This is a genomic window from Micromonospora trifolii, from assembly GCF_022229005.1.
Taxonomy (GTDB): domain Bacteria; phylum Actinomycetota; class Actinomycetes; order Mycobacteriales; family Micromonosporaceae; genus Micromonospora; species Micromonospora trifolii.
In genome coordinates this window covers 1-57,671 of record NZ_JAKKFD010000023.1, presented here as the reverse complement: position 1 = coordinate 57,671, position 57,671 = coordinate 1, and the positions used below count along the sequence as shown (strand labels likewise).

Sequence of the window (57,671 nt, the reverse complement as noted above, 5' to 3'; positions counted from 1 at the left end):
CGTACAGCTGGGTCTGGCGCAGCCGCTCCCGCTCGGTCAGCACCCAGTCGTCGTACCAGCCGGGCAGCAGCTCACCGGTCGCCAAGGCCGGCACGCCGGGGCCGACAGCCACCGGCGCACCCCCGGCCAGCAGTGCGGTGGCCGCCGCGCCCAGGGTGGCCACGTCGCTGGTCACACCGGCGGCAAGGGACAGCCGGTCGTCCTCCTCCACGAGCGGCTCGGGGGTGACCCGGTGCAGCCGCCAGAGCATGGTTCGCAGGTTGGCTCGGGCCCGCTCCTCGTGCGAGCCGGGCCAGAGCGTGCCGGCCGCCTCGGACCGGGCACACCGCTGGCGTACGCCGAGGTAGGCCAGCAGTCGGCGGGCGCCCTGCGGCACCGCCACCGCCCGCCCGTCGCGTTCCAACCCGAATCCACCGAGCAGCCGCAACGCGTACCGGCCGGGCTGCCCCGCGTCGGTCTCGGTTGCCCGGGTGCGAAGGTCCTGCGTTACCTCGTGCACAGCCATGCTTGCGCCTTTCGCACCCGATCGCCCCGTGGCAGTTCCACGCTCGGGTGTGGATGGTCGACGCGCCAGCGCAGTGTCGTCTCACCGACCCGGGGAACGGTGTAGGTCAACCGTTCGCCGGACTCGGTCCCGGCCGTTCAGCGCAGCTTGCTCAGCGTCCGGGCGTACGCCGTCCACTCGGCGGCGTCGCCGACCTCGGCGCGCACCCCGGCCTCCTTCATGATGCCGAGCACCTGCTCGGGCTGGGCGTCGGCGAGCTTGCCGAGGGTGCTGATCCCGGCGCGGGTCAGCGCCGCCCGGGCCTTGGTCGGCACCCCGGCGAGCATGGCGATGTCGGCGTCGGCGACGTTCTCCAGCTCAGCCTCGATGCCGAGCGCGGCGGCGACCGCCGACTGCGCGCCGACAGTGGTCCGGACGATCACTGCCTCCCGCTCGCTCACCTCACCGAACATCGCGTCCACACTCTGGTAGGCGGTCTCGGCCGGCAGCACCTTGAGCACGTCGCGGACCGTCCGGCCGTCGGCCAGCTCGTCGTCGCCGAAGGCGCGGATGAACTCCACCAGCTTCACCTCGCGCGGGAAGCGCTGCCGGACGTCGCCGTTCTCGGCCGCGTAGCGCTCCAGATAGGCGGCGCCCCGGACCTTCGGCCCGACGACCACGTCGACACCGAGGGTTTCCACGGCGGGCAGCACGATCGTGCCGGCCTTGGTCTGCCAGATGCTGACCTTCTTGTCCATGAACATCGTGGTGCCCATGTACTTGCCGAAGTCCAGCGCGCCGATGTAGTTGGGAATCTGCTCGATGGCGTGCGGGCCGAGGGTCACCTTGTTCTCGTGGACCGTTGAGTGCAGTCGGTTGATCTCCGCGCGGATCTCGTCGAGCAGCCGCCGCAGACTCACCCGCATCGCCGCCATGCAGGAGAACGCCTTGGCCAGGTCGGTGCCGAGGTGGTCCAGGTCGTGCTCGATGCGGTGGAACCGTTCGTTGAAGCCCTGCTCCCCCGGGGTCTGCCCGGCCTGCACCACGTCCTCACCGTCGACCCAGTCGCTGTGGGCGAAGGTGCGGGCGAACGGCGGCGGCGCGCAGCCCGGCTCCACCGCGGGGAACGCCTCGGCGTAGCTGAACGTCCGCTTCGCCGTACCCACGTTCTCGTAGATCCAGGACGAGACCAGCACGCTGGCGTCCGAGGCCGGAATGCCGTGTTTGGTGAACGCCTCGTACAGCTCGGTGACTGTCACCCCGTCGTAATTGATCTCGCTCGCCATGGCGGTTCCCTCTCAGAGCTGGTCGTACACGCCGCGGTGCCGGCGCTGCTGGAAGGTACGGAAGGTACGGGCCACCGCCGGAGGCAGCGGCTCGGCAGTGCCGTCGTCGTCGAGGTCGACGTGGTCGCGCCGGATGCCGAACGTGTTGATCTCCACCCCGAGCGGACAGACCCTCGTCAGCGCGTTCATCAGCCGCTCGTACTGCGCCAGTGTCAACGTCACCCCGTCGGGCAGCTCCACCCGGAACTCGTACGGGTCGGTCAGGCCGGTGCGCACGTAGGACAGCGCCACCACGGCGACCAACCCGGCGTGGGTGGGTCGCAGCGTGGTCCGCGCGCCGACCGCCTTGATCTCCGCCGTGCCGCCGCCGAGCCCGACCGTGTACCAGCGGAAGCCGGTGGCCCGGCGCTCGCTGAGGTTCAGCCCGGCCTGGGGCAGGCCGATCACACTGCACACCAGCAGCACCCGGTTGCCCGTCTCGACCAGCGGCAGCGCGGCGGCGAGGTGCTCATCGCGCAGCAACCGGACCAGCCGGGCCAGTCGGTCGCCGGCGGCCGGCTGACCGGCGATCAGGGCGCCGGCCAACGCGGCCGGCAGCTCGATGGTCTCGACCAGTTCGTCGGGGAGCCGGTTCAGGGCTGCCACCACCGGTGCCGGATCCCGCACCGCCGGCAGACCGGCGGCGGCCAGCACCTGGTCCACCGGCTGTCCGGCCGGCCGGGTCGGCACCGCCGCCCACCGGGTCCGGGCCACCGCGTCGGTCAGCGGCGCCCACGCCGGCTCCCCGGCGTCGGTCCAGGCCCGCGCGGCGGCGGACAGACCGGCCAGCAGCAGCGCGTTGCCGGCCGGGTCACCAGGTGCGTAGAACTGCGCCTCGACCGCCGTGTCCGCGCCGAGGGCCGCGTTCAGCGGCGCGGTCACCGCCAACCCTCGGGTCGGCAGGTGGGACAGGTACATCCGGGTGGTGCTGATCCGGTGCACTGTCGGCAGCCCGCACACCCGCCACAGCCAGGCCAGCTCGCCGTCGGCGGCCACAGTGGGCACACCGGCGGCGCGGGCCGCCGCGATCAACGCCTCGGCGGTCCGGTCGCCGGTGGGTGCCCGGCCGGTGTCCAGCACCCGGTTGCGCAGATCGGTGGCCTGTGCGGGGGTCGGCCAGCTGACGTCGACGCCGAGCCCCAGCTCGTAGCGGCTGCCACCGGCGTCATCCTGGGCCCGGGTCACCTGCCACACGATCGTCGAGCCGAGCGCCCGGCAGACCCGCCCGGCGCGGTCCAGGGCGGCGGCCAGCGGCGGCGCGACGCCGTGGGCGCTGTCGAAGGTGTACGACTGACGCAGGCTGGCCCGCAGGGCCGTCACCTCGGTCAACCGGCTGGCCGGCAACGCCCGGCCGGCGTGCGTGGTGTTGTTCGGCGGGGTGTTGGCGGGCAGCACCAGGCGGTCGCGGCGCAGTTGGGCGAGGAAGTTCGTGCGGTGCTGCGGATCACCGACGGCGACCAGCCGGATCGCCACAGCGAACCGGTCGTCGTCCTCGCGCACTGTGAACCGGGCGCCGCCGGGCAGGTCGGCGAAGAGCCCGGCGTTCGGGTCGGTGTCCGCGCCGGGGCCGTTGAGCAGGTGACGTACCGCGTCCGGGGTGGGCAGCAGGAACCGCCGGTAGAGCCCGAGCCGGTGCGCGTACGCGGCGTCCGGCTCACGGGCCGGCGGAGCAAGGCGGCGCGCGTACACCTCGCCGTTTGCCGGCTCGTGCACCAACTCGTCGACGAAGCGGGCCACCCCCACGTCCGCGCCGATCCGGTCCAGCGCGTCGCGCCGGGCGTGCGCGAGGGTCCGGTACGCGTGCACCTCCCGGGCCGCGCGACGCAGCCGGTGCTTCTCGTACGACACCAGGTAGAGCAACCGGCCCAGGTTGCCCTCCAGCACTGCCAGCTCGACCAGCGCGGGGAGCGCCGCACCGGTGACCGCCGTGGCGGCGGCGCCGTCGATGGACCGCTCGGCCGCCACGGTGACCGGGAACGACGCGACCAGCGGCTCGTCGGCGGTGTCCGGCACGTACGCGGGCACCGACGCCCCGGCGGGCGACCAGGGCGCGAAGAACACCGGCGGCAGCACCCGCTCGCCGGTCCCGCCCGGGTCGACGGTGACCGTCACCCGCACGGTCTCCTCGGCCAGGTCCCGGCGCAGCACCACGGTGAGCAGGGGGTGCCTGCTGGTCCAGTCCACCGCCGCCGCACCGCTGGCGGCGACCGGCACCACCACCCGCCGGACGGTGCCCGGGTACGGGCCCTCCAACTGGTCGACGAGGTTACGTTCGACGGACGGGTCGGCCCCGTCCACCGGCACACGGATGTCGGTCACCATGCCCCCGCTCAGACGATCCGGAACGGCCGGGGGTCGTCCCGGTCGACGTAGACGGGCACCTGGTTCGCGGCGAGCACCGCGTTGTCGCCGACCGGCAGCCGCTGCACCCCGTCGCCGGTGGGCGCGCTGCCGGTCACCACCACCGCCGAGTCGGCCGGGAAGCGGACCAGCCGCAGGTCGCGGACGTCCGCGACGCCCGGCTCGTTCATCAGCGTCCAGATCACCTCGGCGGCGCGGACCGGCTCGCCGAAGGGCAGTTCGTCGACGTAGCGGCGCAGTCGGGCGTGCAGCCGGGCCCGCAGCTCGGTGGCGGCGGTGGAGGCGTTCACCGTCTCCCGGGAGCCGGTGGGCAACGGCAGGCCCCGGATCACCAGGTCGGCCTCGACACCGATGCCCACCTCGTCGGCCCGGTCCACCGAGGCGAAGATGCCCACCGGGCGCAGGTCCTCGATGACCGACTCGACGGCGGCGTGCAACCCGTCCGGGCCGTCCCAGATGGCCGCGGCGGTGGGCGCCACCAGCACCGTGACGTAGTACGGGCTGCCCAGGTCGCGTTCGGTGCTGAAGACCCGTTCGATGAAGTTGAAGTTGCCGAAGATGGACTGGTTGAGGTCCAACCCGCCCCGACCGTCGAAGACCTGCACCTGGCGTACGCCGGGCACTGTCGCCACGGCCAGGCCGATCGCCTCGGCGGTCCAGATCGAGCGGGGGGCGGCCAGCAGCAACTGCCGGTAACGGGCGTCGGAGACCTGCTGTTCGCCCCCGGTCAGCGCGACGGTGTGGGTGATCTCCACCAACTCGGTGCCGGCGGCCTGCTCGGCGTCGTCCAGGTCGGCCAGCAGGGTGTCGGCCCGGTTCCACCTGTCGATCTTCTGGCTGGCCTGGGTCGGGTCGAGGTTGTGCGCCGCGCCGGGATAGAACGCGGCGACGGCCGGCACCCGTTCGCCGACGGCGGCGGAGAGCACCACGGTCTCGTCCAGGGCCACGTGGTGCCCGCCCGGTGTGGACAGTCGGGCGCCCCGGGGCAGTGTGAGCTGGGTGCGACCGGTGGGTAGCGCCGCCTTCAGCTTCAGCTTCACGGTCCCCCGGGCCGACAGATGGGGCCGGGGGATGCCGAGTTCCTCGCCGAGGCGGGTCAGCGCGTCGGCGGTCGCCGACACGACGTACGAGTTGTCGTAGACCGCGCCGAGCGCCGCCCACAGCCGGGCGTCCTCCAGTGCGGCCAGTTCGAGGACCTTGCGCAGCACGGCGCCGCTGGTGAGGTCGATGTCGTCGCCGAAGAGCAGCCGGGCGGTGGCCAGCTTCTCGGCGAGCAGCCGGGCGAAGGACTTCGGCACGAAGCCGGTCTCGACGATGCCGAAGCCGGTCGAGCCGGTGGCCCGCAGCGCGGCGGCGTCGACGGCCAGGACGTCGGCCAGCTCGGCCGGGAGGGTGGGATCAGACACTGGGCAGCTCCCCGAGATGCACCGAGAGCCGGTCGTCGGTGATGGTTTCGAACTGGACCTGCACCTGGAGGGTGCGAGACGAGCGCAGCGCCGCCCCGGCGGCGTCGTCGGCGCCGGTCGCACCGACGCCCAGTCGCCCGTCGTCGAGGTTGACGTCGACGATCTTGCGGACCCGGGGGTCGCGGTCGAGCAGGGTGATGATGCCGATGCGCACCTGTTCGCGGATCAGGTTCGGCTCGATCTGCTCGGCGAGGGCGTTGAGGCCGTCGAAGCCGAACGTGGCGTCGAAGACGTTCGAGCCGCGCAGCGTGGTCAGCGCCACCGCGAGGCTCTGGGCCACGTTCTCGGTGCCGGCGACGACGGCCAGCACCCGGCCGTTCGGGCCGTCGTCGAAGACGACGTCGCGGGCCAGGTCCACGCCCGGCATTGTGCTTTCGAAGGCGAGGCCCCAGCCGAGGTAGCGGCGCTGGGCGGCCTGCCGTTCACGCTCGGTCCGGTCCACCTCAGACCGCCTTCAGCTTGCTCTGCCCGGCACTGGCGGACAGCCCGGGGCTGGAGCCGTCGGTGGCGCCGCTGAGCGAGTCCAGGGCCACCCCGGACCCGCCGACAGTGAGCTTGCTGGCGGCACCGGTCGCCGTGGTCACCGTGCTGCACTGCTTGGTGGAGTTGCTGGTGGTGATGGTGCACCCGGCCACCGACTTGCCGCTGATCCCGTCCGGGCGGGTCACCGCGACGTCGTCGACGGTCAGCTTGCTCTGCCCGGCCGGGGTGACCTTCCCCTGGTTGGGGCAGTGCACGTCGCTCGACGTGGTGAGCACGAAAGCCATGTCAGCTGCTCCTCAGTGGACGTTCATCGCGTTGTCGACCTGGACGTCGACGTCGTCGGCGGCGATGTTGACGGTGCCGCCGCTGATGTTCACCGCGCCGTTGCCCGCGTCCAGGTCGATCCGGTTGGCGGTGATGGTGATCGAGCCGTCCTGCTTCATCACGATCGACGAGCCACCGGCGGCGTGCTCGATGGTGATGCTGTCGGCTTCCTCCGCGCGGGCCGGGCGCTGACCGCGACCCTGCAACTGGGCCCGGCCCACCCGCACTGTCAACTCGCCCAGCTCGATGACCCGGTTGCCGTCGCCGTCGGTCAGGTCGTGCGCCACCTTGCCGTCGTGGTCGGCGGGCACCACCGTGTCGCCGATCGACGAGCGGCTGTTGCTGGCAACCCCGACCGGCAGGGACAGCCACCAGTCCCCCGGCTGCGACACCGGGGCGTGCCCGGTCGGCCAGAGCGCGCCCACCTCCACCGGGTCGTCGGGCGCGCCGTTGCGGTAGGCCAGCGCCACCCGGGTGCCCGGGTAGCGGGGCAGGATGAGCCCGCAACCGCCCCAGGCGAACGGGGTCAGGTAGGTCACCCCGGGCAGTGGCGCGGGCTGCTCCCGGCGTACCGGCAGGCGGCGGGCGCCGTTAGGGCGACCGTCCGGGCGGGCCAGCCCCTCCCACACCGTCTCGGTCTGCGCCGGTGGCTCGACCGCGCCAGTGGCGTTGGTGGCTGCCGCGCGTACCTCGCCGATCTCCAGGCCACGCGTCTCACCCCGGGCGGCGCGGGCCGCCCGCCGCACCGCCTCGGCGGCGGCCACCCCGGGCGACGACGCCGGGGCGGCCGGCTCGGCGGTGCCCACGCCGGAGGCGTCGCTCCAGCTGTCCCACGCCTGGGCGCCAGAGGTGACCTCGACGCCCTGCACCACAGTGACGAAACCGGCGGTACGCGACAGGGTGTGCCGGGCGGCGCTGAGGTAGAGCAGCTTCGCTCCCGCTCCCAACTCCCCGGTCGACGGGGCGAACGGCGCCGCGAACGAGCCGAGCAGCGCCGCGCCGACGCTGCCCAGCGTGGTGGCCTCGTCCACCGCCGGCGGGTCGAAGCACACCAGGTCGCCGGGCTTCAGGTCGGGGCGGCCCTTGAGGGTCAGCGCCCACGCCCGACGGCGCGGTGCCACGGTGCCGCCGGACTCGGTGGCCGCGTACGGATCGGTGTCCTGGCTGCCGTTCTCGGTGCAGGCCAGCAGGCCGGTGGCGAGGGTCAGCGGCTTCGGCTCCCCCTCCGGGTACGGGATTGGCCGCTTGCCGACGTGCACGGTGCCGTCGCGGATCAGCAGCATCCCCCGCCCGTACGCGTTGAGCGACTGCTGCAACGCGCCGCCGATCCGCTCCAAGGCGGCGCGGTAGAGCAGGCCCGCGCCGAAGGCCACCCGCTCGTCGCCGGCCGCCTCGCTGGACCCCCGGGTCATCGTGCCGTCCGGGTTGCCGCCCCAGGTCGCGATGTCCACACTGGTTCGTTCGGCGACGGCCCGGATGGCGGCGGTGAAGGTGGCCGCCTCGAACCGCTCCGCGACCCGCTGACCGAGGCGGGCGTACGCCTGCTCGACGAGCGTCAACTCGGTGTCGTAGGTCCGCTCCCCGGTGAGCCGACGCACCTTGGTCACCCGCAGCACGGCGACCAGCGCCTGGGTCAGCTCGGCCGGAGTCGGGCCGGCGTTGACGCCGACCAGGTTGGTGAAGAACGCGCCGACCGAGGTGTTCGCGTCGCGCCAGTACAGGTGCAGCTTCGCCACCAGCGGCGGTTGCCCCTCGGCGGTGCGCAGCGCGGCGAAGTGCTCGTCGATCAGCCCCTGCACGGTGATCGTGTACGCGCCGGGACCCAACCCGTCGGGCAGCGCGGCGTCGATGGCCGCGTAGTAGTCGGCGCTGGACAGGGTGAGCGTGGCGTCCTGGCTGAGCCCGGTCGGGGTCTCCCGATGGAACGTCACGGTCCAGCCGGCGTCGTTGCCGACCGCGCCCTGGCGTACCTGGCCGGTCTGGAACGGCGTGAGCGTCATCGCAGCACCCTCCGCAGCTTCTTGTCGAGCAGGTAGCGGTAGCGCAGCCGGGCGGGGCCCAGCTCGGACTCGACGCGCTGCGCGGGTGGGCGGCGACGCCAGACGAACTCGTTGATCGGCGGTGGCCCGAACTGGTCCACGGCGCGGTCGGCCCGACGCCAGGCCAGCGCGATGGACGAGCCGTAGTCGCCGGAGCCGCGGACCGTGCCGGCGTGCAGCAGCCAGGTCAGCACCAGCAACTCCACGGCGACCGGGGCTCCGACCCCGGCGTCGGACGATGGACCCGCGTCCGGGCAGACCCGACGCAGACCGGCGGCGAGCGGCACCGAGCCGAGGATCCGGGTGCCCTGGCGGACGACGAGGCGCAGCGGCACCCGGCCGACCAGGACGGGTGGCCGGGGAGTGGCCGGAGGCGCGGGCCGGGGCGCCAGGTCGTCGGCGGAGGTGCTGACCACTGCGAGGGGGTCGGTGTGCAGCCACTGCCGGGCCAGGCCGGTCGGCAGGATGAGCACCGCGTGCACACCGGCGCCCAACTCGACGCGGTGCGGGAGACCGGCGGTGAGGCTCTGCCGCACCTCGGTGAACCCGTCGGGCACCTCGACGGGTGTCTCCGGCAGCAGGTAACGATCGATCGGGAACGGCGGCATCAGTTTCCCAACCCGTCGGCGAGGGCGCCGACTCCGATGCTGGCCACGTCGAGCAGCTTGCCGAGCAGGCTGGGACGGGGCACGTGGACGAGGGTGATGGTGGTGTCCAGGACATCGCGACGGGCGGCCGAGGCGTTGAAGGTCAACGACTGCACCTGCATGTCGGTGCGGATGGTCATCGAGGTGACCAGGATCAGCCCGCCGAACTTCCCCCCGGAGTACGCCGCGAGAGCGGTGCCGCGTTTGCTCGCCTCGGCCATCGTCTCCAGGGCGAACTTCCACGCGTAGCGCTCCGCGCCGACCAGCACCCCGGTCAGGGTGATGGTGTCGTCGTGGGTGGCCACGATCGCCTTGTGCGCGGTGGAGCCGATCGGCGGCAGGTGGTACGTCTCGGTCAGCGAGATGGCGGTGACCGCCCAGAGCGGGATGGGCAGGATCCCGTCGCTGATGATCGCGGACGGCACAGTGCCGTACCGCATGAAGCTGCTGGTGATGGCCATGCTCAGCGCCCTCCGGTGGGTGGCAGCGGCACCGGCGTACCGGTGGATTCGACGGCCAGGCCCAGGTCGCGCAGTGCCTGGGTGATCTCGCGGACCTCGCCGGCGGCGCTGGAGACCCGCAGCCGCAGGCGGCGGGCCTCCAGTGCGGCGCTGATCCGCGCGGGCCGGGTGGCCGCGGAGCCGCGCCGGTTGATCCGCTCGATCTCGGCGGCGGCGTCCTCCATCCGGGAGATGGCGTCGAGGATGCGCGGGTCGGGGGTGAAGCCGGGGTCGTCGCGGTGCAGCCGGGCGATGGCGTCGCGGAAGTCAGCCGCGTCGCGGCGCAGGTTGGTCACCAGGTTGTCGGTGAGCGCGCTGACCCCGCCGACGCTGGCGGCCCGGTGCGACTTGTCGTCGATCAGCCACACCCAGCCGTCGTGTCCGATGCCGACCAGGTCGGTGCCGGCGACCTTGACGTTGGCGTCCGGTCCCTTCAGGAACAGCTCGATGCTGCTCACCGAGAACGCCGCGCTGTACTCGCCGAGCACGCCCCGCCCGTAGGTGACCATGTCGTGGCGCAGGTAGGCACGGAAGCCGGGGCCGTCGTCGGCGCGTCCGCCCCGGTCGCGGAAGCGCCGCCACAGGGTGGTCAGGGCCTCCGGGTTGTGCACGGCGAGCTGTTGGGTGAGCCAGACGTCGCCGCCGGCCACCACCGCCCGCAGGTCCGGGTCGCCGATCCGGGCGAGGGCGTCGGCGAGCCGGGCCTCGCTCATCTGCAGACCGCGGGAGCGGGCCCGACCCAGGTCGTCGACGGCGGCGCGCAGCCGGGTCACCTCGTCGGGGCTGAGCCGGCCACCGAGGCGGGTCTCCAGGTCGGCGACGGCGGCCCGCTTGCCGCCCTCGCTCTCGGCGGCCACCGCGCGCCAGAGCGCGGCCGGTTCCAGCTCGGCGGCGCGGCGCAACGCGGCCTGCCGGTCCGCCGGCATGGCCCGGAACGCGTCGCCGACGATCGCGGCGGGCTCGACGTGCCGGCCGGCCGCTCCGCCGCCGGCGTCGAACTCGCGCAGCAGCGAGTCGGCGTACGCGGCGGAGTCGTCGGCCAGCCGCAGCGGCGCGTCTCCCACGATGCCGTCGCGGGGTCGGCTCAGCTCACGCATCTCGGTGTTCAGCTGGTCGAAGTACTCGCCGAGGGTGGCCACCCGCACGCCCTCGGGCAGGGTGCCGCCCTCCAGCACGTGGTCCAGGATCGCGGCGATGTTGTCCCGCAGCACGGCGATGCGTTCCAGACGGTTCAGCGCGTTGCCCAGGTGCAGGTCGCCGACGTCGTCGACGACGCGGCGGATGAGATGTTCCAGCAGCCGCCGCGAGCGCACCTCGCCGGCCTCGCTGTGCGCGGCCACGGTCCGGATGAACTGCCGCAGCCGCGGGTTGGCGTCGGCGGCCGCGTGTACGGCGGCGGCGTCGAGGAACCGGCCGGCGCGGAACCGGCGCGGCCCGGTCACTGCCGCACCACCGGGACGCGCGGGCCGGCGGCGCCACCGGCCGGGGAGTCGAGCACCATGAGGATGAACCGGGCGCCTTCCGGGCCACCGACCGCGCCGCTGAGCATCGCCTCGCGCTCCACGTACGCGAGCACCGGCTCCATTAGCTTCTGCACGACCCGTTCCAGCACCTCGTTGAGGAGGATCTCGGTGAGGAACCCCTGGAGCAGGTCACGGGACGCGGCCTCGATGATCTGCCGGGTGACGCGTCGCACCACGTACCCCCGGGCGGCGCGCAGCCCGGCGCGGACGCCGAAGCGCAGCGCGACCCGACCGCCGCGCACGGCCGCGCCGCCGATGGTGCCGGCCTCCGGGATCAGCGACAATGCCAACCCGAGGTACGCGGCGAACAGCTCGACCTCGACCTCGGTACGGGTGAGCACCAGCTCCGGGTCGAGCATCGAGGCGTACAGGCGCTCGCGCTGGTGGGCGTGTGCCACGTCCACGGCGGCGACGGCGACCCCGACCACGAAGCCCAGCGGCGGGCAGAGCAGCGACAGCGCGATGATTCCCACCATGACGGCGAACGCGCTGAGCGCCTCGCGGCCCAGCTCGGTGCCGAACAGGTCGTCGATACCTGTGGCGTAGTAGAGGTTGCCGCCGAAGAACTCACCGATCTGCTGGTGGGTGACCAGATGGATGCCCTGGAGCGCGAAGCGTCCACGGGGGATGGTCGCCGACGGGATGTGCTCGCTGATCCGGCTGGACCGGAAGGCGAACCGGGCGTCGGTGCGGGCGCGGCCGAGCATCTCGGTGTTGTTGCGCCGCATGTCCTGCAACACCCGCCACAGCTCGTCGCGAATCGCCGATCGGTTGCCGGCGAAGCGGGCCAGCATGTCGGGCAGGTCGGTGATCTGCTTGACCAGCGGGTCGATGCCCTCGGCCTCGCCGCGTTGGATGACCAGCGCCTGTTCGATCTCGGCGAGGGTCCAGAGCACGGCGTGCGAGTCGCGGATCCGGGTGGTGCCGTCCTGTTCGACGATCTCGCCGGCCGCGCCGGGGCTGCTCAGGGCGGCCTCGGTGGCGAGGAAGGCGCTGGAGATGGCCCGGGCGGCCCCGTACCAGGCGGTGGACGGGTTGGCCATGCTCACAGTGGCGAGGGTGCCGCCCCCGATGTCGGTGTGTGCGGACACCCAGCGGGCGGCCTCGTGGCGGCGCAACCGCTCGCGCAGCCCCTGAAGCTCGGCGTAGTCGGTGAGCTGGGAGACGATCAGCCGCTCGAAGATCGGCGCGTACCTGTCGAAGTGGGCGATCCGCGCGTCGATGCCGGCCCGCGAGCTGAGCAGCAGCTGCACCAGCATGGCCTGGTTGCCGACCATGAACAGCTGCCCGACGGCGCCCTTGACGGCGGGGCTGAACGCCTGGACGAAGTGCAGGTTCCAGGACGCGGACGTGTCGATCCAGCCACCCTGGATCCGGGCGAAGTGCTCGGGCCGGCTGTAGCGGTCCATCACCAACTGGGCGAGGCGGTCCAGTCGGGGCACCACCCCGGCCAGGTGCCGCAGGAACTGCACGGCGGGTGAGGCGACCGGCCGGAAGTCCAGCGGACCGAGCCGGCCGCTGCCCTCCGGCACGGGTCGGGTGAACGCCTCCCGCTCGGTGGAGCCCACCAGCAGGCTGATCGCCGCGGCCCGGCCGCGCAGCATGGCGGCGGCCTGGAGGCAGAAGTTCGCCGGGTAGCGGCACGGATCGCCCATCTGCAACCGGAACGCGATGTCGTCCATCAGCCGGCGCAACTCGTCGCCGTCCGGGCCGAGCGCGGCCAGCTCCGGCTCGCCGTTGAACGGCGCGCAGGCCCGCAGCTCGGAGTGCTCGCCGGCGACGGCGGGAAACCGTCGACCCTCCACGCCGGGCGGGGCGCTGGGGCTGCTCGGGTCGAAGACGAACCCGCCCCGCCGGGCGCTCCCGGTGCCGTCCCCGCCGCTGCCACCGGCGTCACCACCGGCGCCCGGGCCGCCGACGCCGGTGCCGCCCGGCCCACTGCCGGTGCCACCGCCCGACCCGCTGCCCGGGCCCGACCCGCCGCCCGCGCCGCTGCCAGTGCCGGTACCGATGCCACCGCCGGGTGGCGCGTTCGGGTCCGGTGCCGTCGCCGGGCGCTGCTCGACGCTGATCGGCAACAGGTTGGCAGTACCGGTCCAGTGCAGCGTGGCGTCGGTCTCCTCGGTGCCCACCAGCAGCAGCGACACCCCGCCGACGCGGACCACGACCAGGCTGGTCGGCAGCGCCCCGCCCACCGAGGCGAGGATCCCGTCGACCCGCCGGGTCACCTCCACGTCGACCGCCCGCTCGATCTGCGTGCGGTACTCCTCGACGCTCGTCGTCTCGCCGCGCGGCTGGGCGGTCCGCAGCCGCTGCCGAATGTCGTCGCCGAGCTCACCGTCCACCATGGCCACCAGCCCGGCCCGGTCGGTGACCGGCCGACGCTCCACAGTCCCGGGCTGCGGGCTGGGCACCCGCGCCTCCACCTCGAAGTGCGGCTGCGGGGTGGCCCGGAACACCGTCTCGCCGAACGTGTCGAAGGTCAGGTACGACAGCGGTGTGGTGGTCACCATGACCAGCCACACCTGCCGGCCGGTGGGGTCGATGACCCGGGCGATGACCCCCTGCGGGGTGCCCGACGGCAGGCCGCCGTGCTGGCGTACCGCCTCCCGGGCCAGTTCGGCGAAGTGGCCGACAAGGTAGGTGACCGGCCGCAGCAGCCACTGGTGGGTGACCGGGGGCGGCTCGTCGCTGTCCACCGGCACCTCGGCGGCGTCCCCACCGTCGTCGTAGGACGGCACCCGGTAGACGGCCAGCAGGTGGCGCATCCGCTGCCTGTCGAACAGCTCCTCCGCCGGCTGGCTCAGCGGCACGGCGACCCCGGGCGGCAGCCCCGGGTCCAGCCGCGCGACGGTCACCACCTCGTCGATTCGCCGGCGCAGCCGGGCCTCGACGGCCCGCCGGTCGTCCGGGGACACCCGCGCTCCGTCCGCACCGGTCCAGAGGAAGGTCGGCGCGTTGGGGCGTACCTCCAGGTAGCCGCCGTGGGGCGCGACGACCTCGCGGCGGGAGCGTTCCAGGGCGCGGGCCAGCGCCGCGCCGAGCGCGTCGGTCACCGCCTCCGGGCGTTCGGCCAGCGACCGGGCGTCCACCCGGATCCGCACCGGAACGTGCACCGAGATGGCCACCGTCAGAACCGCCCGTCCAGATGCTCGGCGAGACGGGCCAGCGCGAGGTCGGCGAGCGCGTCGGCGTCGACCGCGCCGCCGACCGCGACCACCTCGATCTCCACCGGGAAGTGGTACGCGATGACCGCGCGGTCGTCCTCGGCCACCTGCTCGGCCTCCGCCTCGCTACCGGCCGCCGGCAGCACCACCTCACCCGCATGCACCAGGGCCAGCCCGGTACGGGTGACCCGGGCGGCACGGCCAGCACCGGTCGCCATCTGCTACCTCCGGTCAGTCGTCGTCGGGTCAGGGCAGGACGGACGGGTCGCCGGTCTTCGGGTCGACCGAGGCAGCCAGGCTGAAGCCGCTGAAGGTCGCCGCCGGTGCGCCGGAGATGGTGGCGGTGGTCGGTGTGGCGCTGGTGATCAGGCAGTCCCGCAGCACGAACGACGAGAACGACCAGTCGTCGCCGGTGTGCTCGAGCAGCGCGATGTCGAACAGCTCGCCGTCCAGGGCCAGCTTGGTGAGCCGGCCGGCGACGTCCCCGATCGCCTTGACTGTCATCGTGAAGTTCATCGAGACCGGCGCGTGGATGGCGCCCAGGTGGGTCACCTCGCACGAGTGCAGCGCCTCGATGTTGAGCGAGAAGGACGGGCTGAACGAGTCGATCGGGCTGATCAGCACCGTCTCGGTGCCCTTTGTGTACTGCACCGCGAGGCGGGTCTTCCACTCCATGGTCTGGTTCCTCCGGGTCAGAACTTGGCCACGAGCGTGACCAGCAGGCGGCTCACGGCCGGGCCGTAGGTGACGGTGACGACCAGGTCGACGGTGCGGTCGGCCCGGGCGGCGGTGACGATCGAGGTGTCGGTGGCGGTACGCGCGACCTCGGGGATGGCGAGGATGTCCAGCACCGGGATCTCGATGCGGTAGTCGTCGATCACCGCCTGCCGCTTGAGCGGGCCGAGGATGCCGTCGACCTGGGTCTTCAGCAGCGTCATGCCCGGCTTGGTGATCCGTGCGTCACCGACCAGGCCGATCAGGCCGGCGCGCAGCATGAACTCGATCTGGTCGAGGGTGCGCACCAGGTCGACGTGCAGCAGGCTCGCGTCGGAGGTGAACAGCCGCCCGTCGGCGAAGTGCAGGCTCTCCCCGGTGATCAATGTCGGGTCGATGATCGGCGTCAGGTTGGCCTCCGAGAGCCCCTTGATCTCCGCCGGGCTGTACTGCTTGGCCACCGGGATGGCGACCCCGCGGATCTTCTTCAGCACGATGCTGTGGTGCACCGGCAGCCCGGCCACTGCGGCCATCGCGGCGGTGGCCGTGTCCCCGTCCGCGCCCCGGGCGGCGATCATCACCATCCGGCTGGTGCTGCTCTTGAGCGGGTTCGCGGCCGTGGTGATGTCCGCGACGTAGGTGGGGCCCTTCTCGGTGGCCGGGTTGACCATGGCGAAGCCGATCCGCCGCTGGCCGGCCGCGGACATCGTCTCCACGTGCGCCTTGAGCGCGTGCAGCCCGGTGGGCGCGCCGGCGCCGGCCGGGTTGCCGACACCCGACTCGTTGGCCAGCGACACCATCGTCACGTCGTCGGCCGCCTCCAGGCCGCTCAGGGCGGCCGCGTAGTCGTCGCCGGCGACCTTGACCCCGTACACCTTCGCCGGGCGCGGATCCTGAAGGAACGCCAGCTCAAGGGAGTTGTAGAGGGCGTTGCGGACCACGTTGCCGGCCTGTCGGCGGGCGAAGTTGGTGACCGCGTCGTCGAGGGTCTCGATCCGCACCGGGGTGTTCGCCGGCGCGGAACCGCCGTCGGCAGTGGCCGGTGCCTTGCCCACGACCGCGATGACGCCCGGCGAGCGCTGGGCCAGCGGCGCCGGTGGCGGCACGATCCGAACCTCGATGTACGGGAATGCTGCTGTCGGTGCCACGGGTCCTCCCGGACGAAGTTGCTGCTGGGGTCTTCAGGCGGCTCCCCGCCGCCGCGGTCGTTGTGCGGCTCAGGAGTTCAGAGCGGCCAGCCCTATCCCGCTGCGGGCGAGCCACTGGCCGGCCCGGGCGAACCGGGCGGCCCGCTTCTGCGCGTCGGTGCCGGTGTCACCGCCGGGCCAGCCGTCGTCGTCGAACGTCTCGATGGGGACCACCCACACGGCGACCACCCGGTGCCGCCGTCGCACGTCGTCCGGCGCCGGCACGTCCAGACCGAGCTCCTCCGCGCGGGCCCGCACCAGGCGGGTCTCGACCAGCAGGTCGGCCAGGGAGAAGCCCCGGTCGCGGATCAGCACGGCGGCGGCGAACGGCAGCGGGCGTGGAGTCGGCGGTGCGGCCGGCGGCGCGGCGTAGCGCAGCTTCACTGTTGCCCCGGCGGCCTGCCCGCGCATCCGGGTCACCAGGTCGCCGGCGTTCGCGGCGCCGACACCGGCGAGCAGCCGGTCCAGGTGGGCGTCGGTGAAGGCGGCCGGCTGGTGCAGCCCGGCCCGGAGCCGGGTCACCAGCCGGGTGCGCCGTTCGGCCTCCAGCTGGGTCGGATCGACCGGCAGCGCGCCCAGGTCAGCGACGATCTGCGGGTCCACGTCGAAGGCGGGCGCCGCCACGTCGAGGTCCTCGACCCGGTCCCGGGCGGCGCTGGTCCGCACCACCAGGCTGCCCCGCCACAGGGCGTCGATGCGCAGCGCCGAGCCGCCGAGGCCGTGCAGGCGTACGCGTAGTTCGGTACGGGTGGTGCCGCCGGAGCCCAGCCACTCCCCCTCGGCCACGGTGACCGGCGCGGCGGCGAAGCCGAGGGTCAGCTCGTCGAAGACCGCGGCGTACGGCGGCCCGACCGGCATCGCCTCGGTGTCGTACGCGGCCTCGACCAGGTGCGCCAGCGACGCGTCATCGAAGAGCGCGGCGCGGGTGCCCGGATCGGCCAACCGCACCAGCACCCCGTCGACGAAGTCCACCGCACGGCCTCCCCGCTGCCCGCGCCGGTGCACAGTGCCCGGCCCGGCACGAGGATCGCGAAGGCCCCGTCACCCGAGCGTCACCGCAACCGTCACCGTCGCCCGATGCTGCCGCCACTGTCGGGAACTGAGCACCAGCACAGCGCGGCCGAGGCCGTGATTCTCCTGAGCGTGATGCCACACAGTCATCGTGATGCCGCACAGTCATCACGCTCATCGCACCTCGTGCTTCCCGACCGCAGTCACCCACCGGGAGCAACGCGAGCATGCCGATGCTGACCCAGACTCGCTGCCGGCGTGGCGGCGGACATATCGGTCACCGGTTGTTAGCGTGAAACGCGGATCCGTGACAGTGGAGGGGTGCCATGACCGACGCCCCCGACGGGAGGCCGAGGCCCGCGGACCAGTGGCGACACCGGGGCGTACGAGGGTTGACCATCGCCCGCGACGCCGGTGTGCGCGGCTGGCGGTGGTGGGCGCGAAGCTGGGATCGGCTGGTCGCCGCACTCCAGGACGAGGCGCCCGTCGGCTCCGCTGCCGCGCCGTCACCGTCCGGTCCCCTCGTCGAACAACGCGACGCACCCCGGCTGATCGCGGTCCCGGCACGCGGGTACGTGTACTCGTTCTACATCCGCGCCACGTTCGCCTGGTCGTCACCGGCCAGCCTGCGGTCCGAGGTGCTGAGCTGGTACGTGCAGTACTTCCAACCGAACGCGATCCAGCGGCTGACCCGGCTCGCCGCCGACGCCGCCCGTGACCTGCCCCCACACCGGGCGGGTGACCTGGAGGTGGCGTTGCTGCGGGCGCTCGCCGAGGATCCCCTGTGGCACTACCAACGGGGCGATGTCACGCTCACCTGCCGCCCCGACGCCGCCGTACGACTCGACGAGCGGATCATGCCGGCACTCCAGCCGCACGTCGACCGCCTGGTCAAACTGGAATACCAGTTCGACGAGCAGATCCGAAAGGCCCGGTACGCCGAGGAGCTCAGCCGCCAGTGGGCGACGATCCTGGATGATCACGCGAACGACCAGGAGCTGGCCGACGCCCGCGACCACATGCTCACCGCGCAACGAGAAGCCGCGCGCTGGATCGCCGAACTCCTGCACCAACACGGCGAACACCCCCCAGAGTCGCCGCTCACGCCCAGAGTCCCCCCACAAGCCTCTTCAAGATCACTTGATAGCGAGTAGTTGTTAGAGGCTGTCGAGGATGGCCAGATGGCCATGGCTGGTCGCGCCGTCCAGCTCGATGTTGACGCGTTCCGCCTCGGCGAACATGTCGAGGTAGATCGTGCGGGCACCGACCCGTACCAGCGCCTGCCGGGTGAACCTCGGCATTCCCGGACACCCGGCGACTGACGCCGTACGCCCCACACGTCGAGCGCGCCCAGACGACTGAGCGCCCCGCGCCCTCCCGCATACGCCAGCGCGGCGCGACGAGCCAACTCCGGCTCGATCCGCGCGAGAGGTGGCAGATCAGGGTCGGCATCCCGGACGAGCCCTCTATCGACGTAGACCTCCGGCAGAACCCGGACCACTCGGCCGGCCCGGCACGCGCCCTGGAGTGTCCACGGCGGCGCCACGCGGAGCACGTCCCGTCGGATAGCCAGGCCAGCTGGGCAGCCACCTACCCATGGCGATTGGCCGCCGCCGGTCTGGTCGACCCGGCGGCGGCCAATCGGGTCCGAGAGCGCCCGTCCGATCAGGTAGGCGCTAGGAGGTGAAGGTCCAGAGGAAGTAGAAGCCGGGGGCGTTGGGGCCGTACTGGCGGTACTCGCAGTAGTACCGACTCCAGAGGCCGGCCCGAACACCCTCACTGCCATAGCTGTTGCAGAACTGACCGTCGGAGTAGACGTTGCGCAGCGTGCCGCCCGGTGGATCCGCCGCAGCCGGAGCAGCGCTCAACCCGACCAATCCGCCCAGCGCCAGCGCCGCCACCGTCACCAGGGTCGCCCATCTGCGTCCGCGCATGAAGCCTCCTCACATCACCGTCCACGGTGCATGGCGGCTCCGCGTCGAGCCGAGACCGGGACATCGAAGTTCGTGAAAGTAAAGGCTTGCATGGGGACGTGCGGTTCGGCTCCCGACAACGGGCGGCGCTACCGCGACGATCCGCCAGCGATCTCCGTCGAATGGGCATCCGCCCTGGACACGGGTCAGCCGCTGTGCCACAGGTGGCGCCAGGACGGACACCCTGCTGGTGGGGCGATGGACGTGGCCGAAACGATCCTGCAGTCCCGATGCCGACAAGCGCTTGGGCGATTCCGTCCCAGGGCTTACCGAAGGCGAAGATGCCGCGCACGGGCGTTGCGACCGCCGAACGCTACCTTCTCAACAGGTCGGCGCACGCCCGCTGGCCCTGGGACAGCGTGGTCGGTGCGTTCTCTCCGGGGCTAACCGCCGAAGCTCAGCGCCTGCCGCAGATCCACGTCCAGGCTCTCGTTGTACTGCGGATCGGGCTCAGCCCCGGCAGCGCTGAGGACGGTGCTGAAGAAGCATCTGGCGCCAACGGCGAGAATCACGCTGAAGATATCCGCGTCATCGAGACCGTGGCCACGCAGGCCCGCGACGTCGGCCTCGGTGACGGAGTTCGCATCGGCCGCGACCTTTCCGGCGAAGTTGACGACCGCGACCTCCTGCGCGGAGAGACCGGCGCTGCCGTGGTCCGTAGCGATGGCGGCGACGGTCGGCGCGTCGAAGAACTTGTCGCGCAGGACCTTTCCGTGTGCCAGGCCGCAGTAGGAGGATTTCAGAGCCCGGGCGGCGGCGAGAGTCGCCAACTCGTAGCGGCGCAGCTCCATCCCGGCCTTCACCGCACCATTGAGCTGCTGCCATGCCACGTACGCCGCCGGGTTGTGGGTGAACAACCTGGTGTAGTTGGGCAGGTATCCCATCGCCTGTGTGTCCGTATCGAACATCCGCTCGGTGTCCGGTGACTGTTCTGCCTGCTGCAGGAAACTCATCCGACTCCTCCCATGCTTGACCCGGGACGGTACGCCGTTGGGACTGCGGACGCTGTCGGGAAATCGGCCCCGTCTCGGGCGCATCAATGCGATCCGCCTCCCGCGATGGACCCCAGCGCTGGTCTCCCCGTCCAGGCCCACATTTCCAGCGCGTTCCGGTCGACGAGCGTGATGTTGAGCTGCCGGGCCATCTGGATACCGTCGCCCGCGGTGAAGAAGCTGTTGGTCACGAGCATGCAGATCTCGCCACCGTGGATGTCTCGGCAGGTGCCGGCGAACCGCTGGATCGCGGCACTCCCTACCCGATTGCTGATGCTCTGCCGCTTGCACTGCACCACGACGCGTCGGCCGTCGGGGGCGATCGCCAGGACGTCCGCTCCCCGGTCGCCTGAGCCACCGCACACCGTCACGTTCCGAAAACCGGACGCGACCAGGATCCGGGCGAACCACTGCTCGAACTCGGGTCCGCTCATCGTGTCGGTCACCGCGATCAGTCTGTCCCGCTGGGCCTGCTCGGCCCGTTCGCGGGCCCGCTGCTTCGACACGACAAGACCCACCGTGGTCGCCGCCATGACGACGAGACTCACCAGGAGAGCGGACCAGTATGGATGCCGCTGCACGAAATCGATGACCATGCGGAGGAGCACGAAAACGACGACGGCACACAGCGCCAGAGCCCAGCCGTTGGCAGATCTGCCGCCACCGGCCACGCGGCGGACCGTCGATCGGCGCCGAACGCTACCCGTGCGCCGCCTTCGGTAGTGCGCCCGAACCCGCGCGCCACCCTTCCTGGTGTGTGACCTGACATACGGCACGAGCCACCTCCCCGGTCGAGGAAGCCTCAGTGTCGCGGTAGCGTGCGACAAGCCCCTGCACGGCCGTCGATGGTGTCCGGCACCCGTCAGTCGGCGCCCCACAGGGGAGCGCCCCCGGCACCGCCGCACTCAGGCGGCGGGCACCTCAGACGCTGCTGTGGTCCGGTCGACCAACGCCTTCCGCAGCGTCGCGGACTGCTCCACCGACCCCCCACGCACCCCGAGACTGTGCCGGGCCGCCCGGTAGTACCCGTCGCGGGCCTCGTCGACGCGGGTCAGCATTCCCGCCACGTCCGACGGCGGCTCGACGATTCCCCGGGCGAGCCGTTCGACCTGCCAGATCGCGTCCCGCCAGTTTGCGGCGGCGACAACGGTCGGCTCGTCGCCGAGCAGCAGCAGGTTTTCCCAGACGATGGTGCGCCGAGCGTCCGCCTCAGCCAGTCGGACAAGCCCCTCCTCGCGATCGATGGGGTGGCTCCGCGATCCCGGTCGGTGCTCGGCCGTCAGTCGCAGCGCCACCGCGTGACTCTCCTTGAGGGCGTGCGCGTAGTCGACGTACGCGTCGAGCCGTCGCTCGTCCCAGCGGACGCTCTGGCTTCGCCGCCAGCGGGCGCGGTCGGCGAGGGAGGTGGCGAGGATCGTGCCCAGGGTGCCAACCAGGACGCCGAGGAGCGCCGGAAGCTGCGTCAGGAGGTCGCTCACGCGGTCGAGGCTGCCAGCCCCGGGCAACCCCGTCCGCCCCGACCCACCGCGTCAGGTTCGGCGGGTCGCCAGGATGGCGAGGGTTTCCCGGCGTACTTCGTCGACGTCGTGCACGAGGCGACGGTGCGCGAAGCGGACGACTAGTATCCCGACGGCCGCCAGTAGGGCATCACGGCGCAGGTCGATCTCGCGCTGGCCTGGGCTGCCGTGGGTGGTGGCCCCGTCGAGTTCGATGTTGACCCGTTCCCGCTCGGCGAACATGTCGAGGTACACCATGCGCCGCCCGACCCGGACCGGCACCTGTCGACGGAACGCCGGCATGCCCGGACCGGTCAAGACGTGCTCGTGCCCCCAGATCTCGAGCGGGCTGCGGCAGCCGTCGGCGAGCCTGGCCACCAGTGTTCGGAGCGCCGCCCGGTCAATCAGCTTCGGGGCACCGGCCAGGGCCACCGCCAGCCTCTCGGGCGTGGTAAGCCATTCGTTGACTGCCCGGATCGCCGGTGCCCGTCGTTCGACGGGCGGCAACATCGGCCACGAGTCGACGAGTGCCTGCTCAAGTCGGGTGACCGTCAGGCCTCGCCGGATCACCACCTGCGGCGGCTCGACGGCAAACTCGCGCCGTCGATGCACGACCAGCCCGGGTCGGGTGCGCAGGCTGGCCCTCGCCGGTGTACTCAGGTGCACCAGATCACCGACCGCCTGCGGTCGCAACCCCATGCAGCGAGCGCGCTGAGGTGACTGATTGCGCCGCAGCCCCCCGCCCGGGCGAGAGCCGCCCGCTGACCCAGAGCAGGGCCGAGTCGACTCAGTGCAGGGGCGCCGGGTCGACCGTCGACGAGGTGCGTCGCCACGAACACCTCGGGAAGCACCCGCACCAGCTCACCGTTGCGGCACGCCTGCTGCAGCGCCCACTGCGGCACCTCCTGCCGACACGCCCCGAGCGTCACCATCCCCCCGCCAAGCTCCACCAGATCCCGAAGCACCGAGTTCACACCACGGACCGTGAAGCATCACCCCAACCCCCGCAACCACGTCACCCAGCCCTTTGTGGACAGCACCCGATCTGTGGACGATGCCCCGCCCCCATGGGCTTTCTGCTACAGCCGCAGTAATCGTTGGCAGCTCAGCAGGGCGACACGCCGAGGGAAGCCCTGTTTATCTGACAACGATCAAGGCGAGCAGGACAACGGGTCAGGACGGGACGTCGCGGTGCCGGAAGGCGGCCACGCCGACGGCGAGCAGGGCCGCGGCGACCGCCGCCAGCACCACCAGGGGAAGCGCCGCCGGGTCGACAGCGGGCACGGCCGGCACATGGGTGTACGGCGAGACGTTGAGCGCGGCTTGCGGCAACTCCAGCACCGCACCGAGCTGCCCGAGGAGCAGGAAGACCAGCAACGCCGTCCAGGACAGCGCCACCGACCAGCGGGGCAGCAGCCCGAAGATCGCGGTCACCACCCCGGCGATCACGAGCAGGGCGGGCAGGCGCAGCAGCGCGGCGCCGCCCAGCTCGACGGCTTGGCCGAGCGGGTCTCCGGTGACGATGCCGTAGCCGAGGCCGGTGGTCACGCCGGCGAGGAGCAGCAGGGCGATCGCGCCGAGTGTCGCGGCGAGCACCTGGGTGCCGAGCCAGCGGGTGCGGCTGACCGCCGTGGCGAGAGCGGCCTCCAGCACCCCGTCGGCTTCGTCGCCGCGTACGCGCAGCAGGGCCTGCACGACGTACGCGCCGATGGTCAGGGCGAAGAGGCCGAGCATCGCGGCCAGGTACGCGTTGATCAGGTCGGCTCCGCCGCCCATCGCGTTGATCGCCTCGGCAGCAGCTGGATTCGCGTCGATCATGTCGTCGAACTCGTCGGCGGCGACGCCCATGGAGAGGCCGAGCACGGCCACGCCGACCGCCCAGCCGAGCAGCGTGCCGCGCTGCATCCGCCAGGCCAACCCGGTGGGGCTGAGCAGCCGTGGCGCGGCGGTGGCCGGGCCGCGTCGGGGGGCGATCAGCCCGGCGCCCTGGTCGCGTCGCTCGGCGAGGGCGTACGCCAACGCCACGCCGGCGAGCAGCAGCGCAACGGGCAGGGCGAGCACCCACCAGCGTTCACCGTCGAAGGCTCGTACCTGGTTGCCCCAGCCGAGGGGGGAGATCCACGATGGCCAGGCGCTCCGCACGCGGGTGCCGTCGGCGCTCTGTTCGCCGAGTACGTCTCCGGCGGCGCGCAGCACGAAGGAGAGCCCGACGGTGGCGGCGGCGAGCGCGTTGGCGCCACGTGCGGTGACGGAGAGCTGGGCGGTGACCGCGGCGATCGCGGTGAAGGCGACACCGACGCCCCCGATCGCGGCCGCTGCCGCGACGGAGCCGGCGAGCGGCAGACCGGCGCCGGCCAGCGCGACCGTGAGCAGCACGGCGGCCACTGTGTTCGCCCCGACGATGACGAGCAGCGCTGCGGTGAGTGGCGCGTACCGGCCGACGACGTTGGCGCCGAGCAGTTCGGCCCGCCCGGTTTCCTCGTTCTGACGGGTGTGCCGGGTCACCGCGAAGGTGCTCAGCAGCGCGACGATCAGGGCCAGCGTCACGTACGTCTCGGCGACCACCACGGCACCGAGGTCGGTGCCGTGGATGGGGCCGTTGAAGGCGCGGGCGACCAGGCTGGACGCCGAGGTGGTGGCGTAGCCCTGCCGGGTTTCCTGGTCCGGGTAGATGCCGGCGACGCTGCCGGCGAGGGCGTAGCCGAGCAGGGGCGTGCCGAGGACCCAGATGGCGAGGCGGATCCGGTCGCGGCGCAGCACGAGCCGGGCCAGCAGGGTCGTACCGGTGAGGGCGCTCACCGGGCACCGCCCCGCGGCGCGTCAGCCTGCGCATCGACGTCCGAGGCGCCAACGGTGGCAGGGCCAGGTGAAGCAGGGACGGCGGCAGCGCCCGTGGCTGTAGCGGCCGGGTCGTCGCCGTAGTGGCGTAGGAAGAGCTGCTCCAGTGTGGGCGGCGTGCTGGTCAGCGCGCGCACGCCGAAGCGGATGAGCTGGCCGAGCAGTTCGTCGAGGTGGGCGGGCTCGACCTCCAGGTGGGTACGGCCGTCGACCTCGTGCACGTCGTGCACGCCGGGCAGCGCGTCCAGGCCGGTGACCGGGCGGGCGGTCTCGACGGTCACCGCCGTGCGGGTGAGGTGGCGCAGCTCGGTGAGGGTGCCGGATTCGACGGTGCGGCCCTCGCGGATGATGCTGACCCGGTCGCAGAGCGCCTCGACCTCGGCGAGCACGTGGCTGGAGAGCAGCACTGTGGCGCCGGCCTGCTTGACCCGCCGGACCTCGTCCTGGAACACCGCCTCCATCAGGGGGTCGAGGCCGGAGGTCGGCTCGTCGAGCACGTACAGCTCCACCGGGGAGGAGAAGGCGGCGACGATGGCCACCTTCTGCCGGTTGCCCTTGGAGTAGGTGCGGCAGCGGCGGGTCGGGTCCAGGTCGAAGCGGTGCAGCAGCTCGTCGCGGCGACGCCGGTCGAGGCCTCCGCGCAGTTGGCCGAGCAGGTCGATGGCTTCGCCGCCGGTGAGGTTGGGCCAGAGGCTGACGTCGCCCGGCACGTACGCCAGCCGGCGGTGCAGGCGGACCGCGTCGCGCCACGGGTCGGCGCCGAGCACCTGGGCGTCGCCGGAGTCGCGGCGGAGCAACCCGAGCAGGATCCGGATGGTGGTGGACTTTCCGGAGCCGTTGGGCCCGAGGAAGCCGTGCACCTCTCCCTGCTCGACGTGCAGGTCCAGCCCGTCGAGTGCCCGGATGGCGCCGAACGTCTTGACCAGATTGCCGATCGAGATGACGGGCATGGGGCCCCTCCTGCCGTTGGCTGGGTCGACAGTCACCACTGTACTGACCGCTGGTCAGTCGAATCAACGGTGATCGTGCCCACCGGTCAGGACGTCGCTAGGCTGGCCGGCATGACCGCCGATCCCGCGGACGACACCCGCACCCGGATCCTGCGCGCCGCGCTCGACCTGTTCGCCGAACACGGCTACCAGCGGACCTCGCTGCGCCAGATCGGCGAACGGCTGCGGCTCACCAAGACCGCGATCCTGTACCACTTTCCGGCCAAGGAGCACCTGCTCGCCGCCCTGGTCGAGCCGTTGGTGGCGGATCTGGAGGCGCTGCTCGACTCGGCTCGGACACAGCCCACCGAACGCGCCCGGTGGACGGTGCTGGAGGGCTGGCTGGACGTCATGCTCGCCCATCGCCGGCCGCTCGGCATGCTCTTCCACGACATCGCGCTGATCGGTCGGGGCGACACCTACCACCGCCTGATGGAGGTCGCGATGCGGGCCAACGACCTCATCGCCGGGCCGAACGCGGGACGTCGCGAGCGGGTCCTCGCGGTGCAGGCGGTGGGCGCGTGCAGCGATCCGGTCGTCTTCTTCACCGACGTGTCCGACGAGGTGCTGCGCGCCGACATGCTCGACGGCGTACGCCGACTGCTGGCCCCACTGCCCGCCGCCGTCGCGACCGGTCCGCGCATCGACGTCGCGGCCGGTCCGCCCACAGACGCCGCAGCCGGGACGCACACGGACGCCGTACTCGGGACGCACACGGACGTGACACCGGGGAGCGCGACCCCGGCGGAAGCGGCGAGCCGGCGTCGGCGGCCGGGACGGCCGCCCGCGCTGACCCGGGAGCAGGTCGAGGCGGCCCGGCGGATGCACGCGGCGGGCACCCACTCGGTGGACGCCATCGCGGCCGCGCTGGGTGTCTCGCGGGCCACCGTCTACCGCCACCTGACCGCGCCATAACGAGACAGTTTCGGGACGGTTTCGAGACGGTTGTGATCCGGGGTTCAGGCCGCCAGCGTGGCGTAGCGGCCGTTGCGGTCCAGCAGGCTGTCGTGGGTGCCGGCCTCGACGATCCGACCGTGGTCGAGCACCGCGATCTGGTCGGCGTCGCGGACCGTGGAGAGCCGGTGCGCGATGGTGATCGTGGTGCGCCCCTGGGCGAGCACGTCGAAGGCCCGCTGCACGGCGCGTTCGGTCTCGGTGTCCAGCGCGCTGGTGGCCTCGTCGAGGACCAGGATGCGCGGGTCGCGCAGCAGCGTCCGGGCGATGGCGAGGCGCTGCTTCTCACCGCCGGAGAACCGGTGGCCGCGTGAGCCGACCATGGTGTCGTACCCGTCGGGCAGCCCGGCGATCAGGTCGTGGATCTGGGCGGCGCGGGCGGCGTCCTCGATCTCGGTGTCGGTGGCCTCCGGCCGGGCGTAGCGCAGGTTCTCCCGGACGGTGGTGTGCAGCAGGTACGTCTCCTGGCTGACCACGCCGACGATCGCGGCCAGGTCGGCCAGGCGCAGGTCGCGCAGGTCGACGCCGTCGACGGTGATCCGGCCGGCGGTCGGGTCGTGCAGCCGGCTGACCAGCCCGGCGAGGGTGCTCTTGCCGGAGCCGGTCTCGCCGACCAGGGCGAGGCTGGTGCCGGCGGGCACGTCGAGCGTGATCCCGGCGAGGGCGGCGGTGTCGCTGCCCGGGTAGCCGAAGGTGACGTCCTCCAGGCGCAGGTGGCCGCGTACCCGGGCGGGGTCGAGGCGGACCGGCTCGGCAGGGTCGTCAACGTCGACCGGCAGGTCCAGGTATTCGAAGATCCGGGCGAAGAGCGCCAGCGACGCGGTGAGTGAGACACCTACGTTGAGCAGCCCCATCAGCGGCCGGAACAGGCCGCCCTGCAGGGCCGTGAAGGCGACCAGGGTGCCGATGCTCAGCGTGCCGGCGGTGCCGGGGAGGCCGGCGGCGAGGTAGATGACCGCCGGTACGGCGGCGAAGATGATGCTCATCGAGGCCATCCGCCAGCGGCCGGCCAGCTCACTGCGCAGTTCCAGGTCGACCAGGCGGGCCGAGGAGGCGGTGAACCGGTCGATCAGCGCGGGGCCGGTGCCGAGGGTCTTGGCCAGCTGTATGCCACTGATCGAGAGCCCCTCCTCGACTGTGACGTTGAGGTCGGCGAGTTCGCGTTGCCGCTGGGCGGTGATCTCGCGGCGCATCCGGGCGACGCGGCGGGTCAGCCAGATGGCCGGCGGCAGCACCACGAGCGAGACCAGGGAGAGCTGCCAGGAGAGCGCGACCATGGCGACAGTCGTGGCGACCACTGTCGTGAGGTTGGCGGCGACGGCGGTGGCGGTGGAGGTGACCACCGACTGCATGCCGCCGATGTCGTTGGTGATGCGGGACTGCACCTCGCCGGTGCGGGTGCGGGTGAAGAAGCCGAGCGACTGGCGCTGGAGGTGGCTGAAGACGTCGGTGCGCAGCCGGTGCATGACCCGCTGGCCGACCTGGGTGGAGATCCAGGTCTGCACGACGCCCAGGGCGGAGGTCACCGCCGCGACGGCGACCATCCCGAGGACCAACCAGACCAGCAGCGTCACGTCGCCCTGCGGCAGGGCCCGGTCGATCACGGCACGCAGCAGGAACGGGGTGGCCATCGCGATGATCGAGGAGACCACGATGATCGCGGTGACGGCGGCCAACGCGGGCCGGTGGGGGGTGAACAGGCGGCCGATGCGGCGCAGCGACACCTGACGGGCCTGCGCCTTCTCTTCGGCGCTGAGGGTGCGGTGGCCGCGGTCGCGGCCCTTCGGGGTGGGTTCCAAGGGGGACTACCTTTCGTCGGTAATTGCTGAGGTTACCTCATCATGAGGGAACAACCACGTCTCCTGCTACCGTATTCCGGTGACCGAGCACACCGTCGACAGCGCCGACGACGAGAGCCTGGCGGAGACGTTCTGGGCTGTGGCGTCCCGTCTGCGCCGGCAGACCCGGGACTCACTGGCGCCCTGGGACGTCACGCCCAGCCAGTCCCGGGCCCTCGGCGTCCTGGCCAGGCACGGCGAGGTACGCCCCGGCACCCTCGCCGAGCACCTGCGCATCGCGCCCCGCTCGGCGACCGAGGTCGTCGACGACCTCCAGACCCGGGGGCTGGTCGAGCGCCGACCCGACCCGGCCGACCGCCGGGCGACACTGGTCGCGCTCACCGAGGAGGGTGACCGCGTCAGCACCGCCATCCGGGCCGCCCGCCGGGCCGAGGCCGACCGCTTCTTCGGTCACCTCAACGACACCGACCGCGCCGAGCTGGTCCGCATCCTGCGCACCCTGCGCGGCTGACGGGTTTGCCCGCCGCCGGCACGGGTAGCCAGCGGCCCCGTCCGGTCGGCGGGACCGGCCGGCACCGGTCGGGGGCGAGGTGACGGGAGGCCCGGCTGATGTGCGGGATCAGCGGGGAGGCGCGATTCGACGGCCGCACGCCCGACGCGGCAGCTGTCACCCGGATGACCGACGCGATGCGCTCACGCGGCCCGGACGACGAGGGCCTGTTCGCCGACGGTTGGGTGACACTGGGGCACCGCCGGCTGACCATCATCGACCTGTCCGACGCGGGCGGACAGCCGATGGTCCGCGACGACCTGGGCCTGGCCCTGGTCTTCAACGGCTGCATCTACAACTACCCGGAGCTGCGCGAGGAGTTGCGCCGAGCCGGGTACACCTTCCACTCCACCAGCGACACCGAGGTGATCCTGGTGGCGTACGCGCACTGGGGTGAGCGTTTCGTCGACCACCTGGTCGGCATGTTCGCGATCGGGCTCGTCGACCGGGTCCGGCAGCGGCTTATCCTGGCCCGCGACCGGCTCGGCATCAAACCGCTCTACCTCGCCGAGACACCGGGACGGCTGCGGTTCGCCTCCACACTGCCCGCACTGTTGCGGGCCGGTGACGTCGACACCGGCATCGACCCGGTGGCGCTGCACCACTACCTGTCCTGGCACTCTATCGTGCCCGCGCCGCGGACGGTACTGCGTGGCGTGCGCAAGCTGCCGCCGGCCACCCTGCGGGTGATCGAGGCGGACGGGCGCAGCCGCGAGGAGGTCTACTGGCGACCCGACTACGTGCGCGAGCCCGCCGACGCGGGAATGGACGCCGCCGACTGGCGGGCCGCGATCGGCGACGCGCTGCGCGCGGCGGTACGCCGACGGCTGGTCGCCGACGTGCCGGTGGGGGTGCTGCTCTCCGGCGGACTGGACTCCAGCCTGATCGTGGCGCTGCTCGCCGAGGCCGGCCAGCAACACCTGCGGACGTTCAGCATCGGCTTCGACAGCCGCGACGGCGAGTCCGGCGACGAGTTCCACTACTCGGACCTGGTGGCCCGCGCGTACGACACCGACCACCACCGGATCCGACTGGCCGACGACGACCTGGTGCCCGCCGTCCGACGGGCCGTGCTGGCGATGACCGAGCCGATGGGCAGCCACGACGTGGTTGCCTTCCACCTACTCTCCGAGCAGGTGGCGCAGCACGTGAAGGTGGCCCAGTCGGGGCAGGGCGCCGACGAGGTGTTCGCCGGCTACGGCTACCACCAGCCACTGGTCGAGGCCCCCCGGCACGGCGCCGCCGAGACGTTCGCCGCCGCGTTCTTCGACCGCGGCCACGACGAGCTGCGCCGCATCGTCGGCCCGGCGTACGCGCTGGAGCACGACGCCAGCCGGGATCTGCTCGCCGGGCACCTCGCCGCGCCCGGGGCGCAGACCGCGCTGGACGCCGTGCTGCGCCTGGACACCCACCTGATGCTCCCCGACGACCCGGTCAAGCGGGTGGACAGCATGAGCATGGCGTGGGGTCTGGAGGTGCGTACGCCCTTCCTCGACCAGGACCTGGTCACCCTGGCCGCGCACTGCCCGCCGGAGCACAAGGTCGCCCAGGGCGGCAAGGGCGTACTCAAGGAGGTCGCCCGGGAGGTGCTGCCCGCCGAGGTGATCGACCGGCCGAAGGGCTACTTCCCGGTGCCGGCGCTGCGCAACGTGGACGGTCCGGTGCGCGAGCTGGTCGCCGAGGCGTTGCAGGCGCCGGCCGCGCGCGAGCGGGGGCTGTTCCGCCCGGAGTACGTGGCACACCTGCTCGCCGAGCCGGACCGGGCGGAGGCCGCGGCTGGCAGCAACAAGCTGTGGCAACTCGGTCTGCTGGAGCTGTGGCTACAAACCCACGACATCCGCTGATACCCGGTGCGTCGTAACGGGTGTGTCAGGCGGCGGCGGTGCGGGCGACCAGGTCACCGAGGACCGCGTGCAGGTCCCCGGCGCGCTCCAGCACCCGCCGCTGCCGGGTGGCGCCGGTGCCGTCGCGGCGCAGCCGGGCGAGCTGCGCCAACACGTACCCGAGGTCGCCGTGGCGCAGCAGGGCCGGGGCGATCACCGCCATCAGCTCGTCGACGAGTGCCCAGGCGGGGCGGGTGCCACCGGCACGCAGGTCGATCAACTCGCCGCCGAGACCGTCGTGGGCGGCCCGCCAGTGCGCCGCGGCGACCAGGCAGTCCCGGACGTTCGGGGCGCTCACCCCGGCGCGTACGTCGTCGGCGAGGGTGGCCACGAGGGACCGGACCAGCGCGGCGACCAGCACCGCGTCGTCCACGTCGGTGCAGACGTCACCGACCCGCACCTCCACCGTCGGGTATGTCGACGACGGCCGGGCGTACCAGTAGACCATCGCCGCGTCGAGCATGATGCCGGCGGCGATCAGCTCGTCGACAGTGCGGTCGTAGTCGGCTGCGGAGTCGAAGTACGGCGTCGGTCCGATGCTGGGCCAGCGTTCCAACTGCATCGAGCGCCAGCTGGCGTGCCCGGTGTCGTACCCGTCGTGCAGTGGCGAGTTGGTGGTGATCGCCTGTACCACCGGCAGCCACACCCGCAGGTGGTTGCAGACCTGCACCGCCAGTTCGCGGTCGGGCAGCCCGACGTGCACGTGGCAGCCGCACACCGCCGGGTCGTGCGCCACCGGCCCGTACCGGCGCGACATCGCGTGGTAGCGCGGTTCGTCGGGGACCGTCCGGTGCGGCTCGGCCACCGGGGTGGCGCCGACCGCCACCAGCCGGGCCCCGGCCGCCGTGGCGGCCTCGGCGGCGGAACGGCGCAGCGCCACCAGGTGCGCGCGCAGTTCGGTGAGGTCGGCGCAGACCGGGGTGACCATCTCCACCATGCTGTGCCGGAACTCCTGGCGGCTCTGGTCACGGGCGGGGCCGCGCAGCGCGGCGAGCACCTGGTCGGCGACCGGCAGGTTCCGACCGCTCTCCGGGTCGAGCAGCAGGTACTCCTCCTCCACGCCGAGCGTGAGGGTGGACAGGTCGGGTGCGGTGTCGACGACGGTCGGGCGGTACGCCATGGCCCCTCCCCATCCCCTGCTGCGGCGGTGCCTCGGGTTCCCGGGCCGCCCCTGCGGCAAACGCGCGCTCAGGGCGCCGCCAGGGCCGTCGCGCGTGAGGTGAGAAAGGCCCGTTCGGCCGCGTTGTCCGTCAGGGCGACGGCCGTCCGGTACGCGTCGACGGCCTCCTCGCCCCGGCCGAGTCGGGCCAGCAGGTCGGCGCGGACCACGTGGTAGACGTGGAAGCCGACCAGGTCGAGGCGGTCCACCTCGGTCAGCGCAGCCGCCGCACCGGACAGCTCGGCGAGCGCGACGGCCCGGTTCAGCGCCACCACCGGGCCGGGGGCGACCACTGTCAGCTGGTCGTACAGCTGGAGGATCTGGGACCAGTCGGTGTCGGCGGCGTCCCGCGCGGCGCTGTGCACGGCGGCGATCGCGGCCTGGATCTGGTACGGGCCGGGCCGGTCGCGGCGCAGGCAGCGGCGGACCAGCGCCTGCCCTTCGGCGATCAGTGTGGTGTCCCACCGGCGCCGGTCCTGCTCGGCCAGCGGCACGAGGTCGCCGTCGGCGGTGGTCCGCGCCGCCCGGCGGGCTTCGGTCAGGAGCATCAGGCCAAGCAGACCGAGCGCCTCCGGTTCGTCCGGCATCAGCTCCACCAGCAGCCGGGTCAACCGGATCGCCTCGACGCACAGCTCGGCGCGGAGCAGGTGCGGGCCGGCGCTGGCCGTGTACCCCTCGTTGAAGATCAGGTAGAGCACCGCGAGGACGCCGTGCAGCCGGTCGGGCAGGTCGGCGTCGCGGGGCACCCGGTACGGGATCCGCGCGTTGCGGATCTTCGACTTGGCGCGGACCAGCCGCTGCGCCATCGTCGGCTCCGGCACCAGGAAGGCTCGGGCGATCTCGGCGGTGCTCAGGCCGCCGAGCAGGCGCAGGGTGAGGGCGACGCGGGTGCTCGGGGCGAGCGCCGGATGGCAGCAGGTGAAGATCAGCCGTAGTCGGTCGTCGCGCACCGGTCCCTCCTCCGCGGGTGGGTCGGCGGCGTACAGCAGGGCCGCCTGGGCGTGCCGGTCGGCCCGGGAGGCCTCCCGCCGCAGCCGGTCGATGGCCCGGTTGCGGGCGGTGGTGATGATCCAGCCGGCCGGGCTGGGCGGCGGGCCGCTGCGCGGCCAGCGTCGCACCGCGATGACGAAGGCCTCCTGGACGGCCTCCTCGGCGAGGTCGATGTCGCCGAGGAGACGGACCAGGACGGCGACCGCGCGGCCGTACTCCGCGCGGAACACCGCCTCCACGTCCGGCACGGTCAGTTCCCAGCCCCACCCTGGAAGGGGCGCACCTCGATCGGCAGGGTGGTGGCCAGCGCGTAGCGGCGACCCCAGTGCAGGGCGGCGTCCAGGTCCGGCACGTCGATGATGGTGATGCCGCCCAGGTACTCCTTGCCCTCCACGAACGGTCCGTCGGTGATGAGCACCTCGCCGTCGCGGGGACGCAGCACGGTGGCGGTCTCCGGGCCGTGCAGCCCCTGCCCGAAGACCCACGACCCGGTGGACGCCAGCTCGTCGCGCAGCTCGCCAAGCTGACGCATCACCCCCGCCAGGAACTCCGGCTCCGGCAACTCACCCTGCGGCTGATGGATGCTGAGCAGGTAGCGCGTCATCGTTCCTCCTCCCGGGCGGCCGGCCCGTCGCCGACCTCTCATCCTCCACACGATCGGCCGCCGCTCGAATCGACAGGCCGCTGCAAGAAAGTTCTCGGCGGCCGACCCGACCCCGGTGTTGGCGTGCTCTTTGCTCTGCACCCGCCAATGCGACAGTGCCCAGGCCCGGGTGGCGCGTCGGCCGGTGGCGCGCCGGCGGGTGCAGAGCAAAGGACGAAGGACGGGATACGTCCGCCGGTGCCGCGACGGAGCCGGTAGTCATGCCCGCGACGGTTGTGGGTAGACCCCGGTGTGGTCGACGGCTTGCGGGTGGTGGTGGTCGGCGCCGGCTTCTCCGGTCTCGCGGCCGCGCTGGCGCTCACCCGTGCCGGCGCCCAGGTGCGATTGTTGGAGGCCCGCGACCGGGTGGGCGGTCGGGTGCTGACCCGGTGGCTGCCCGAGCTCACCCAACTCGACCTCGGGGCGCAGTGGATCGGCCCGACCCAGGACCGGATGTACGCGCTGGTCGCCGAGCACGGGCTGGCCACCTTCGCCTCGGCATCGGTCGGCGCGCCCACACTGCTCTGGGCCGGTGCGCGCCGGGCCGAACCGCCGGAGCGGGTGGGCCGGGTGCTCGGCCTGCTCGACGAGTACGCCGCACGTCTGGACCCGGCCGCACCCTGGGCGACGCCGGAGGCCGCACTGTGGGACCGGACGACCCTCGGCGGGTGGCTCGCCACCACGGCCGGGGAGGACGACACCGCCGACTACCTGGGGCGGCTGCTCGCCGGCGGGCTGCTGGCCACCGGCGCGGACGAGCTGTCCCTGTTGCACCTGCTGTTCTACCTGCGCAGCGCCGGCGGAACCGGGCCGTTGCTGGGGATGGCCGGCGGCGCGCAGCAGGACCGGATCGTGGGCGGGCCACCGGCGCTGGCCGAACGGATGGCCACCGCCCTGCCGCCGGGCGCGCTCACGCTGGCCGCGCCCGTGCGGGCCATCGAACAGACAGTCGACGGAGCGACGGCGTGGACCGACACCGGGCGCGTCGACGGCGACGCCGTGGTGGTCGCGCTGGCCCCGGCACTGGCCGGCCGGATCCGGTACGACCCGCCGCTGCCCCCGCTGCGCGACGGGCTCACTCAGCGCATGCCGATGGGTTCGGCGTTGAAGGTGCACGCCGTCTACCCGGAGCCGTTCTGGCGCGCCGACGGGCGTTCCGGGGTGGCCACCAGCAACGCCGGTCCGCTCACCGAGACGGTCGACAACTCCACCCCGACCTCGCCGCTCGGGGTGCTGACCGGCTTCAGCTACTCGGCAGACGCCGCCACGTTGCGTCGCATGTCCCCCGCGCGGCGTCGGCGATGCCTGCTGGAGGCGTTCGCCGGCGTGGTCGGGCCGCGCGCCGAGGATCCGGTGGATCTCGTCGAGCACGACTGGTCGGCCGACGAGTGGACCCGTGGCTGCTTCTCCGGTGCGCTCACCCCGGGCACGTGGCGGACGTACGGCCCGCACCTGCGGGCGCCGGTGGGACGCGTGTACTGGGCGGGCACCGAGACGGCCACCCGCTGGAGTGGCTACCTGGAGGGCGCGGTGCGCGCCGGTGAACGGGCGGCGGCCGAGGTGCTCACCGGTTGAGCGGCACGACCGCGGCCGGCCCGGTCTCGGCGGGACCGGGCCGGCCACGGCCCTGGGTGCTACCCGGCTGACCCGGTCACAGTGGACCGGGCCGGCGCGGGCGCCCCGGTCAGGGGTAGGTGGTCAGGTACACCTGCTGGTTGGCCGCGTTCGCGGTGCCACCGGCGTTGTTGATCACCCGGTTGATGGTGCCGACGCCTCCGAGCGAGACGGTGACCATGTTGGTGAAGCGGACGTTCGGGTTGGTGGGCACCTCGAAGGACCGCTCCTCGACCACCGCGGGGTTGACGTTGAAGTAGCTGTAGCTACCCAGCCCGAACGCCTGGTGACTGGTCACCGAATCGGCCACCTTGTACGCGGCGTAGCCCCGAGTCGACCCGTTCATCCAGGCTGCCTGGTTGGGCGGGTCGTAGGGCAGTTCGTTCTGGTAGAAGTACGTCCGCCCGCCGTTGCCGTTCCAGATGGTCTGGTACTTCTGGTAGTGCTCGACGAAGAGGCCGTACATGGTGACGTTGTCGCCGTTGACGGTGAGCCCGGTGTCGGCGGTGTTCAGCGTCCACCCGGTCGGAACGCCGCTGGCGGCGTGGTCGGCCCGCCACAGCCACATGTGGTCGCCGATCACGTTGTCGCTGTTGACAGTCAACGTGTTGGTGGCCTTGCCGACGTGCGGGCCGCCGATGCGGAAGAACACGTCGTGCAGCGAGGTCGGGTTCGTGGCGTGGTTCGCGGACGAGCCGGACGGCCCGACCTCCATCAGCACCGGCGAGTTCGTCGTACCGGCCTCGAACATGAGGCCGGCCACCTTCACGCCGTCCACATCGGCCACCCGCATTCCCACCGCGCCGTTGTCGGCCTGAATGGTGGCCAGGCCGAGACCGAGGACGACAGTGTCGGCCCGGTTGACCTGGATCGGCTCGGTGACGTGGTGCACGCCCGGGGTGAAGAGCAGGTGCCGCCCCTGGGCGAGGGCCGCGTTGATGGTGGCGGCGCTGGTGCCCGGCTGGACCACGTAGAACTGCGACAGCGAGATGGACGAGCCGGCCGGGGTCTTGTTGTACCAGCTGGTGCCGGTGGAGTTGGTGCGCAGCGCGGGCACGAAGACCCGGTACTCACCGGTGCCGTCGACGTACAGGAACGGCTTCTCCCGCACCTGCGGGGTCTGCGCGATGACGGTGTGCGACGGGTTGGGGAAGCTCGGCGCGGGAGCGCCGTTGACACCCTGGAAGACCATGTTCCAGACCGAGCCGGTCCAGCCGTTGCCGAACTCGCTGTTGCGGGAGTACCACTGCTGCTGCGAGCCGGAGACGACCAGGCCGTCGATGCGGGTGTCGGCCATCAGGCCACCGCTGGACCAGCCGTCGCCGCCGTTCCAGAGCTGGATCTGGTTCTGCGCGCCGCGCAGGTGCATCCGCCGGTACGGCGCCGCCTGGGACACCGCCCAGCGCTCCACTGTCTGCCCGGCGGGCAGGGTGACCGACAGGTTCTCGGCGGCCCGCCAGAAGTTCTGGGTGGCGTTGCCGCCGAACCAGAACGCCTCGGTGCGGACGTGGCCGTTGAGGTTGACGTCGTCGGGGCTCATGCCGAGGCCGGCGACCTGGGTGAAGAAGCCGAGGTTGACGTCGGCGGTGTAGGTGCCCGGCTTGAACAGCACCGCGTAGCGCTGCGGGCCGAACTGGTTGGTCTCCTGCTGGGTGAAGAGGGTGTTCAGTCGATTCTGGATGGTCGACGTCGGGGTGCTCGGGTCGAAGACGAACGTGTTCGGCCCGAGGTTGGGGTTGTACGGGTCGGTGGTGCCGACCGGTGGCTCGCTGGTGCCGCCGGTGGTGTTCACCGCCAGCTCCCAGAGCGAGTAGCCGTAGGCGGTGCCCCGGGCGGTGCCGTACATCCGCAGGTAGCGTCCACTGCCGGTGACGGTGAGGGACTGCGTGCCGCCGGTGGCCGTGGTGGTGGAGTAGATCGTCGTCCAGGTGGCCCCGTCGGCCGAGGTCTGGAGCTGGAAGGCCCGGGCGTACGCGGCCTCCCAGGTGAGCACCACCCGGCAGATGGTGCGGGTGCTGCCGAGGTCGACGCGCAGCCACTGCGGGTCGCTGGCGGCGCTGGCCCAGCGGGTGCCCGGGTTGCCGTCGACCGCCGCGGATGCCGCGAGGCCGGCGTCCTGGCTGGACGAGGCGGTTGCCGGGCTGCCCTGCGCGACGTTGGTGCTACCGCAGGTCGGCGTGCTGCCGCCGGTCTCGCCGTACACCTGGAACTCCCAGAGCGAGTAGCCGTAGCCGGTGCCCCGGGCGGTGCCGTTCATCCGTACGTAGCGGCCGGCGCCGGTGACGGTGAGGTTCTGGGTGCCGCCGGTGCCGGTCGTGGTCGAGTAGATCGTCGTCCAGGTGGCGCCGTCGTCGGAGGTCTGTAGCTGGAAGGCCCGGCCGTAGGCGCCCTCCCAGAGCAGGTTCACCTGGCTGATGGTGGCCCGGGTGCCCAGGTCGACCTGGAGCCACTGGGGGTCGCTGAACGTGCTGGCCCAGCGGGTGCCGGTGTTGCCGTCCACGGCCGCGGAGGCCGGGGTGCCGGCGTTCTCGGTGGACGAGGCGGTGGCGGGGCGGCCCTGGGACAGCAGGGTGGGGGCGGCCTGCGCGGGCGTGGCGGCGCCGGTCGGGGTGAGCGCCGCGACCAGGGCCACTGTGAGCCCGACCAGCAGGTGCCGGACGACGCGTCGAGGACGCGGGCGTACGGATGTTGCACGAGATGTCATGACATCGCCTGTCGATAGGGGGTACGGGGGGTGCCGCGCGGATGGGATCGGCTCGCCCCGTGGCGCCGTGGGTGGTGCCGCCGATGCGGCGTCGCGGGAGGGAGAGCGCTCTCGTAGGAGTGTTGCGGCGAGATTGCGACGGCGTCAAGACATCGATCTATAACTTCGTTATTTATCCCGAGGATCTTTTTTGCGTAATTTGCCGGCGGCGTCGACGTCGCCCCCGCTCAGCGGCGGACGCCACCCTCGGTGAGAAAGCGGGCGATCGGGAGGGTAGCCGCGCCCAACGCCACAGCGTCCACCCCGAGCCGGCAGAGCTCGATCGACGCCTGCTCGTACGGCTGGCGCAACGCCTGCCGGCCGGCGGCCTCGCGTACGGCCGGCAGCAGGTCGCCGAGGGCCATCGCCGCCCAGCCGCCGAGCACCACGCGCTCCGGGTTGAACAGGTTGATCAGGTTGGCCACCCCGGCGCCGAGGTAGCCGGCGGTGTCCTCCAGCACCCGTCGGGCGGTGGCCGAGGTCTCGGCGGCGGCGACCAGCGCGGCGATCTGGGACTCCTCGTCCTCGCCCGGCACCGGTCGACCCCGGCGCGCCTCCCGGTAGCGGTCGATGATCGCCTCGGCCCCGACGTACGCCTCCAGACAACCGCGCGCGCCGCACCGGCAGACCCGGCCGCCGTACACCAGTGTGGTGTGCCCCCACTCCCCCGCGCTGCTGGACGCGCCCCGGTAGGTGGCGCCGTTGGTCACCACCGACGCACCCACCCCGGAGCCGACAAGCGCGAAGACGGCGTGCCGGGCGCCCCGGCCGGCGCCGAACCACATCTCGGCCTGGCCGAGGGTCTTCGCACCGTTGTCGATGTGCAGCGGCAGGTCGGTGCCGGCGCCGATCAGACGCTCCAGTGGCACGCGGTCCCAGCCGAGGGCCTGGGCGTGCACGACGGCCTCGGTGCCCTGCTCGACCACGCCGGAGACGCCGATGCCGACGCCGAGCACGTCGCCGGGGGTCACCCCGGCCTGGCCGGTGACCGCGCCGATGCCGGCCAGCACGTGCCCGGCCACCAGGTCGGGCTCGGTACGGGCCGGGTCGAGCGGGTACTCGACGCTGGCCAACAGGGTCATCGCGAAGTCGAACAGCTCCACCCGGACCCGGGTCTCGCCGACGTCCACGCCGATCACGAAGGCGAAGCGGGGCGCGATCCGTAGCAGCATGCTGGGCCGACCGCCGTCGGACTCGGCGGCGCCGGCCTCGGCGACCAGCCCTTCGTCGATCATGTCGGCCACCACGTTGCTGACCGCGGGTTGGCTCAGCCCGGTGCTGCGCACCAGGTCCTGCCGGGTGAGCGGGCCGTCCAGGAAGAGCTTGGTCAGCAGGGCGGACCGGTTGCGCAACCGCACGCTGCGGTTGGTGGCACGCGCCAGCTCCACTCGTCACCTCGTTCCCGTCGGCCGTTCGAGGCGACTGTAACCGCCTCGTGCTTGACGACCCACCGGCCAGCAACTTTAATGACGACATAAATTAAGCCGTGATGTAACTCCCGGGAAACGCCGACGGACCCCGACGGCGCACCCCCGAACCCTGTCCGCAGCCGGCCCCCGTCACCCGACCCCTATCGGTGACGAAGGCCGGCGGACCCCCACCACGCACCGGAAGGGCTGACCCGTGTCGAGACGACACCTCGGGATATTCACCGCCGCCGTACTGGCGGCCGCCTCGCTGACCGCCTGCGGAGGCTCCGGCGACGACTCCGCCGCGTCGCCGAAGACGCTCACCTACTGGGCCAGCAACCAGGGCGCCAGCCTGGAGGCCGACAAGACCACCCTCCAGCCGGAACTGGACAAGTTCGAGAAGCAGACCGGGATCAAGGTCACCGTCGAGGTGGTCCCCTGGTCGGATCTGCTCAACCGCCTGCTGGCCGCCGCCGCCTCCGGCAAGGGCCCGGACGTCGTCAACATCGGCAACACCTGGTCGGCGTCGTTGCAGGCCACCGGCGCGCTGGTCGAGTTCGACGACGCCACCCTGCAGGCCGTCGGCGGCAAGGACCGGATCGTGCCCGCCGCGCTCGCCGCCGCAGGCGCCCCCGGCAAGCCGCCGGCCGCCGTGCCGCTCTACAGCATGGCGTACAGCCTGTACTACAACAAGAAGTCGTTCGCCGACGCCGGCATCACCGCACCGCCGACCACGTGGGAGCAGCTCGCCGAGCACGGCAAGAAGCTGAGCACCGGCGGCAAGTGGGGCCTGGCGATCGAGGGTGCCAACCCGTCGGAGAACGCCCACCACGCCTTCACGTTCAGCCAGCAGTACGGCGGCGAGTGGTTCGACTCGGCCGGCAAGCCGACCTTCGACACCCCGCAGAACGTCTCGGCGATCAAGCGGTACATCGACTTCATGGCCGCCGACAAGATCACCAACCCGAGCAACGCCGAGTACGCGCAGAACCAGTCGGTCTCCGACTTCGCCAACGGCAAGGCCGCCATGCTGCTGTGGCAGTCCGCCGGGTCGAACCTGAAGACGCAGAACATGCCCGCCGACGCGTACGGGGTGGCCCCGGTGCCGTTCCTGGCCAGCCCGCCGGCTGGTGGCAAGAAGGTCAACAGCATGGTCGCCGGGATCAACATGGCGGTCTTCAAGCACACCAAGAACAAGGACGGCGCGCTGAGCTTCGTCAAGTTCATGACCAGCGACGAAGAGCAGACGATCCTCAACAAGACGTACGGCTCGCTGCCTGCGGTGAAGACCGCGGCCTCCGACCCGGCGTTCAGCGCCACCGAGCAGAAGACCATCCAGGAGACCCTGGTCACGACCGCGGCCCCGCTGCCGCAGGTGCCCGACGAGAGCACCTTCGAGACCCTGGTCGGCACCGCGATGAAGGAGCTGTTCGCCGACGCGGCCAGCGGCAAGCCGGTCACCGAGGCGTCGGTGAAGGCCAAGCTGACCGACGCGCAGCAGAAGATGCGCTGACCCAGGCGTCACCGGTGGCCGTGGTCGGGCGCTGAGCCCGGCCACGGCCACCACCTCCGAGAGGACCCCGATGGCAACCAGCACCACCGCGCCGGACGCCGACCGGCGCGAACCCCGGGCCGGGTCGCCGGCCCGGCGGCCGACCCGCCGGCCCCGCGGCCCCCGCCGCTCGCTCCTGCCGTACCTGCTGCTCGCACCGGCCGTCGTGCTGGAACTCGCCATCCACGTGATCCCGATGGTCGTCGGGGTCTGGATGAGCCTGCTGGAGCTGACCCAGTTCCACATCCGCGACTGGTCCACCGCGCCCTTCATCGGGCTGGAGAACTACCGGGCGACGCTCGACCTCAACAGCGCCGCCGGCAAGGAACTCCTGCACTCCTTCTGGATCACCCTGGCCTACAGCCTGCTCTCGGTCGGGTTCGCCTGGCTGCTCGGCATCTCGGCGGCGGTCGTCCTGCAACGACCGTTCCGTGGACGCGCGATCCTGCGGGCGCTGTTCCTCACCCCGTACGCGCTGCCGGTCTACGCCGCCGTGATCACCTGGAGCTTCCTGCTGCAACGCGACACCGGCCTGGTCAACCACGTGCTCGTCGACCAGCTCGGGCTGATGAACGAACGGCCGTTCTGGTTGATCGGCGACAACAGCTTCTGGTCGCTGCTGGTGGTGTCGGTCTGGCGCAACTGGCCGTTCGCGTTCCTGTGCCTGATGGCCGGGTTGCAGAACGTGCCCGGCGAGCTGTACGAGGCCGCCGCGATCGACGGCGCCGGGTTCTGGCGTCGGCTGCGCTCGGTCACCCTGCCGATGCTGCGGCCGGTCAACCTGGTGCTGCTGCTGGTGCTGTTCCTGTGGACGTTCAACGACTTCAACACCCCGTTCGTGCTGTTCGGCGGCTCCGCGCCGGAGCAGGCCGACCTGATTTCCATCCACATCTACCGCAGCTCCTTCAAGACCTGGGACTTCGGCTCCGGGTCGGCGATGTCGGTGGCGCTGCTGCTGTTCCTGCTGGTCGTCTCGGCCGCGTACCTGCTGATCACCAACCGTCGGAGGGACGACCATGCGTGAGACCGCCGGTGAACGCTGGGGCCGGCGCATCGTGCTGACCCTGCTCACCCTCTTCGTCGTCATCCCGCTCTACGTGATGGTCACCTCGGCGGCGAAGCCGTTGCAGGACGTGCAGAACGGCTTCACCTGGTGGCCCAGTCGGCCCACCCTGCAACCGTTCATCGACATGTGGAGCACCGTGCCGCTGGCCCGGTACCTGGTGAACAGCCTTGTGGTGTCCAGCATCGCCGCGGTCTGCTCGGTGGCGGTGGCCATCTTCGCCGCGTTCGCGGTGAGCCGGTACCGGTTCCGCGGTCGGGGTGTCTTCTCGGTGACGGTGCTGTCCACGCAGATGTTCCCCGGCATCCTGTTCCTGCTGCCGCTGTTCCTCATCTACGTCAACCTGGGCAACGCCACCGGCATCGAGCTGTACGCCAGCCGTACCGGCCTGATCATCACGTACCTGACCTTCTCGCTGCCGTTCTCGATCTGGATGCTGGTCGGCTACTTCGACTCGATCCCCCGGGGTCTGGACGAGGCGGCGCAGGTCGACGGCGCCGGTCCGCTGCGCACCCTGTTCCAGGTCATCCTGCCGGCCGCCGTGCCCGGCGTCGTCGCGGTCACCGTGTACGCGTTCATGACCGCGTGGGGTGAGGTGCTCTTCGCCTCGGTGATGACCGACGAGGGCAGCCGCACCCTGGCCGTCGGCCTGCAGGGCTACTCCACCCAGTTCAACGTCTACTGGAACCAGATCATGGCCGCCTCGCTGGTGGTCAGCATCCCGGTCGTCGTCGGGTTCCTGGCCCTACAGCGGTACTTCGTCGCCGGCCTCACCGCCGGCGCGGTCAAGTGAGTCATCCAACCCCAGAGGAGAACCGTCCCGTGCCCGACCTGTCCAAGCTGCCACCCGACTTCCTCTGGGGTGTCGCCACGGCGGCGTACCAGATCGAGGGGGCCGTCGACGTCGACGGCCGGGCGCCGTCCATCTGGGACACCTTCTCGGCGACCCCCGGCAAGGTCGACAACGGCGACACCGGCGCGGTGGCCTGCGACCACTACCACCGGTGGCCGGAGGACCTGGCGCTGGTGCGTCGACTCGGCGTGGACGCGTACCGTTTCTCGGTGGCCTGGCCCCGGGTGATGCCCGACGGTGTCGGGCGGGTCAACGCCGCCGGGCTGGACTTCTACGACCGGCTCGTCGACACGCTGCTCGCCGACGGGATCCGGCCGTTCGTCACGCTCTACCACTGGGATCTGCCGCAGGTTCTCCAGGACCGGGGCGGGTGGCCGGAGCGCGCCACCGCCGAGGCGTTCGCCGACTACGCGGCGGTGGTCGCCGCCCGCCTCGGTGACCGGGTGGGCGACTGGTGCACCGTCAACGAGCCGCTCTGCGTGTGCTGGATCGGGCACCTGGACGGCAACATGGCCCCCGGCGAGCGGGACCTCACCCGCGCGGTGCACGCCTCGCACCACGTGCTGCTCGGCCACGGTCTGGCCACCCAGGCGATCCGCGCCAACGCGGCCCGGCCGGCCTCGGTGGGTCTGGTGGTCAACCTCAGCCCGATCGAGGCGGCGACCGATCGACCCGAGGACGTCGCGGCGGCCCGCCGGGCCGACGGGCACGTCAACAGGTGGTGGCTGGACCCGATCCACGGGCGCGGCTACCCGGCCGACATGATCGCCACCTACGGGGTCGAGCCGCCGGTGCGCGACGGCGACCTGGCGGTGATCGCCACGCCGACGGACTTCCTCGGGGTGAACTACTACTTCCGTCAGTTGGTTGTCGACGACCCGAGCGGCGCGGCCCCGTACGCCCGGCAGGTGCCGGTGCCCGGCTCGGTGGAGACCGCGATGGGCTGGGAGATGTACCCGGCGGGCCTGGAGCGGCTGCTCGTCGACGTGCACGAGGAATACCGGCCGGGCCGGATCATCGTCACCGAGAGTGGCTCGGCGTGGCCGGACGAGGTGACCCCGGACGGCAGTGTGGAGGACAAGGAACGCACCGACCACCTGGAGCAGCACCTGGCCGCGTGCGCGTCGGCGGTTGCCCGAGGGGTTCCCCTGGACGGCTACTTCGTCTGGTCGTTGCTGGACAACTTCGAGTGGGCGTACGGCTACGACAAGCGCTTCGGTCTGGTGCACGTCGACTACGCCACCCAGCGCCGGACGGTGAAGGCCAGCGGTCTGCGCTACGCCGAGTTGATCCGGGCCCACCAGCAGCTCGCCCGCACCACCGGCACCGCGACGCCGGTGGCCTGAACGGGGGCGGTGCGAGCGGCCGCCCGGGGTGTCGACCCCGGGCGGCCGTTCCCGTCCGGATCAGACGAAACCGCCACCAACCGCCTTGCCGAGTGGCTAGCCTGCGGCAATGTCCGCAGCACCCGACGAGGTCGAGCAGCCCGACCCCAAGGGTCGACTGTCCGCGACCGACCGGATGACCGCCTTCAGCGACGGCGTCTTCGCCATCGTCATCACGCTGCTGGTCATCGAGTTGCGGGTGCCCGAGTACCACGAGGGCGAGCTGCTCACCGGCCTGCTCGGCGAGGGCGCCTCCTACCTGGCCTTCGTGGTGTCCTTCGTCTACATCGGGGTGCTCTGGCTCAACCACCACGCGCTGCTGCGGCTGATCCGTGGCACCACGCTCACGCTGAGCTGGATCAACCTTGGCGTCCTCTTCGGCGCGGTGATCATCCCCTTCCCCACAGCGGTGCTGGCGTCCGCGTTCACCCACGGCGACACCGACGACCAACGCGCTGCCGTCGCTCTGTACGCGCTGGCCGCGGCCCTGATGTCGGCCCCCTGGCTGGTGTTCTTCGGCTACCTGCACCGCCACCCGGCGCTGCTGGAGCGCCGGGTCAGCCCCGAGTACGTGCGAACGCAGCGGCTGCGACCGGTCACCGGCCTGATCCTGTACGGGCTCAGCGGTCTGCTCGGCTGGTTCGTCAGCCCGCTGCTGGGCCTGATCGGCGTCATCGTCATGATCACCTATCACGCGGTGACCAGCGAGGGGTTGCCCCGCTGGCTCACCCGTCGCTGAGGGCGCGCAGCCGCAGCAGGTCGGCCGGGGTGTCCACGTCGAGCGGTGCGCCGACGTCGTCGCAGGGCACCTCGACCACCAGGTCCGGACGGTCGCGCAGTAGGTCACGGGCACCCCGGTCACCGACGGCGTACCGGTCCAGCAGCGGCCAGGTCTCCCGAGCCAGGAGCACCGGGTGCCCCGGCCGACCGGCGTAGGTGGCGACAGCGACGAGCGCACCGCCGGCGTATGCGGCCCGCACCCGGCGGACCGCGACCGGGCTGAGCAGAGGCTGGTCGACGAGGACCACGACGGTGGCCGGCACGTCGGCCGGCAGCGAGGCCAGGCCCCGCAGCAGCGACGAGCCCAGCCCGTCGGACCAGCGATCGTGTCGGACCGGCACCGCGCCGGGCAGGTCGGGCATCTCATCGGCGCCCGCGCCGAGCACCACGTGCACGGGGTCGCAGCCGCCGTCGCGGAGCAGCCGGATCGCGCGCCGCACCAGCGGCTCGCCGTCCAGCTCGACCAGCGCCTTCGGCCGCCCGTAGCGCCGCCCGGCGCCGGCGGCGAGCAGCAGTCCTGCGGTCACCGTCGTCACCTCCCGTACGAAGGGCTTTGCGTTATTCGCCCTGAGATATGTTGACAAAGCTAGTCTGGGCCGGTGCAGGGCGGACCGGAGAACGCGACGACGATCGACGAACGCCACTCGTCCCGGGTGACGGTCGAGGTCAACGGCGCGTCCCGCGAGGTGGCCCTGGACAACCGCACCACCCTGCTCGACGCGCTGCGCGAGCACCTCGACCTGACCGGGGCGAAGAAGGGCTGCGACCACGGCCAGTGCGGCTCCTGCACGGTGCTGCTCGACGGCCGCCGGGTGAAGAGCTGCCTGGTCTTCGCGGTCACCGTGGACGGCCGGTCGGTGGTGACCGTCGAAGGGCTGGCCGGGCCGGACGAGCTGTCCCCGTTGCAGGCCGCCTTCATCGCGCACGACGCGTTCCAGTGCGGATACTGCACCCCCGGGCAGCTCTGCTCCGCCCGCGGCATGCTCGACGAGGTGTCCCGGGGTTGGCCCAGCGCTGTCACCGGCGACCTGAACACGCCCGTCGAGCTGACCGACGCGGAGATCCGCGAGCGAATGGCCGGCAACCTGTGCCGCTGCGCCGCGTACCCGCACATCGTCGCGGCCGTGCGCGAGACGGCGGCGTCCTCGTGAAGGCGTTCCGCTACCACCGGCCCGCCGACGTGGCCGAGGCGGTCGCCGTGCTGGCGGCCGAACCGCAGGCCGCCTACCTGGGCGGCGGAACCAACCTGGTGGACCTCATGAAGCTCGGGGTGCAGCGCCCCGACGTGCTGGTGGACGTGACCCGGCTGCCGCTGGACACCGTCGAGGAACTGCCCGACGGTGGGCTGCGGATCGGCGCGACGGTCCGCAACAGCGACCTCGCGGCCCACCCGGCGGTACGCCGCGACTACCCGGTGCTGGCCCGCGCCCTGCTCGCCGCCGCCTCCGGGCAGCTGCGCAACATGGCCACCACCGGCGGCAACCTGTTGCAGCGCACCCGCTGCGTCTACTACCAGGACACGAGCAAGGCGTGCAACAAACGGGAGCCGGGCAGCGGTTGCGCCGCCCTGCACGGGCAGAACCGCGACCTGGCGGTGCTGGACTGGTCCGAGCAGTGCGTGGCCACCCACCCGTCCGATCTGGCCGTCGCGCTGGCCGCCCTCGACACCGTGGTGGAGGTGCACGACGCCGACGGCCCCCGAGACATCCCGATCGCCGAGTTCTACCGCTCCCCCGGCACCCACCCCGAGCGGGAGACCACACTGGCCCGGGGAGCGCTGATCACCGCCGTCCGGCTACCGCCACTACCTGCCGCGCGCCGCTCGACGTACCTCAAGGTGCGTGACCGGGCCTCGTTCGCCTTCGCCGCCGGCTCGGTGGCCGCGATGCTGGACCTCGACGGGGACGTGGTTCGCGACGTGCGGCTGGCGTACGGGGCGGTGGCGCACCGGCCGTGGCGGGCGTACCGGGCCGAGGAGGAGCTGCGCGGTCGTCCGTTCAGCCCGGAGCTGGCGGCACGGGCCGCCGACGCCGAGCTGGCCGAGGCGCGCCCGTTACGGCACAACGGCTTCAAGCTGCCACTGACCCGGGCCATCACCGTGCGGGCGCTCACCGAACTGGCGTCGTCGTGAGCACCGGGGCGGTCGGGCGGGCGTACCCCCGACTGGAGGGCCCGGCGAAGGTCACCGGCACGGCCCGGTACGCGGTGGAGTACCCGGTGGACGGGGTCACCTACGGCTGGGCGGTGCCGTCGGCGGTGGTGCGGGGCCGGATCACCCGGATCGACACGACGGAGGCGCTGGCGTCGCCCGGCGTGCTGGCAGTGGTGCACCACGGCAACGCGCCCCGGATGGCGCCCGGCCCGCAGCCGGAGCTGCGGCTGTTGCAGGAGCCGGCGGTGCACTACCGGGGGCAGTACGTCGCCGTGGTGGTGGCCACCAGTCTGGAGGCGGCCCGCGAGGGCGCCCGACTGGTCCGGATCGACTACGACACCGGCCCGCACAGCACAGTGCTCACCGACGACCATCCCGGCCTGTACAAGCCGGACCAGGTCAACCCCAGCTACCCGACGGACACCGCCGAAGGCGACTTCGACGCCGGGTACGCGGCCGCCCCGGTGCGGGTGGACGTCACCTACCGCACGCCGGCGTACCACAACAACCCGATGGAACCGCACGCCACCACAGCGCAGTGGCACGACGGTCAGCTCCTGGTGCAGGACTCCACCCAGGGCGCGACGCCGGTACGCGCCACCCTCGCCGAGCTGTTCGAGCTGCCTCCGGAGTCGATCCGCGTCGTCGCCGAACACGTCGGCGGCGGCTTCGGCAGCAAGGGATACGCCAAGGCGTCGGTGGTGCTGGCCGCCCTCGCCGCCCGGCACGTGGACCGTCCGGTCAAACTGGCGCTGACCCGCCAGCAACTGTTCGGGCCGGTCGGCTACCGCACCCCCACCATCCAGCGGGTCCGCCTCGCCGCCGACACCGACGGCCGGCTCACCGCCATCTGCCACGACGCGATCAGCCAGACCTCCACCATCCGGGAGTTCGCCGAGCAGACCGCCGTCTACACCCGCAGCATGTACGCCGCACCGCACCGCCGCACCACGCACCGGCTGGTCCGCCTCGACGTGCCCACGCCGTTCTGGATGCGCGCCCCGGGCGAGTGCCCCGGCGCGTACGCCCTGGAGTCCGCGGTGGACGAGCTGGCCATCGCCCTCGGCATGGACCCGGTGGAGCTGCGCATCCGCAACGACACCGACGTCGACCCCGACCAGGGGCGCCCGTTCACCAGCCGCAACCTGGTGGCCTGCCTACGCGAGGGCGCACAGCGGTTCGGCTGGGCCGGCCGTGATCCGTCGCCCCGGTCCCGGCGCGACGGGCGCTGGCTGATCGGGACGGGCGTGGCCGGGTCGAGCTACCCCGCCCGGGCGCGGCCGTCCACGGCGACGGCCACCGCCCGGCCCGACGGGACCTTCCTGGTCCAGATCAACGCCACCGACATCGGCACCGGCGCCCGGACCGCGATCTGGCAGGTGGCCGCCGACGCGCTCGGGGTGCCGCCGGAGCGGGTGGAGATCCGGATCGGGGACAGCGCGCTGCCGACGGCGCCGCTGGCCGGCGGCTCGATGGGGACCGCCAGCTGGAGCTGGGCGGTGATACGCGCCGCGCAGACGCTGCGCGAGAAGCTACGCGACGGCGGGCCACCGACCGGCGAGGTGACCGCCGAGGCGGACACCACCGAGGAGGTGGGCGGGCAGCCCGCGGTCCCCCGGTACGCGTACGGGGCGCAGTTCATCGAGGTACGGGTCGACGCGGACACCGGCGAGGTACGGCTGAACCGGATGCTCGGGGTCTTCGCGGCGGGGCGGGTGGTGAACCCGACGACGGCGCGCAGCCAGCTCATCGGCGGCATGACGATGGGGTTGTCGATGGCGCTGCACGAGGAGGGCCTGCTCGACGAGCGGTACGGCGACTGGGTCAACCACGACCTGGCCACCTACCACATCACCGGCTGCGCGGACGTGGAGTCCATCGAGGCGTACTGGTTGGACGAGCGAGACGACGAGCTGAACCCGGCCGGGGTGAAGGGCGTCGGTGAGATCGGCATCGTCGGCGCCGCGGCGGCGGTCGCCAACGCCGTGCACCACGCGACCGGCGTACGGATCCGGGAACTGCCGATCCGGCTGGACAAGCTCATCGGAGTATCAGGCTTGGCTTAAATAAGCCATCAGTGATACAACTGTCGTCGTGCACGCCTTCGACGTGCTGGGCGATCCGGTCCGGCGCCGCATCCTGGAGCTGCTCGCCGACGGCGAGCAGACCGCCGGTGCGGTCAGCGCGGTCATCCGCGAGGAGTTCGGCATCTCCCAGCCCGCCGTGTCCCAGCACCTCAAGGTGTTGCGCGACAACGGCTTCGCCACAGTGCGGCCGGAGGGCACCCGACGGCTCTACGCGGTCGACCCACGCCCACTGCGCGAGGTCGACGGCTGGCTGGAGCACTTCCGCCGGTTCTGGGCCCCACCCCTGGCGGCACTCGCCACCGAGCTGGCCCGCGGCCGACGTGAGCGTCGACTGCGCGGGCCCGCCGATCCACCCGATGAGAGGAACACCTGATGTTCGACGCCACCGAGCAGATCAACGCGGTTCAGCGGAAGGTCGGCAGCCGCACCCTGGAAGCCGGTGAGGCGCGGGTCACCACGATCAGCCAGACCTACCAGGCGACGGCCGAGGATCTGTGGGACGCCTGCACCAGCGCCGAGCGCATCCCGCGCTGGTTCCTGCCGATCTCCGGCGACCTGCGGCTGGGCGGCACGTACCAGCTCCAGGGCAACGCCCACGGCACCGTCGAAAGCTGCGAGCCGCCGCACCGCTTCACCGCCACCTGGGAAATGGGCGGCGAGGTGAGCTGGATCGAGGTGCGGGTCACCCCGGTCGGCGACGAGCGTTCCCGCCTCGACCTGGACCACATCGCGCACGTCGACCAGGACCGGTGGGCCCAGTTCGGGCCGGGCGCGGTCGGTGTCGGCTGGGACCTCGGGCTGCTCGGCCTCGCCTCGCACCTGGCCGCCGACGGCAGCGGGATCACCCCGGAACAGGGTGCCGAGTGGACCGCCTCCGCCCAGGGACGACGGGCCATGGAGTTGAGCAGCCAGCTGTGGTGCGAAGCGAGCATCGCCGCCGGCACCGACGCCGACGAGGCGAAGGCCGCCGCCGAACGCACCACCGCCTTCTACACGGGCGACCCGGCAGCCTGAGCGCGGGACGAGGCGGCGGCGCGGCAGGCCGAGCGCGGGATGGGACGGCGGCGCGGCGGTCTGGACCGGGGATCGGAGTAACGTGCTGCGGCATGACCGGCACGCCGTACTCGCACTGCTCCTACTGCGGCGCCGCCTACCCGCCGGCCGCCGGATGGCCGCGAGTCTGCGCGGTCTGCGGCGAGACCGTCTGGCGCAACCCGCTGCCGGTGGCGGTCGCGGTGCTGCCGGTCCGCACCGCCGAGGGCCTGGGTGTGGTGGTGGTCCGCCGGGACATCGAGCCGGCCCGCGGCCTGCTCGCGCTGCCCGGCGGCTTCATCGAGTACGGCGAGGAGTGGTCCGACGCACTCGTCCGTGAGCTGCGGGAGGAAACCGGCCTGATCGCGGCGGCCGAGGACGCCCGCCTGTTCGCGGTGCACGGGGCGCCGGCGGGCGGCACGATGATGGTCTTCGGAGTGCTGCCCGAGCAGGCGGCCGAGGACCTGCCACCGTCGGCGCCGACCGAGGAGGCGACCGAGTGGCTGGTGCTCACCGACCCGGTCGAGCTGGCGTTCTCCACCCACACCCAGGCACTAGCCGACTTCCTAACCCCCAACCACCCCGCCTAACCCCCCACCCCGCCCCGCCCCGCCCCGCCCCGCGATCTTGCACTTACTGTCCCGGCACAAGGGGCGCACCACGCATATCGACAACCGAAACTGCAAGATCGGCGCGGCGGACGCGCGGACATCAGTCCGGTGCGCCCTCGGTGATCGGTAGGAGGACCCGGAAGGTGGTGCGGCCGGGCTCGGTCTCCACCCGGATGTCGCCGTGGTGTTTGTGCACCACGATCCGGTACGAGATGTCCAGCCCCAGACCGGTGCCCGCGCCGACCGGCTTGGTGGTGAAGAACGGCTCGAAGATGCGCGGGCGCACCTCCGGCGGGATGCCCGGCCCGGTGTCGGTGACCTCTACCGTCAGCTGGTCGCCGATCCGTCCGGTGCGGACGGTCAGCACACCCTTCTCCCCCATCGCGCCCAACGCGTTGTCGATCAGGTTGGTCCACACCTGGTTCAGCTCGGCCGCGTACGCCGGGACCGGTGGGAGGTCCCGGTCGTACTCGCGGACCAGCTTGACCTCGGCGGGGATCTTGCCCTTGAACATCACCAGCGTGGCGTCGAGCAGGTCGTGCACGTCCACCACCCGGTGCGGCGCGCGGTCCAGCTGCGAGTACTGCTTGGCGGCGTCCACGAGCCCGGAGATCCGGGTGACCGCGTCGCCGATCTCGCGCATCAGCAGTTCGGTGTCGACGGTGTAGGTGAGCCAGCGCACCGCCGCCTCCAGGTCCGCGGCGCCGACCGCGGCCTTGACCTGCGCCAGCCAGGCCGCGTCGAGCCCACCGCCGACCAGGATCGGGGCCAGGTCCCAGGCCCCGCCGACGCCATGGTCCTCCAGCCAGTCGGTGAGGGTGTCCTCGGCGTCGGCGGTGGCCATCGGGGTCAACTTCGGCGCGGTGGCCACCCGGGCGACCGCCTCCTCCTGCAACGCGACCAGGCCGTGCAGGGCTCTGCCGTCGAGCCGCCCGTCGGCGATCATGGCGAGCTTGTGTCGCATCCCGGCGACCCGGTCCCGCAGCACCGACGTGGCCCGCACCGCCGCGGCGGCCGGATTGTTCAGCTCGTGGGTCAGCCCCGCCGAGAGCGAACCGAGGGCCAACAGCCGCTCCCGTTCGCCCACGATGACCTGGCTGTTCCGCAGGCCGAGAAACAGCCCCTCCAACAGATGCATGGGCATCGGGAACCAGGACCGCAGGGCGTACGCGAAGTCCTCCGCCGGCAGCACGAAGAAGTCCGAGTCGACCACCGCCCGCATGCTGTTGCGGTAGATCTGGTCGACCTGGTCACCCAGGTACGCCTGGACGGCACCGCCGTACACCCCGCGCTGATCGGTCCGACTGACCTCGACGTCGTCACCGCGCACCTGCCGGCTCAGCACCACCGCGCCGCGCACCAGCACGAAGAAGCAGGTCCCGGGCTCCCCCTCGGCATACACCAGGGTGCCACCCGCACGTTGCTCGATCCGGCCCCGCTCGGCCAGCCACTCGAGTTGCCCCTCGTCGAGGGACTCGAACAGGAACAGGGTGCGCAACTGTGCCGGTGTCAGCCGGTCAGACTCGGTGGTCACTGGGACTCCTTCGCTCGCGACTGCGGGGCTCGCAACACCGGCTCATTGGGCCTCCAGGTAGCGGTGCACCAGGGACACCGCCATCGCACCCTCGCCGACGGCCGACGCGACCCGCTTGACCGACTCGGCCCGCACGTCCCCGGCGGCGAACACGCCCGGCACGCTGGTCTCCAGGTGGTAAGGGTCGCGCGACAGCGACCAGCCGGCCGGACGCCGCCCCCCGGCGAGCAGATCCGGACCGGTCACGATGAAACCACGCCCATCGCGGACCAGCACCCCGTCCAGCCAGTCGGTGCGGGGCTCCGCGCCGATGAAGATGAACAGCCAGGAGGTGTCGACCGAGCGGGCCTCCCCGGTACGGGTGTCGCAGAGGGTGAGCCGTTCCAGGTGACCGTCCCCCGCCCCGCCGACCACGGCGGTGTGCGGGTGCACGGTGATCCGGTCGATCCGCTCCAACTGGTCGATCAGGTACCTCGACATCGAGGCGGTCAGGTCCGCACCACGGATGAGCAGGTGCACCCTCGACGCGTACCGGGAGAAGTGGACCGCCGCCTGGCCGGCGGAGTTGGCCCCGCCGACGATGTAGACGTCCTGCTCGACGCAGCTCGGCGCCTCGGTGGCGGCGGCGCCGTAGAACACCCCCCGCCCGGTGAAGTCGGCCAGCCCCGGGGCGTCGAGCACCCGGTACGACACACCGGTGGCCAGCACCACTGTGTGCGCGGCGATCTCGCTGCCGTCGCCGAATCGCAGCAGCCGGGCTCCGCCGGCCTCGCTGAGACCGACCACCTCCCGGGCGCTGAGCAGCTCGGCGCCGAACTTGACCGCCTGCCGCCGGGCGCGATCGGTCAACTGCGCGCCGGAGACACCGTCGGGAAAGCCCAGGTAATTCTCGATGCGACTGCTCTGCCCGGCCTGACCGCCGGTCGCCCGACGCTCCACGAGCACGGTGCGCAGCCCCTCCGACGCGCCGTACACCGCCGAGCCGAGACCGGCGGGCCCGCCGCCGATCACCACCAGGTCGTAGAAGTCACACGCCGGCACCACAGTCAACCCGGCCAGCGCGGCCAGCTCGGCCTCGCTCGGGGCGACCAACGCCTTGCCCTCGGGCGTCACCACCAGGGGTACGTCCGCCTCGGTGGCCCCGGCCGCGTCGAGCAACCGGACGCCCTCCGGATCGTCGGACAACAGCCACCGGTACGGCACCAGGTTGCGGGCCAGGAAGTCGCGGACCTTGAACGACGGGGCCGACCAGCGGTGCCCGACGACCCGGATCTCCGCGCTGGCCGCGTCCGGGGTGACCGCCCACGCCTCCAGCAGCCCGTCGACCACCGGGTACAGCTTCTCCTCCGGCGGGTGCCAGGGCTTGAGCAGGTAGTGGTCCAGGTCGACCACGTTGATGGCCTCGATCGCGGCGTCGGTGTCCGCGTACGCGGTGAGCAGCACCCGGCGGGCGGCCGGGAAGATGTCCATCGCCGCTTCCAGGAACTCGACACCGGTCATCTCCGGCATCCGGTGGTCGGCCAGCAGCAGCGCCACCTGTTCGCCGCGCAGCTTGACCTCGCGCAGCGCGTCCAGCGCCTCCGGCCCGGAGGACGCCCGCAACACCCGGTAGCGGTCGCCGTAGCGGCGCCGGATGTCCCGGGCCACCGCCCGGGACACCACGGGGTCGTCGTCGACGGTCAGGATCACCGGGTTCGCCATGGCGCCATGAAATCACCTGTCGAGGGTCGACCGCACCATCGCCGGGGGCCGGCGCACGGTTGGCCGCTTCGGGAACGGGTAAGCCGGGGAGCCGCGTGGGTGACCGGACATCGACGACCCGCCCGGTTGCCGCGCACACCTCGGGGGGCCCATGGCGGACGCGACACCGACCGGACCGACGACGTCGGGCGGGATCGTGGAGCTGCGGGTGCACGGTGTCTCCGGCGCGGGCGCGGACCAGGTGTTGGACCGGCCGTACGTGCACCAGGTCGCCGGGGACCGCAGCGGGGGTTTCTACCGGCCGCGCCCCGGCTACCCGGACTCCACCGGGACGGACGGGGTGACGCTGGAGGCGTACCGCTGGAGTGACCTGCCGTCCGGCACGGCCGTGCGGACGCTGTCGCTGGTCTTCCTGCTGCCGTTCATGCTCTGCAACGTGGCGCTCTGGATGCGCCCGGCGAACACCGTCTCGCAGCGCGGCTTCATGGCGCTGTGCCGGGTGCTCGCCCTCACTCTCACAGTGCTGTACGTGCTCTCCATCGTCGGGGTGGCGCTGGACCTGATCGCCTGGCGCTGCATGGACACCCCGTCGTGCCTGACCGGCCGGAGCTGGCTGTCCTGGCTCGGCGGGCGCCCGACCGGGCTGCGCCTGGGTGTGCTGGCGCTCGTGCCGGTCGCCGCCATCGGGCTCGTCTGGTGGTTGGGCGCCCGCCCGGGCCATTCGTTCGACGCGTTCCGGACGCCGTCGACGCTGACGTCGAAGCACCAGTTGAGCGCGGTCGGGCAGTGGGACGGCGAGCCGCTGGTGGGCCGGCTGCGCTCGGTCCACGTCGCGGCGGCGTTCGCCACGCTGAACGGCAGTCTGCTGGCCGCGCGAGCCAGCCAGCACCGCTCGTGGGTGATGGCGATCCTGCTGACGGCCACCGCGGCGGTTCTGCTGGCCTGCCTGGTCCTGGTCAGCGTGGTGCCGAGCATCGACCGCACCGACCCGTCGCCCCGGGTGGACGGCGTCTTCCGCGGGCTGCGCACCATCGCCTGCGGTCTGACGATGCTGGTGATCGTGCACGTCGTCATCAGCCCGGCGCCGTGGCCACAAGGCGGTGCGTTGCCCGGTTACGGCGCGATCGTGGCCTGGTTGTTCGTCAGCCAGACCGTGCTGGTGGCCGTGCTCGCCGCGCTGGTGATCTGGCGGCGGGGTGGCGGGCAGAGCGGGTCACCCATACGCGCGTTGGGAGCGCCGGTCTTCATGACGATCTCGGCCGGGCTGGCCGTGGCGTTCTCGGCCGAGCTGGTCTACCGGGTGGCGGACCTGCTCGATCGCGAGGGGACGACAGCGGACGGCCTGGAGACCAGCCCTCCCCTCGCGTACAAGTGGGCGATCTTCGGGTTTTTCCTGGCCGTGGTGACCGCGCTGCTGGTGGCCGGCCTGGTCACCAGGCTGACCCGGCGCGGGCGACGGCGGGCCGCGCGGGCGATCGTGGCCGCCGACTTCCCGGACGCGCCGCCGCAGGCGGCGGCCCGGCTGCGGCGGGTCGAGCAGGCGGTGGCCCGGGCCCGCTTCACCGAACGGTTGGAACCGCTCTCCGTGGTGTACGCCGGCCTGGCGGCGCTCGGACTGGCCACCAGCGTGCTCGGCCTGCTCCAGCTCCTACCCGGCGACGTGGCGCAGCGCTACCTCGGAGTGCCGGAAGGCATGGTCAACTTCCTGATCGGGTCGGGTAGCTACGTGATCGCCGCGATCCTGCTCGGTCTGGTGGTGGGCGGCATCTTCGCGTACCGGACGGCGCAGTTCCGTCGGTACGTGGGGGTGCTCTGGGATCTGGGCACCTTCTGGCCCCGGGCGGCGCACCCGTTCGCGCCGCCCTGCTACGCCGAGCGGGCCGTGCCGGAGTTGGCCAAGCGGATCACCTACCTGGTGGAACAGGGGCAGGGTGTGCTGCTGGCCGGACACAGCCACGGCTCGGTGCTGCTCGCCGCCACTGTTCTGCAACTGCCCACCCGGATCACCGAACGGGTCGCCCTGCTGACCTACGGGTCACCGCTGGGCCGGCTGTACTCAAGGCTCTTCCCGGCGTACGCCGACGAGCCGGCGCTGCGGGAGATCGGCGAACGGATCGGCTGGCGCTGGATCAACCTGTGGCGCGACACCGACCCGATCGGCGGCTGGATCTTCGCCTCGCACCGTCCCGGGGAGGCCGAGACGTTGACCGGGCCGCCGGCGACCGTGGACCGGCGGTTGACCGACCCCCAGGACGTGGTGCCGGCGCCCAGCGACAGCGTCCCCCCACCGATCCTCGGACACTGGCCGTGTGAGTCGCAGGAGGCATTCGGGGACGCGGTACGGGACCTGAGCGCGCGACTGCGCCCCGAGCACCCGGCACGCGACTGAGCCGGTCGGTACTACTGCTCAGGCGGCCGGATATCGTCGCCTGGTGACCCCGTCCACTCCACCCGCCCGCCGGTTGATCGCCTCGAACAAGAAGGCCCAGCACGAGTACACGGTGCTGCGCACGTACGAGGCGGGCATCGTGCTGGTCGGCACCGAGGTGAAGTCGCTACGCGAGGGGCGGGCCTCGCTGGTGGACGCGTTCGCGCACGAGCGCGACGGCGAGATCGTGCTGTACGGCCTGCACATCGCCGAGTACACCTACGGCACGTGGACCAACCACGCCCCGCGCCGCAACCGCAAGCTGCTGCTGCACCGCGCCGAGATCGACCGGATCCTGGACAAGGTCCGCGAGGGCGGGGTGACCCTCGTCCCGCTGTCGATGTACTTCGAGAACGGCTACGCCAAGGTCGAACTGGCCCTCGCCAAGGGCAAGCGCTCCTACGACAAGCGGCAGACGCTGGCCGAGCGCGACGCCAACCGGGAGATCGCCCGCGAGTTGGGCCGGCACCTCAAGGGCCACCCGCGCCGGCCCTGACGCCGCCGCTGTTCGTCCGCACGCGCTCTCGCGGCGTGGCGCGCCGGGACATCGTTGACGTCGTCCATGGGACGTGGTCTGCTCAGTCGACGCCGTTGTTGAAAACGGTAATCATTAGCTGAAGCGGAGGAGAACCATGTCACTCACCGTCCCGCCCGCCCTGCTCGACGCCGCCGAACGCGGCCCCGTCGACGACGAGGCGTTCATCGCCTGCGTCCGTGACTCGCTGCCGTACGCCTGGGCCACCGTCAGCCGGGTGGTCGCCGAACTGGAGGCCGGCGACGCCGACCTGGCCGACAACGTCGTCCCGCCGCCCACCGACGCCGACCGGGGTCAACTGCTCCGCGCGCTGGCGAGCGACGCGATCCGCGCCGGCCTGGAGCGGCACTTCGGCGTACGCCTGGCCTTCCAGAACTGCCACCGCGTCGCCGCGTTCCGCCCATCGGCCGTGGACAGCGAGCGCTACCGCCGCTTCGTGTCGACCCGTGGCCAACTGCTCAACCAGTCCCCCGAACTGCGCAACTGCTGACCGCCGGTCTGGGCGGGTGGGCTCCCGCGAGCCCGCCCGCCGCCCACCCCCACGCCCCAAGATCTCCGCAACTTCCCGGATGTTGCCGCCTCCGAGGCGCGAGAGACAGCAACATCCCTGATCTTGCGCGGATCTTGACAACGGACACCGCGCCCCGCGCCCCGCGTCCCGCGCCCCGCGCCCCGCGCCAAGATCGTGCTCGAAC

52 protein-coding genes (1 of these 52 running past the window's edge) are annotated in these 57,671 nt (G+C 72.2%); 19 read left to right on the top strand and 33 right to left on the bottom strand.

Annotation, left to right across the window (positions count from 1 at the left end; genetic code table 11):
* The 15 genes from NIE79_RS15900 to NIE79_RS15830 form a co-directional block, all read right to left on the bottom strand.
* Window positions 1-505: the 5' portion of an AfsR/SARP family transcriptional regulator gene (locus NIE79_RS15900; protein WP_238679332.1), read on the bottom strand. It extends 275 nt beyond the left edge of the window; 505 of the gene's 780 nt are visible here — the first part of the coding sequence; the start codon lies at window positions 503-505; its stop codon lies beyond the left edge, outside the window.
* A 137-nt stretch (window positions 506-642) separates the two neighbouring features.
* Window positions 643-1,770 carry a hypothetical protein gene (locus tag NIE79_RS15895; RefSeq protein ID WP_238679331.1) on the bottom strand — a complete coding sequence of 376 codons (1,128 nt, stop codon included), beginning with the start codon at window positions 1,768-1,770 and terminating at the stop codon, window positions 643-645.
* Window positions 1,771-1,782: 12 nt separating this feature from the next.
* The gene (locus NIE79_RS15890; protein WP_238679330.1) at window positions 1,783-4,128 is read right to left on the bottom strand and encodes a hypothetical protein; all 2,346 of its coding nucleotides are present in this window, start codon (window positions 4,126-4,128) and stop codon (window positions 1,783-1,785) included.
* Window positions 4,129-4,139: 11 nt separating this feature from the next.
* A complete protein-coding gene (locus tag NIE79_RS15885; protein WP_238679329.1) occupies window positions 4,140-5,576 on the bottom strand; it encodes a baseplate J/gp47 family protein in 1,437 nt (478 codons plus the stop codon).
* Window positions 5,569-6,078, bottom strand: a complete 510-nt coding sequence (locus NIE79_RS15880) for a GPW/gp25 family protein (RefSeq protein ID WP_238679328.1) — start codon at window positions 6,076-6,078, stop codon at window positions 5,569-5,571. The genes NIE79_RS15885 and NIE79_RS15880 overlap by 8 nt, the downstream gene beginning before the upstream one ends.
* A 1-nt stretch (window position 6,079) precedes the next feature.
* Window positions 6,080-6,403, bottom strand: coding sequence for a hypothetical protein (locus NIE79_RS15875; RefSeq protein WP_238679327.1), 324 nt, complete (start codon window positions 6,401-6,403; stop codon window positions 6,080-6,082).
* Window positions 6,404-6,415: 12 nt separating this feature from the next.
* Window positions 6,416-8,443: a hypothetical protein gene (locus NIE79_RS15870; protein ID WP_238679326.1), complete on the bottom strand. Its 2,028-nt coding sequence runs from the start codon at window positions 8,441-8,443 to the stop codon at window positions 6,416-6,418.
* Window positions 8,440-9,090 carry a hypothetical protein gene (locus NIE79_RS15865; RefSeq protein ID WP_238679325.1) on the bottom strand — a complete coding sequence of 217 codons (651 nt, stop codon included), beginning with the start codon at window positions 9,088-9,090 and terminating at the stop codon, window positions 8,440-8,442. The genes NIE79_RS15870 and NIE79_RS15865 overlap by 4 nt, the downstream gene beginning before the upstream one ends.
* On the bottom strand, window positions 9,090-9,590 hold the full coding sequence (locus tag NIE79_RS15860) for a hypothetical protein (protein ID WP_238679324.1): 501 nt from the start codon (window positions 9,588-9,590) through the stop codon (window positions 9,090-9,092). Before NIE79_RS15860 ends, NIE79_RS15865 begins: the two co-directional genes overlap by 1 nt.
* A gap of 2 nt (window positions 9,591-9,592) precedes the next feature.
* On the bottom strand, window positions 9,593-11,071 hold the full coding sequence (locus NIE79_RS15855) for a hypothetical protein (protein WP_238679323.1): 1,479 nt from the start codon (window positions 11,069-11,071) through the stop codon (window positions 9,593-9,595).
* Window positions 11,068-14,280, bottom strand: a complete 3,213-nt coding sequence (locus NIE79_RS15850) for a hypothetical protein (protein ID WP_238679322.1) — start codon at window positions 14,278-14,280, stop codon at window positions 11,068-11,070. The genes NIE79_RS15855 and NIE79_RS15850 overlap by 4 nt, the downstream gene beginning before the upstream one ends.
* Window positions 14,281-14,282: 2 nt before the next feature.
* Entirely contained in the window at window positions 14,283-14,537 is a 255-nt protein-coding gene (locus NIE79_RS15845) for a hypothetical protein (RefSeq protein ID WP_238679321.1), read from the bottom strand.
* Between the two features lie 28 nt (window positions 14,538-14,565).
* Entirely contained in the window at window positions 14,566-14,994 is a 429-nt protein-coding gene (locus NIE79_RS15840; protein ID WP_238679320.1) for a hypothetical protein, read from the bottom strand.
* Between the two features lie 17 nt (window positions 14,995-15,011).
* On the bottom strand, window positions 15,012-16,181 hold the full coding sequence (locus tag NIE79_RS15835; protein ID WP_238679319.1) for a hypothetical protein: 1,170 nt from the start codon (window positions 16,179-16,181) through the stop codon (window positions 15,012-15,014).
* Between the two features lie 69 nt (window positions 16,182-16,250).
* Window positions 16,251-17,192, bottom strand: coding sequence for a hypothetical protein (locus tag NIE79_RS15830; protein WP_238679318.1), 942 nt, complete (start codon window positions 17,190-17,192; stop codon window positions 16,251-16,253).
* A gap of 365 nt (window positions 17,193-17,557) precedes the next feature.
* On the opposite strand from NIE79_RS15830, the gene NIE79_RS15825 reads away from it, so the two are divergent.
* Window positions 17,558-18,385, top strand: a complete 828-nt coding sequence (locus NIE79_RS15825) for a hypothetical protein (protein ID WP_238679317.1) — start codon at window positions 17,558-17,560, stop codon at window positions 18,383-18,385.
* Between the two features lie 3 nt (window positions 18,386-18,388).
* On the opposite strand, the gene NIE79_RS15820 is transcribed toward NIE79_RS15825, so the two are convergent.
* The 9 genes from NIE79_RS15820 to NIE79_RS15780 form a co-directional block, all read right to left on the bottom strand.
* On the bottom strand, window positions 18,389-18,532 hold the full coding sequence (locus NIE79_RS15820; RefSeq protein ID WP_238679316.1) for a hypothetical protein: 144 nt from the start codon (window positions 18,530-18,532) through the stop codon (window positions 18,389-18,391).
* A 375-nt stretch (window positions 18,533-18,907) separates the two neighbouring features.
* Window positions 18,908-19,165, bottom strand: coding sequence for a hypothetical protein (locus NIE79_RS15815; RefSeq protein WP_238679315.1), 258 nt, complete (start codon window positions 19,163-19,165; stop codon window positions 18,908-18,910).
* A 422-nt stretch (window positions 19,166-19,587) separates the two neighbouring features.
* On the bottom strand, window positions 19,588-20,157 hold the full coding sequence (locus NIE79_RS15810; RefSeq protein ID WP_238679314.1) for a carboxymuconolactone decarboxylase family protein: 570 nt from the start codon (window positions 20,155-20,157) through the stop codon (window positions 19,588-19,590).
* Between the two features lie 83 nt (window positions 20,158-20,240).
* The gene (locus NIE79_RS34025; protein WP_238679313.1) at window positions 20,241-20,867 is read right to left on the bottom strand and encodes a restriction endonuclease; all 627 of its coding nucleotides are present in this window, start codon (window positions 20,865-20,867) and stop codon (window positions 20,241-20,243) included.
* Window positions 20,868-21,101: 234 nt separating this feature from the next.
* Complete coding sequence (locus tag NIE79_RS15800) at window positions 21,102-21,674, bottom strand: hypothetical protein (protein ID WP_238679312.1); 573 nt, start codon at window positions 21,672-21,674, stop codon at window positions 21,102-21,104.
* A 51-nt stretch (window positions 21,675-21,725) separates the two neighbouring features.
* The gene (locus tag NIE79_RS15795; RefSeq protein WP_238679311.1) at window positions 21,726-22,391 is read right to left on the bottom strand and encodes an endonuclease domain-containing protein; all 666 of its coding nucleotides are present in this window, start codon (window positions 22,389-22,391) and stop codon (window positions 21,726-21,728) included.
* A complete protein-coding gene (locus NIE79_RS15790) occupies window positions 22,349-22,666 on the bottom strand; it encodes a hypothetical protein (protein ID WP_238679310.1) in 318 nt (105 codons plus the stop codon). The genes NIE79_RS15795 and NIE79_RS15790 overlap by 43 nt, the downstream gene beginning before the upstream one ends.
* A gap of 199 nt (window positions 22,667-22,865) precedes the next feature.
* A complete protein-coding gene (locus NIE79_RS15785) occupies window positions 22,866-24,491 on the bottom strand; it encodes an ABC transporter permease (RefSeq protein WP_238679309.1) in 1,626 nt (541 codons plus the stop codon).
* Window positions 24,488-25,480 carry an ABC transporter ATP-binding protein gene (locus NIE79_RS15780; RefSeq protein WP_238679308.1) on the bottom strand — a complete coding sequence of 331 codons (993 nt, stop codon included), beginning with the start codon at window positions 25,478-25,480 and terminating at the stop codon, window positions 24,488-24,490. Before NIE79_RS15780 ends, NIE79_RS15785 begins: the two co-directional genes overlap by 4 nt.
* A 111-nt stretch (window positions 25,481-25,591) precedes the next feature.
* On the opposite strand from NIE79_RS15780, the gene NIE79_RS15775 reads away from it, so the two are divergent.
* Window positions 25,592-26,434, top strand: coding sequence for a TetR family transcriptional regulator (locus tag NIE79_RS15775; protein ID WP_238679307.1), 843 nt, complete (start codon window positions 25,592-25,594; stop codon window positions 26,432-26,434).
* Between the two features lie 44 nt (window positions 26,435-26,478).
* Here the strand turns inward: NIE79_RS15775 and NIE79_RS15770 are convergent, their stop codons facing one another.
* Window positions 26,479-28,272, bottom strand: a complete 1,794-nt coding sequence (locus NIE79_RS15770) for an ABC transporter ATP-binding protein (RefSeq protein WP_274524154.1) — start codon at window positions 28,270-28,272, stop codon at window positions 26,479-26,481.
* A gap of 79 nt (window positions 28,273-28,351) precedes the next feature.
* Here NIE79_RS15770 and NIE79_RS15765 point away from each other — a divergent pair, with 79 nt between their 5' ends.
* Window positions 28,352-28,783 (top strand): MarR family winged helix-turn-helix transcriptional regulator, encoded by a 432-nt coding sequence (locus NIE79_RS15765; RefSeq protein WP_238679306.1) that lies wholly within the window; start codon window positions 28,352-28,354, stop codon window positions 28,781-28,783.
* Window positions 28,784-28,881: 98 nt separating this feature from the next.
* A complete protein-coding gene (locus tag NIE79_RS15760; RefSeq protein WP_238679305.1) occupies window positions 28,882-30,666 on the top strand; it encodes an N-acetylglutaminylglutamine amidotransferase in 1,785 nt (594 codons plus the stop codon).
* 25 nt (window positions 30,667-30,691) lie between these two features.
* Here the strand turns inward: NIE79_RS15760 and NIE79_RS15755 are convergent, their stop codons facing one another.
* From NIE79_RS15755 to NIE79_RS15745, 3 genes are all read right to left on the bottom strand, one after another.
* Entirely contained in the window at window positions 30,692-31,825 is a 1,134-nt protein-coding gene (locus NIE79_RS15755) for a carboxylate-amine ligase (RefSeq protein ID WP_238679304.1), read from the bottom strand.
* Window positions 31,826-31,893: 68 nt separating this feature from the next.
* Window positions 31,894-33,102 (bottom strand): RNA polymerase sigma factor, encoded by a 1,209-nt coding sequence (locus NIE79_RS15750; protein ID WP_238679303.1) that lies wholly within the window; start codon window positions 33,100-33,102, stop codon window positions 31,894-31,896.
* Window positions 33,103-33,104: 2 nt separating this feature from the next.
* Window positions 33,105-33,458 (bottom strand): YciI family protein, encoded by a 354-nt coding sequence (locus NIE79_RS15745; protein ID WP_238679302.1) that lies wholly within the window; start codon window positions 33,456-33,458, stop codon window positions 33,105-33,107.
* 291 nt (window positions 33,459-33,749) lie between these two features.
* Between NIE79_RS15745 and NIE79_RS15740 the strand changes: the two genes are divergently transcribed.
* Window positions 33,750-35,072 carry a flavin monoamine oxidase family protein gene (locus tag NIE79_RS15740; protein ID WP_238679301.1) on the top strand — a complete coding sequence of 441 codons (1,323 nt, stop codon included), beginning with the start codon at window positions 33,750-33,752 and terminating at the stop codon, window positions 35,070-35,072.
* A gap of 109 nt (window positions 35,073-35,181) precedes the next feature.
* Here the strand turns inward: NIE79_RS15740 and NIE79_RS15735 are convergent, their stop codons facing one another.
* On the bottom strand, window positions 35,182-37,815 hold the full coding sequence (locus tag NIE79_RS15735) for a discoidin domain-containing protein (protein ID WP_238679300.1): 2,634 nt from the start codon (window positions 37,813-37,815) through the stop codon (window positions 35,182-35,184).
* 227 nt (window positions 37,816-38,042) lie between these two features.
* Window positions 38,043-39,242 (bottom strand): ROK family transcriptional regulator, encoded by a 1,200-nt coding sequence (locus tag NIE79_RS15730; RefSeq protein ID WP_238679299.1) that lies wholly within the window; start codon window positions 39,240-39,242, stop codon window positions 38,043-38,045.
* Between the two features lie 235 nt (window positions 39,243-39,477).
* Here NIE79_RS15730 and NIE79_RS15725 point away from each other — a divergent pair, with 235 nt between their 5' ends.
* From NIE79_RS15725 to NIE79_RS15705, 5 genes are all read left to right on the top strand, one after another.
* Window positions 39,478-40,776 carry an ABC transporter substrate-binding protein gene (locus NIE79_RS15725; RefSeq protein WP_238679298.1) on the top strand — a complete coding sequence of 433 codons (1,299 nt, stop codon included), beginning with the start codon at window positions 39,478-39,480 and terminating at the stop codon, window positions 40,774-40,776.
* Window positions 40,777-40,846: 70 nt separating this feature from the next.
* Window positions 40,847-41,839 (top strand): carbohydrate ABC transporter permease, encoded by a 993-nt coding sequence (locus NIE79_RS15720; RefSeq protein ID WP_238679297.1) that lies wholly within the window; start codon window positions 40,847-40,849, stop codon window positions 41,837-41,839.
* Window positions 41,832-42,671 (top strand): carbohydrate ABC transporter permease, encoded by an 840-nt coding sequence (locus NIE79_RS15715; protein WP_238679296.1) that lies wholly within the window; start codon window positions 41,832-41,834, stop codon window positions 42,669-42,671. Before NIE79_RS15720 ends, NIE79_RS15715 begins: the two co-directional genes overlap by 8 nt.
* Before the next feature lie 29 nt (window positions 42,672-42,700).
* Window positions 42,701-44,077 carry a GH1 family beta-glucosidase gene (locus NIE79_RS15710; protein ID WP_238679295.1) on the top strand — a complete coding sequence of 459 codons (1,377 nt, stop codon included), beginning with the start codon at window positions 42,701-42,703 and terminating at the stop codon, window positions 44,075-44,077.
* Between the two features lie 109 nt (window positions 44,078-44,186).
* Window positions 44,187-44,855 carry a TMEM175 family protein gene (locus NIE79_RS15705; RefSeq protein ID WP_238679294.1) on the top strand — a complete coding sequence of 223 codons (669 nt, stop codon included), beginning with the start codon at window positions 44,187-44,189 and terminating at the stop codon, window positions 44,853-44,855.
* Here NIE79_RS15705 and NIE79_RS15700 read toward each other — a convergent pair.
* Window positions 44,842-45,423 carry a nucleotidyltransferase family protein gene (locus NIE79_RS15700; protein WP_238679293.1) on the bottom strand — a complete coding sequence of 194 codons (582 nt, stop codon included), beginning with the start codon at window positions 45,421-45,423 and terminating at the stop codon, window positions 44,842-44,844. The two genes, NIE79_RS15705 and NIE79_RS15700, sit on opposite strands and share 14 nt — an antisense overlap.
* A 126-nt stretch (window positions 45,424-45,549) precedes the next feature.
* Here NIE79_RS15700 and NIE79_RS15695 point away from each other — a divergent pair, with 126 nt between their 5' ends.
* From NIE79_RS15695 to NIE79_RS15670, 6 genes are all read left to right on the top strand, one after another.
* The gene (locus tag NIE79_RS15695) at window positions 45,550-46,047 is read left to right on the top strand and encodes a 2Fe-2S iron-sulfur cluster-binding protein (protein ID WP_238679425.1); all 498 of its coding nucleotides are present in this window, start codon (window positions 45,550-45,552) and stop codon (window positions 46,045-46,047) included.
* Window positions 46,044-47,027, top strand: a complete 984-nt coding sequence (locus NIE79_RS15690) for an FAD binding domain-containing protein (RefSeq protein WP_238679292.1) — start codon at window positions 46,044-46,046, stop codon at window positions 47,025-47,027. Before NIE79_RS15695 ends, NIE79_RS15690 begins: the two co-directional genes overlap by 4 nt.
* Window positions 47,024-49,114 (top strand): xanthine dehydrogenase family protein molybdopterin-binding subunit, encoded by a 2,091-nt coding sequence (locus NIE79_RS15685; protein WP_238679291.1) that lies wholly within the window; start codon window positions 47,024-47,026, stop codon window positions 49,112-49,114. The genes NIE79_RS15690 and NIE79_RS15685 overlap by 4 nt, the downstream gene beginning before the upstream one ends.
* 28 nt (window positions 49,115-49,142) lie before the next feature.
* Window positions 49,143-49,508: an ArsR/SmtB family transcription factor gene (locus NIE79_RS15680; protein ID WP_124822611.1), complete on the top strand. Its 366-nt coding sequence runs from the start codon at window positions 49,143-49,145 to the stop codon at window positions 49,506-49,508.
* A complete protein-coding gene (locus tag NIE79_RS15675) occupies window positions 49,508-50,149 on the top strand; it encodes an SRPBCC family protein (protein ID WP_238679290.1) in 642 nt (213 codons plus the stop codon). The genes NIE79_RS15680 and NIE79_RS15675 overlap by 1 nt, the downstream gene beginning before the upstream one ends.
* A gap of 92 nt (window positions 50,150-50,241) precedes the next feature.
* Window positions 50,242-50,757 (top strand): NUDIX domain-containing protein, encoded by a 516-nt coding sequence (locus NIE79_RS15670; RefSeq protein ID WP_238679289.1) that lies wholly within the window; start codon window positions 50,242-50,244, stop codon window positions 50,755-50,757.
* A gap of 121 nt (window positions 50,758-50,878) precedes the next feature.
* Here the strand turns inward: NIE79_RS15670 and NIE79_RS15665 are convergent, their stop codons facing one another.
* Window positions 50,879-52,312 (bottom strand): ATP-binding protein, encoded by a 1,434-nt coding sequence (locus tag NIE79_RS15665; protein WP_238679288.1) that lies wholly within the window; start codon window positions 52,310-52,312, stop codon window positions 50,879-50,881.
* Between the two features lie 42 nt (window positions 52,313-52,354).
* Window positions 52,355-54,013, bottom strand: coding sequence for an NAD(P)/FAD-dependent oxidoreductase (locus NIE79_RS15660; RefSeq protein WP_238679287.1), 1,659 nt, complete (start codon window positions 54,011-54,013; stop codon window positions 52,355-52,357).
* Between the two features lie 151 nt (window positions 54,014-54,164).
* On the opposite strand from NIE79_RS15660, the gene NIE79_RS15655 reads away from it, so the two are divergent.
* The 3 genes from NIE79_RS15655 (at window position 54,165) to NIE79_RS15645 (ending at window position 57,466) form a co-directional block, all read left to right on the top strand.
* Complete coding sequence (locus NIE79_RS15655; RefSeq protein ID WP_238679286.1) at window positions 54,165-56,402, top strand: hypothetical protein; 2,238 nt, start codon at window positions 54,165-54,167, stop codon at window positions 56,400-56,402.
* Between the two features lie 43 nt (window positions 56,403-56,445).
* A complete protein-coding gene (smpB, locus tag NIE79_RS15650; RefSeq protein ID WP_238679285.1) occupies window positions 56,446-56,937 on the top strand; it encodes an SsrA-binding protein SmpB in 492 nt (163 codons plus the stop codon).
* Window positions 56,938-57,073: 136 nt separating this feature from the next.
* A complete protein-coding gene (locus tag NIE79_RS15645; RefSeq protein WP_238679284.1) occupies window positions 57,074-57,466 on the top strand; it encodes an SCO5389 family protein in 393 nt (130 codons plus the stop codon).
* Window positions 57,467-57,671: the final 205 nt, after the last annotated feature.

Bases quoted from the DNA above. Each gene is read 5' to 3' on its own strand.
- NIE79_RS15895 (WP_238679331.1), bottom strand. From the start codon at position 1,770: ATGGCGAGCGAGATCAATTACGACGGGGTGACAGTCACCGAGCTGTAC.
- NIE79_RS15875 (WP_238679327.1), bottom strand. From the start codon at position 6,403: ATGGCTTTCGTGCTCACCACGTCGAGCGACGTGCACTGCCCCAACCAG.
- NIE79_RS15870 (WP_238679326.1), bottom strand. From the start codon at position 8,443: ATGACGCTCACGCCGTTCCAGACCGGCCAGGTACGCCAGGGCGCGGTC.
- NIE79_RS15865 (WP_238679325.1), bottom strand. From the start codon at position 9,090: ATGCCGCCGTTCCCGATCGATCGTTACCTGCTGCCGGAGACACCCGTC.
- NIE79_RS15860 (WP_238679324.1), bottom strand. From the start codon at position 9,590: ATGGCCATCACCAGCAGCTTCATGCGGTACGGCACTGTGCCGTCCGCG.
- NIE79_RS15845 (WP_238679321.1), bottom strand. From the start codon at position 14,537: ATGGCGACCGGTGCTGGCCGTGCCGCCCGGGTCACCCGTACCGGGCTG.
- NIE79_RS15840 (WP_238679320.1), bottom strand. From the start codon at position 14,994: ATGGAGTGGAAGACCCGCCTCGCGGTGCAGTACACAAAGGGCACCGAG.
- NIE79_RS15825 (WP_238679317.1), top strand. From the start codon at position 17,558: ATGACCGACGCCCCCGACGGGAGGCCGAGGCCCGCGGACCAGTGGCGA.
- NIE79_RS15820 (WP_238679316.1), bottom strand. From the start codon at position 18,532: ATGCCGAGGTTCACCCGGCAGGCGCTGGTACGGGTCGGTGCCCGCACG.
- NIE79_RS15815 (WP_238679315.1), bottom strand. From the start codon at position 19,165: ATGCGCGGACGCAGATGGGCGACCCTGGTGACGGTGGCGGCGCTGGCG.
- NIE79_RS15810 (WP_238679314.1), bottom strand. From the start codon at position 20,157: ATGAGTTTCCTGCAGCAGGCAGAACAGTCACCGGACACCGAGCGGATG.
- NIE79_RS15795 (WP_238679311.1), bottom strand. From the start codon at position 22,391: ATGGGGTTGCGACCGCAGGCGGTCGGTGATCTGGTGCACCTGAGTACA.
- NIE79_RS15780 (WP_238679308.1), bottom strand. From the start codon at position 25,480: ATGCCCGTCATCTCGATCGGCAATCTGGTCAAGACGTTCGGCGCCATC.
- NIE79_RS15775 (WP_238679307.1), top strand. From the start codon at position 25,592: ATGACCGCCGATCCCGCGGACGACACCCGCACCCGGATCCTGCGCGCC.
- NIE79_RS15760 (WP_238679305.1), top strand. From the start codon at position 28,882: ATGTGCGGGATCAGCGGGGAGGCGCGATTCGACGGCCGCACGCCCGAC.
- NIE79_RS15755 (WP_238679304.1), bottom strand. From the start codon at position 31,825: ATGGCGTACCGCCCGACCGTCGTCGACACCGCACCCGACCTGTCCACC.
- NIE79_RS15745 (WP_238679302.1), bottom strand. From the start codon at position 33,458: ATGACGCGCTACCTGCTCAGCATCCATCAGCCGCAGGGTGAGTTGCCG.
- NIE79_RS15735 (WP_238679300.1), bottom strand. From the start codon at position 37,815: ATGACATCTCGTGCAACATCCGTACGCCCGCGTCCTCGACGCGTCGTC.
- NIE79_RS15720 (WP_238679297.1), top strand. From the start codon at position 40,847: ATGGCAACCAGCACCACCGCGCCGGACGCCGACCGGCGCGAACCCCGG.
- NIE79_RS15715 (WP_238679296.1), top strand. From the start codon at position 41,832: ATGCGTGAGACCGCCGGTGAACGCTGGGGCCGGCGCATCGTGCTGACC.
- NIE79_RS15705 (WP_238679294.1), top strand. From the start codon at position 44,187: ATGTCCGCAGCACCCGACGAGGTCGAGCAGCCCGACCCCAAGGGTCGA.
- NIE79_RS15675 (WP_238679290.1), top strand. From the start codon at position 49,508: ATGTTCGACGCCACCGAGCAGATCAACGCGGTTCAGCGGAAGGTCGGC.
- NIE79_RS15670 (WP_238679289.1), top strand. From the start codon at position 50,242: ATGACCGGCACGCCGTACTCGCACTGCTCCTACTGCGGCGCCGCCTAC.
- NIE79_RS15660 (WP_238679287.1), bottom strand. From the start codon at position 54,013: ATGGCGAACCCGGTGATCCTGACCGTCGACGACGACCCCGTGGTGTCC.
- NIE79_RS15655 (WP_238679286.1), top strand. From the start codon at position 54,165: ATGGCGGACGCGACACCGACCGGACCGACGACGTCGGGCGGGATCGTG.
- NIE79_RS15645 (WP_238679284.1), top strand. From the start codon at position 57,074: ATGTCACTCACCGTCCCGCCCGCCCTGCTCGACGCCGCCGAACGCGGC.